Origin of the sequence: Gracilibacillus halotolerans (assembly GCF_014206945.1) — a bacterium.
GTDB classification, from domain to species: Bacteria; Bacillota; Bacilli; order Bacillales; family Amphibacillaceae; genus Gracilibacillus; species Gracilibacillus halotolerans.
The window spans coordinates 1-57,671 of sequence record NZ_JACHON010000007.1 but is presented as its reverse complement, the minus strand read 5'-3'; the positions used below and the strand labels follow the sequence as shown (position 1 = coordinate 57,671).

Annotated in this window: 53 protein-coding genes, 2 pseudogenes, 1 riboswitch and 2 other annotated features (1 of these 58 running past the window's edge); of the genes and pseudogenes, 9 read left to right on the top strand and 46 right to left on the bottom strand. The window is 36.3% G+C overall.

Translation table 11 applies throughout. The features are described 5' to 3' along the window. From GGQ92_RS09120 to GGQ92_RS09110, 3 genes are all read right to left on the bottom strand, one after another. Window positions 1-191 carry the 5' portion of an L-cystine transporter gene (locus GGQ92_RS09120; protein WP_184247480.1) on the bottom strand. Its footprint begins 1,204 nt before the window's first position, so 191 of the gene's 1,395 nt are visible here — the first part of the coding sequence; its start codon is at window positions 189-191; the stop codon falls past the left edge of the window. 211 nt (window positions 192-402) lie between these two features. Beyond that, window positions 403-1,167 (bottom strand): TerC family protein, encoded by a 765-nt coding sequence (locus tag GGQ92_RS09115; protein ID WP_184247478.1) that lies wholly within the window; start codon window positions 1,165-1,167, stop codon window positions 403-405. A gap of 384 nt (window positions 1,168-1,551) precedes the next feature. After that, a complete protein-coding gene (locus GGQ92_RS09110) occupies window positions 1,552-3,264 on the bottom strand; it encodes a phospho-sugar mutase (RefSeq protein WP_184247476.1) in 1,713 nt (570 codons plus the stop codon). A gap of 148 nt (window positions 3,265-3,412) precedes the next feature. Here GGQ92_RS09110 and GGQ92_RS09105 point away from each other — a divergent pair, with 148 nt between their 5' ends. Continuing rightward, on the top strand, window positions 3,413-4,501 hold the full coding sequence (locus tag GGQ92_RS09105) for an AI-2E family transporter (RefSeq protein WP_425486395.1): 1,089 nt from the start codon (window positions 3,413-3,415) through the stop codon (window positions 4,499-4,501). Between the two features lie 47 nt (window positions 4,502-4,548). On the opposite strand, the gene dctP is transcribed toward GGQ92_RS09105, so the two are convergent. The 3 genes from dctP to GGQ92_RS09090 all read right to left on the bottom strand — a co-directional run bounded on the left by dctP (window position 4,549) and on the right by GGQ92_RS09090 (window position 7,547). After that, window positions 4,549-5,592 (bottom strand): TRAP transporter substrate-binding protein DctP, encoded by a 1,044-nt coding sequence (gene dctP / locus GGQ92_RS09100; protein ID WP_221437281.1) that lies wholly within the window; start codon window positions 5,590-5,592, stop codon window positions 4,549-4,551. A gap of 98 nt (window positions 5,593-5,690) precedes the next feature. Continuing rightward, window positions 5,691-6,962 (bottom strand): TRAP transporter large permease, encoded by a 1,272-nt coding sequence (locus GGQ92_RS09095; RefSeq protein ID WP_184247470.1) that lies wholly within the window; start codon window positions 6,960-6,962, stop codon window positions 5,691-5,693. Window positions 6,963-6,986: 24 nt separating this feature from the next. Further along, window positions 6,987-7,547, bottom strand: a complete 561-nt coding sequence (locus tag GGQ92_RS09090; RefSeq protein ID WP_246384319.1) for a TRAP transporter small permease — start codon at window positions 7,545-7,547, stop codon at window positions 6,987-6,989. Window positions 7,548-8,087: 540 nt separating this feature from the next. Here GGQ92_RS09090 and GGQ92_RS09085 point away from each other — a divergent pair. Continuing rightward, the gene (locus GGQ92_RS09085) at window positions 8,088-8,279 is read left to right on the top strand and encodes an SE1832 family protein (protein ID WP_184247467.1); all 192 of its coding nucleotides are present in this window, start codon (window positions 8,088-8,090) and stop codon (window positions 8,277-8,279) included. Between the two features lie 66 nt (window positions 8,280-8,345). Here the strand turns inward: GGQ92_RS09085 and GGQ92_RS09080 are convergent, their stop codons facing one another. The 4 genes from GGQ92_RS09080 to GGQ92_RS09065 all read right to left on the bottom strand — a co-directional run bounded on the left by GGQ92_RS09080 (window position 8,346) and on the right by GGQ92_RS09065 (window position 13,583). Further along, the gene (locus tag GGQ92_RS09080) at window positions 8,346-9,584 is read right to left on the bottom strand and encodes an aminopeptidase (protein WP_184247464.1); all 1,239 of its coding nucleotides are present in this window, start codon (window positions 9,582-9,584) and stop codon (window positions 8,346-8,348) included. Window position 9,585: 1 nt separating this feature from the next. Next, window positions 9,586-11,469 (bottom strand): ABC-F family ATP-binding cassette domain-containing protein, encoded by a 1,884-nt coding sequence (locus GGQ92_RS09075; protein WP_184247611.1) that lies wholly within the window; start codon window positions 11,467-11,469, stop codon window positions 9,586-9,588. 83 nt (window positions 11,470-11,552) lie between these two features. After that, window positions 11,553-12,995 carry a cardiolipin synthase gene (cls, locus tag GGQ92_RS09070; RefSeq protein WP_184247462.1) on the bottom strand — a complete coding sequence of 481 codons (1,443 nt, stop codon included), beginning with the start codon at window positions 12,993-12,995 and terminating at the stop codon, window positions 11,553-11,555. A 117-nt stretch (window positions 12,996-13,112) separates the two neighbouring features. Next, on the bottom strand, window positions 13,113-13,583 hold the full coding sequence (locus GGQ92_RS09065) for an Hsp20/alpha crystallin family protein (protein ID WP_184247459.1): 471 nt from the start codon (window positions 13,581-13,583) through the stop codon (window positions 13,113-13,115). Between the two features lie 159 nt (window positions 13,584-13,742). Then, window positions 13,743-13,857, top strand: a riboswitch (SAM riboswitch). 115 nt (window positions 13,858-13,972) lie between these two features. On the opposite strand from GGQ92_RS09065, the gene GGQ92_RS09060 reads away from it, so the two are divergent. The 3 genes from GGQ92_RS09060 (at window position 13,973) to GGQ92_RS09050 (ending at window position 17,779) form a co-directional block, all read left to right on the top strand. Next, window positions 13,973-15,643 carry an O-acetylhomoserine aminocarboxypropyltransferase/cysteine synthase family protein gene (locus GGQ92_RS09060; protein ID WP_184247456.1) on the top strand — a complete coding sequence of 557 codons (1,671 nt, stop codon included), beginning with the start codon at window positions 13,973-13,975 and terminating at the stop codon, window positions 15,641-15,643. A 634-nt stretch (window positions 15,644-16,277) separates the two neighbouring features. Continuing rightward, the gene (locus tag GGQ92_RS09055) at window positions 16,278-17,168 is read left to right on the top strand and encodes an SGNH/GDSL hydrolase family protein (RefSeq protein WP_184247453.1); all 891 of its coding nucleotides are present in this window, start codon (window positions 16,278-16,280) and stop codon (window positions 17,166-17,168) included. Window positions 17,169-17,179: 11 nt separating this feature from the next. Next, complete coding sequence (locus GGQ92_RS09050; protein WP_184247450.1) at window positions 17,180-17,779, top strand: YpmS family protein; 600 nt, start codon at window positions 17,180-17,182, stop codon at window positions 17,777-17,779. A gap of 42 nt (window positions 17,780-17,821) precedes the next feature. Here GGQ92_RS09050 and GGQ92_RS16415 read toward each other — a convergent pair whose 3' ends face one another. The 10 genes and pseudogenes from GGQ92_RS16415 to GGQ92_RS09005 form a co-directional block, all read right to left on the bottom strand. Further along, on the bottom strand, window positions 17,822-18,403 hold the full coding sequence (locus GGQ92_RS16415) for a pectate lyase (protein WP_425486396.1): 582 nt from the start codon (window positions 18,401-18,403) through the stop codon (window positions 17,822-17,824). Window positions 18,404-18,427: 24 nt separating this feature from the next. Then, window positions 18,428-18,910 (bottom strand): annotated as a pseudogene (locus GGQ92_RS16410) (RICIN domain-containing protein); the annotation flags it as partial. Window positions 18,911-19,191: 281 nt separating this feature from the next. After that, entirely contained in the window at window positions 19,192-19,692 is a 501-nt protein-coding gene (locus GGQ92_RS09040) for a hypothetical protein (protein ID WP_184247444.1), read from the bottom strand. After that, window positions 19,679-20,158 (bottom strand): hypothetical protein, encoded by a 480-nt coding sequence (locus GGQ92_RS09035; protein ID WP_184247441.1) that lies wholly within the window; start codon window positions 20,156-20,158, stop codon window positions 19,679-19,681. The genes GGQ92_RS09040 and GGQ92_RS09035 overlap by 14 nt, the downstream gene beginning before the upstream one ends. Window positions 20,159-20,175: 17 nt before the next feature. Further along, window positions 20,176-20,547, bottom strand: coding sequence for a hypothetical protein (locus tag GGQ92_RS09030; RefSeq protein WP_184247437.1), 372 nt, complete (start codon window positions 20,545-20,547; stop codon window positions 20,176-20,178). A gap of 389 nt (window positions 20,548-20,936) precedes the next feature. Continuing rightward, a complete protein-coding gene (locus tag GGQ92_RS09025) occupies window positions 20,937-21,572 on the bottom strand; it encodes a response regulator (protein ID WP_184247434.1) in 636 nt (211 codons plus the stop codon). After that, complete coding sequence (locus GGQ92_RS09020) at window positions 21,569-22,606, bottom strand: sensor histidine kinase (protein ID WP_184247431.1); 1,038 nt, start codon at window positions 22,604-22,606, stop codon at window positions 21,569-21,571. Before GGQ92_RS09020 ends, GGQ92_RS09025 begins: the two co-directional genes overlap by 4 nt. Then, a complete protein-coding gene (gene liaF, locus GGQ92_RS09015) occupies window positions 22,603-23,319 on the bottom strand; it encodes a cell wall-active antibiotics response protein LiaF (protein WP_184247427.1) in 717 nt (238 codons plus the stop codon). The genes GGQ92_RS09020 and liaF overlap by 4 nt, the downstream gene beginning before the upstream one ends. Before the next feature lie 95 nt (window positions 23,320-23,414). Then, a complete protein-coding gene (locus tag GGQ92_RS09010) occupies window positions 23,415-24,044 on the bottom strand; it encodes a PspA/IM30 family protein (protein WP_184247424.1) in 630 nt (209 codons plus the stop codon). Window positions 24,045-24,074: 30 nt separating this feature from the next. Further along, complete coding sequence (locus GGQ92_RS09005) at window positions 24,075-24,392, bottom strand: lmo0954 family membrane protein (protein WP_184247421.1); 318 nt, start codon at window positions 24,390-24,392, stop codon at window positions 24,075-24,077. Window positions 24,393-24,595: 203 nt separating this feature from the next. On the opposite strand from GGQ92_RS09005, the gene GGQ92_RS09000 reads away from it, so the two are divergent. After that, window positions 24,596-26,278 carry an alpha,alpha-phosphotrehalase gene (locus GGQ92_RS09000; RefSeq protein ID WP_184247418.1) on the top strand — a complete coding sequence of 561 codons (1,683 nt, stop codon included), beginning with the start codon at window positions 24,596-24,598 and terminating at the stop codon, window positions 26,276-26,278. A 56-nt stretch (window positions 26,279-26,334) separates the two neighbouring features. Here the strand turns inward: GGQ92_RS09000 and GGQ92_RS08995 are convergent, their stop codons facing one another. The 6 genes and pseudogenes from GGQ92_RS08995 to bglS form a co-directional block, all read right to left on the bottom strand. Beyond that, the gene (locus GGQ92_RS08995; RefSeq protein WP_184247415.1) at window positions 26,335-27,216 is read right to left on the bottom strand and encodes a carbohydrate ABC transporter permease; all 882 of its coding nucleotides are present in this window, start codon (window positions 27,214-27,216) and stop codon (window positions 26,335-26,337) included. Window positions 27,217-27,311: 95 nt separating this feature from the next. Then, on the bottom strand, window positions 27,312-28,265 hold the full coding sequence (locus GGQ92_RS08990; protein WP_184247413.1) for an ABC transporter permease: 954 nt from the start codon (window positions 28,263-28,265) through the stop codon (window positions 27,312-27,314). Between the two features lie 41 nt (window positions 28,266-28,306). Continuing rightward, window positions 28,307-29,395, bottom strand: coding sequence for a response regulator transcription factor (locus GGQ92_RS08985; protein WP_184247410.1), 1,089 nt, complete (start codon window positions 29,393-29,395; stop codon window positions 28,307-28,309). A gap of 7 nt (window positions 29,396-29,402) precedes the next feature. After that, window positions 29,403-31,082 carry a sensor histidine kinase gene (locus GGQ92_RS08980; protein ID WP_184247406.1) on the bottom strand — a complete coding sequence of 560 codons (1,680 nt, stop codon included), beginning with the start codon at window positions 31,080-31,082 and terminating at the stop codon, window positions 29,403-29,405. A gap of 107 nt (window positions 31,083-31,189) precedes the next feature. Next, window positions 31,190-32,872: an extracellular solute-binding protein gene (locus GGQ92_RS08975; protein WP_184247403.1), complete on the bottom strand. Its 1,683-nt coding sequence runs from the start codon at window positions 32,870-32,872 to the stop codon at window positions 31,190-31,192. Window positions 32,873-33,509: 637 nt separating this feature from the next. Continuing rightward, window positions 33,510-34,253, bottom strand: a pseudogene (gene bglS, locus GGQ92_RS16695) (beta-glucanase); the annotation flags it as partial. Between the two features lie 456 nt (window positions 34,254-34,709). Here bglS and GGQ92_RS08965 point away from each other — a divergent pair. Further along, on the top strand, window positions 34,710-35,840 hold the full coding sequence (locus GGQ92_RS08965) for a Fic family protein (RefSeq protein WP_184247398.1): 1,131 nt from the start codon (window positions 34,710-34,712) through the stop codon (window positions 35,838-35,840). A 227-nt stretch (window positions 35,841-36,067) separates the two neighbouring features. On the opposite strand, the gene GGQ92_RS08960 is transcribed toward GGQ92_RS08965, so the two are convergent. The 11 genes from GGQ92_RS08960 to GGQ92_RS08910 all read right to left on the bottom strand — a co-directional run bounded on the left by GGQ92_RS08960 (window position 36,068) and on the right by GGQ92_RS08910 (window position 45,175). After that, window positions 36,068-36,556 carry a hypothetical protein gene (locus GGQ92_RS08960; RefSeq protein ID WP_184247395.1) on the bottom strand — a complete coding sequence of 163 codons (489 nt, stop codon included), beginning with the start codon at window positions 36,554-36,556 and terminating at the stop codon, window positions 36,068-36,070. A 97-nt stretch (window positions 36,557-36,653) separates the two neighbouring features. Beyond that, complete coding sequence (locus GGQ92_RS08955) at window positions 36,654-37,265, bottom strand: hypothetical protein (protein WP_184247392.1); 612 nt, start codon at window positions 37,263-37,265, stop codon at window positions 36,654-36,656. Then, on the bottom strand, window positions 37,265-37,444 hold the full coding sequence (locus GGQ92_RS08950) for a hypothetical protein (RefSeq protein ID WP_184247389.1): 180 nt from the start codon (window positions 37,442-37,444) through the stop codon (window positions 37,265-37,267). Before GGQ92_RS08950 ends, GGQ92_RS08955 begins: the two co-directional genes overlap by 1 nt. Then, a complete protein-coding gene (locus tag GGQ92_RS08945; protein ID WP_184247386.1) occupies window positions 37,410-38,807 on the bottom strand; it encodes an LXG domain-containing protein in 1,398 nt (465 codons plus the stop codon). Before GGQ92_RS08945 ends, GGQ92_RS08950 begins: the two co-directional genes overlap by 35 nt. Continuing rightward, window positions 38,804-39,160 (bottom strand): DUF3958 family protein, encoded by a 357-nt coding sequence (locus GGQ92_RS08940; protein WP_184247383.1) that lies wholly within the window; start codon window positions 39,158-39,160, stop codon window positions 38,804-38,806. Before GGQ92_RS08940 ends, GGQ92_RS08945 begins: the two co-directional genes overlap by 4 nt. A gap of 4 nt (window positions 39,161-39,164) precedes the next feature. Next, on the bottom strand, window positions 39,165-39,494 hold the full coding sequence (locus GGQ92_RS08935; RefSeq protein WP_246384317.1) for a TIGR04197 family type VII secretion effector: 330 nt from the start codon (window positions 39,492-39,494) through the stop codon (window positions 39,165-39,167). A gap of 200 nt (window positions 39,495-39,694) precedes the next feature. Beyond that, window positions 39,695-41,851, bottom strand: coding sequence for a DNA topoisomerase III (locus GGQ92_RS08930; protein WP_184247381.1), 2,157 nt, complete (start codon window positions 41,849-41,851; stop codon window positions 39,695-39,697). 104 nt (window positions 41,852-41,955) lie between these two features. Then, window positions 41,956-42,555 carry a peroxiredoxin family protein gene (locus GGQ92_RS08925; RefSeq protein WP_184247378.1) on the bottom strand — a complete coding sequence of 200 codons (600 nt, stop codon included), beginning with the start codon at window positions 42,553-42,555 and terminating at the stop codon, window positions 41,956-41,958. Window positions 42,556-42,625: 70 nt separating this feature from the next. Continuing rightward, the gene (locus tag GGQ92_RS08920; RefSeq protein ID WP_184247376.1) at window positions 42,626-42,994 is read right to left on the bottom strand and encodes a nuclear transport factor 2 family protein; all 369 of its coding nucleotides are present in this window, start codon (window positions 42,992-42,994) and stop codon (window positions 42,626-42,628) included. A gap of 470 nt (window positions 42,995-43,464) precedes the next feature. Further along, window positions 43,465-44,241 (bottom strand): helix-turn-helix domain-containing protein, encoded by a 777-nt coding sequence (locus GGQ92_RS08915; RefSeq protein ID WP_184247373.1) that lies wholly within the window; start codon window positions 44,239-44,241, stop codon window positions 43,465-43,467. Between the two features lie 61 nt (window positions 44,242-44,302). Then, window positions 44,303-45,175: an AraC family transcriptional regulator gene (locus GGQ92_RS08910; RefSeq protein WP_246384305.1), complete on the bottom strand. Its 873-nt coding sequence runs from the start codon at window positions 45,173-45,175 to the stop codon at window positions 44,303-44,305. 104 nt (window positions 45,176-45,279) lie between these two features. Here GGQ92_RS08910 and GGQ92_RS08905 point away from each other — a divergent pair, with 104 nt between their 5' ends. Further along, window positions 45,280-46,899 (top strand): ABC-F family ATP-binding cassette domain-containing protein, encoded by a 1,620-nt coding sequence (locus GGQ92_RS08905; protein WP_184247367.1) that lies wholly within the window; start codon window positions 45,280-45,282, stop codon window positions 46,897-46,899. 235 nt (window positions 46,900-47,134) lie between these two features. Then, entirely contained in the window at window positions 47,135-47,431 is a 297-nt protein-coding gene (locus tag GGQ92_RS08900) for a HesB/YadR/YfhF family protein (protein WP_184247364.1), read from the top strand. A gap of 431 nt (window positions 47,432-47,862) precedes the next feature. On the opposite strand, the gene trpA is transcribed toward GGQ92_RS08900, so the two are convergent. The 9 genes from trpA to GGQ92_RS08855 form a co-directional block, all read right to left on the bottom strand. Further along, the gene (trpA, locus tag GGQ92_RS08895; RefSeq protein ID WP_184247361.1) at window positions 47,863-48,654 is read right to left on the bottom strand and encodes a tryptophan synthase subunit alpha; all 792 of its coding nucleotides are present in this window, start codon (window positions 48,652-48,654) and stop codon (window positions 47,863-47,865) included. Next, complete coding sequence (trpB, locus tag GGQ92_RS08890) at window positions 48,647-49,849, bottom strand: tryptophan synthase subunit beta (protein ID WP_184247358.1); 1,203 nt, start codon at window positions 49,847-49,849, stop codon at window positions 48,647-48,649. Before trpB ends, trpA begins: the two co-directional genes overlap by 8 nt. Then, window positions 49,850-50,464, bottom strand: a complete 615-nt coding sequence (locus GGQ92_RS08885) for a phosphoribosylanthranilate isomerase (protein WP_184247355.1) — start codon at window positions 50,462-50,464, stop codon at window positions 49,850-49,852. It abuts the gene before it with no gap. Window positions 50,465-50,466: 2 nt separating this feature from the next. Further along, window positions 50,467-51,249, bottom strand: a complete 783-nt coding sequence (gene trpC, locus GGQ92_RS08880) for an indole-3-glycerol phosphate synthase TrpC (RefSeq protein ID WP_184247352.1) — start codon at window positions 51,247-51,249, stop codon at window positions 50,467-50,469. A 2-nt stretch (window positions 51,250-51,251) separates the two neighbouring features. Then, window positions 51,252-52,283: an anthranilate phosphoribosyltransferase gene (gene trpD, locus GGQ92_RS08875; protein WP_184247349.1), complete on the bottom strand. Its 1,032-nt coding sequence runs from the start codon at window positions 52,281-52,283 to the stop codon at window positions 51,252-51,254. Further along, window positions 52,255-52,866 carry an anthranilate synthase component II gene (locus GGQ92_RS08870; RefSeq protein WP_184247346.1) on the bottom strand — a complete coding sequence of 204 codons (612 nt, stop codon included), beginning with the start codon at window positions 52,864-52,866 and terminating at the stop codon, window positions 52,255-52,257. Before GGQ92_RS08870 ends, trpD begins: the two co-directional genes overlap by 29 nt. Then, window positions 52,847-54,241, bottom strand: coding sequence for an anthranilate synthase component I (gene trpE / locus GGQ92_RS08865; protein ID WP_184247343.1), 1,395 nt, complete (start codon window positions 54,239-54,241; stop codon window positions 52,847-52,849). Before trpE ends, GGQ92_RS08870 begins: the two co-directional genes overlap by 20 nt. A 97-nt stretch (window positions 54,242-54,338) precedes the next feature. Continuing rightward, window positions 54,339-54,567: a binding site (T-box leader), on the bottom strand. A gap of 40 nt (window positions 54,568-54,607) precedes the next feature. Next, window positions 54,608-54,844 (bottom strand) — a binding site (T-box leader). A gap of 86 nt (window positions 54,845-54,930) precedes the next feature. Beyond that, the gene (locus tag GGQ92_RS08860; RefSeq protein ID WP_246384303.1) at window positions 54,931-55,479 is read right to left on the bottom strand and encodes a 3-dehydroquinate synthase II; all 549 of its coding nucleotides are present in this window, start codon (window positions 55,477-55,479) and stop codon (window positions 54,931-54,933) included. Window positions 55,480-55,615: 136 nt separating this feature from the next. Continuing rightward, window positions 55,616-57,313 carry a methyl-accepting chemotaxis protein gene (locus tag GGQ92_RS08855; RefSeq protein WP_246384301.1) on the bottom strand — a complete coding sequence of 566 codons (1,698 nt, stop codon included), beginning with the start codon at window positions 57,311-57,313 and terminating at the stop codon, window positions 55,616-55,618. Window positions 57,314-57,671: the final 358 nt, after the last annotated feature.

The following is a 57,671-nucleotide window of genomic DNA, read 5'->3' as shown; positions in this document are numbered from 1 at the left end:
TCCGTCGTGTTCGTAACTATTTGGGAATCAACAGAATAAATGATTTGGAGCAAGGCACCTAAAAGAATACCTAATCCTAGCCCAACGAATACTCGCTTACTAAATGAGAAATGCTTACGTTGCATATAGAACAAAACACCAATAAAAAGAAATAAAACAATAATATTTATAAGAACAAGAAAATTATCCATTTGTAAACCTCCCTTTAATCCGATAAGAATACTTGAATATAGTACTATCCTTGCGTGGAGAAGTCAATCATTCAGCTTACTCCATTTCTGTTAACTTTACCCTTTTCCTTATTAATATATATTGAAACCAACTATATACTATTCAATAAATACAAAAATCCGAACTAAAGGAAGTAATCATTCCTATAAGTTCGGATTATTAACCTGCTTATTATAGTGTTTCTGCTTTTTTAGCAGTTTTTCCGGATAAGAACCATCCACCAACAGCTAGGACTAACAAGATTGTCCAGAAAATTAGTTTCCATGCTGTACTATGTGGAAATTGTTCATCAATAAGTTGTAGGTTAGGGTGTCCTAGCGTAATAACAGCTAATTTTACTCCTACCCACATAACAATTAAGTATGCCGTCGTTTCAAGTCCTGGTCTTTGAACAAGTAATTTAGTAAACCATGTTGCCGCGAACTTAATTAATATTAATCCAGCAATTCCTCCAAGGACGACAATGACAAACTGACCAACATCCATTCCACCGAAATTTCCAAGGCCTGTTGGTGTCAATGTAACAGCAAGTGTCACTGCAGCTAAGATAGAATCAATCGCAAACGCTAAGTCAGCAATTGCAATTTTACCAACTGTTCCCCAAAAGCTGTCTCCACCTTTTAGATTTGTTCCGTCTTCTTGCTTTTTCTTAATAAATTTGTCATAGAGGTGCTTCAATCCTAAATAAATTAAGTAAGCTGCTCCAATTGCTTGTACTTGCCATACTCCAACGAGGAATGAAATAGCAAATAACGCTAGAAAACGGAATAAGAAAGCAAGCATAATACCATAGCTAATTGCTCGATTCTTTTCCTTATCCGGTAGGTGTTTCGCCATTACTGCTAGTACTAACGCATTATCCGCAGATAAAATACCTTCTAAACCAATTAATATTAATAATGTCCAACTATATTCTAATACAAGACTCCACTCCAAATTCCCTAGCCCCTTTCTCTTTCCTATCATTATCATTATCGTTACTAGTATTCGAAATCTATTTTTCGCTGTTGAATCAATATTCATAGCACAACAAATTCATTGACTAGAAATTTATCCAAATAACAAAAAAACGAATACCAGTCCACCTTGGTATTCGCCCCAAATAAAAAAGAGACCTCTACCAATAGTGGTAAAGGTCTCGCTAACAACGTAGAGTTGCCAATGATGCCGGAGATTTTCTCTCGTAATGACGACACCAATTGTACAGCTACTCCCCTTTATAATACTTATTAAGAATAGCGGAAAAAGCGAATTATGTCAACGAGCTATTTAGATATTTATCCTTTTTCTACATATTTAATAGTTGAAACAGACCGTTCTTTATTTCAGAATGCTAGCAATTCGCTCTTCTACTTCTTCCTGAATTGTTTTAATTAAGGCTTCACTATCATCTTTACTATCTGTCTTTACGCCGAAGTAGCTTTTAATTTTCGGTTCTGTACCCGAAGGTCGGAAGCAAACCCATGCTTCATTCTCAAGCAAGAACTTCATTACATTTTCTTTAGGCAGTGTAATATCTTCGCTTTTTTCTTCAAGAGGTAAATAGCGTTCGCTTGTTTGATAGTCCTCAACAGCTACGATGTTTAGACCAGCTAAATTGGTAAACGGACGTTCTCGAATATCCTCCATAATCGTGGCTATTTGTTCTGCTCCTTCTTTACCTTTAAGCGTAAGTGAATTCATTTTTTCTACATAAAAACCATGCTTTTCATAGAGAGTATCTAATGCTTCGAGTAACGTCTTTCCTTGTTGTTTCCAATAATGTGCTACTTCACATGCTGCAACAGCTGCTTGAACAGCATCCTTGTCACGGACAAAATCCCCAATTAAATAGCCATAGCTCTCCTCATAACCGAATAGAAAATGCTCATGTGTTAATTCAAATTGTTTAATTTTCTCACCGATGAATTTAAACCCTGTTAGCGTATCAATTGTTTCAACTCCATAATGCTTTGCAACGGCTCGGCCCATTTCTGTCGTAACAATTGTTTTGATTACTTTTCCGTTTGTTAGATTTTCTGTTTGGGAAAGTGTGTAATCAAGTAATAACGTACCTAACTGATTCCCTGAGAGCACTTGATAAGCGCCGCTTGCGTCTTTTACCGCTACACCTAATCTATCTGCGTCTGGATCCGTTCCTATTAATATATCTGCATCTACTTTTTCTCCCAACGCAATCGCCATTTCGAATGCTTGATGTTCTTCTGGATTCGGCGAGCTAACGGTAGAGAATTCCGGATCTGGCTTCGCTTGTTCTTCTACTACATGAATGTTTTGAAAACCCATTTGCTGTAAGCCATCCATGACCGGATAATAAGCTGTTCCATGCAATGGTGTAAAAACAATTTCTAATGTTGACTCGTTGACCGCTTGTTTTTGAATCGTTTTTAACTGTTCAAGGTACGCTTTATCAACATCTTCACCAATCCATTCGAGAAGATTGCTTTCAAGTAGCTCTTCTTCATTTTTAACTAAAATGTCTAATTCTCTATCAATTTTGTTAACTTCATTAATAATTGCTTCCGCTTCTTCCAATGGAGCCTGTCCACCATCTTCATTGTACACTTTAAAACCGTTATATTCAGGTGGATTATGACTTGCAGTTATCATAATTCCAGCTGCTGCCTGTAAATGTCTAACAGCAAACGAAAGTACAGGGGTTGGACGTAGAGATTCAAATACATAGGCCTTTACACCTTCAGCACCCAATACCTTTGCTGATTCTACTGCAAACTCCTTCGACATATGTCGTGAATCATATGCGATTGCGACTCCACGTTTTTCTGCATCATTCACGTTTGATTTTATGTATTTTGCTAAGCCTGCTACAGCTTTACGTATCGTATAAACATTCATTCTATTCGTACCTGGTCCTAGTATGCCTCGCATACCTCCAGTACCGAATGATAAATTTTTATAAAAAGCATCCTCTAATTCCTTATCATTACCTTGGAGCTCTTCTAATTGTTTCCTCAAATCTTTGTCTAGAGCTGTGTGTTTTGTCCATTTTTCATATGTTTCTTGCCAAACCATAAAAATGTATCCCCCTTTAACAAGCAATGTTTCCTATATAGTATCATAAAGAGACAACGGTTTCTATTCATGCTTTACCTTAATGTTCCAATTAAAAATTGTTCTATGATAGAATAGTAATATTAGAAATAAGTTGTAGAAAGTTGGGATGGCTTTGTTTGATCGGAAAATTAATCGTATTCTAGTAACGCTTATATTAACCTTTGGCTTAGTCTACTTAATCTATTTAACACGCTTTATTTTTGAGCCAGTTTCTGCTTATTTAGCAGCCATTGCTGTGCCAATTATAGGTGCAGGGATTATCTTCTATGTGACGAATCCACTTGTTGATTGGTTGGAAAAGAAAAAGATCGCTAGAATTTGGGGAACTTTAATCGTCTTCTTCCTAATTCTCTTAGTGCTTGCGTTATTTGTTCTCTTTATTGCTCCAACCGTCCAAGGCCAATTCACGAATTTTACTGATAGTGTTCCAAAGATGGTCGATTCAACAGAAAAAATCATTGATATGTGGCAGGAAAGGCAGTTTATAATTCCTCAACAGGTCGAAGATACAATAAACAATATCCTTGATCAACTTGGAAATTCAGCTGATGTCATTACTGCCGGAATCATTAATACGATTGGACAAGTTTTCAGTTTTGTCTTTTCCTTTTTCTTAATACCATTTTTCTTATTCTTTATGTTAAAGGATGGACACAAATTTGTTCCTTTTATAACGAAGTTTTTAAAGCCAACGCAAGCAACAAGCTTTAAAAAGCTTACATCTGAAGTAAACAATACGCTGTCCTCCTTTATACAAGGTCAATTTATCGTTAGTATTTGTGTAGGGACGATGCTTTATATTGGTTACTTAATAATAGATTTAAATTATTCATTATCTTTAGCTTTATTCGGTTTAGTAATGAATTTCATCCCATTTATTGGACCATTTCTATCTGCTGTACCTGCAGTAATTGTTGGCTTTTTCCAAGATCCAATAATTGCACTATGGGCGATTGCAGTCATGGTTGTCGCACAGCAAATTGAAAGTAACTTTATTTCACCGAACATTATGGGCCGTGCCCTATCACTACACCCACTAACTGTTATTACACTTATTCTTGCAGCGGGAGGAATTGCAGGTTTTCTAGGTGTGCTTTTCATCATTCCAGCTTATGCAGTCGTGAAAACCGTAATTGCTCATTTCTATGATGAGTGGAAAAAAAGACAGCCTGAAGACGACACACCTATTTTATAGCCAATATTAAACCCCTTACTAGCATTAGCTAGTAAGGGGCTTTTCATTTACTCTCCAACTATTTCTTCGATTTCTTGCTCAAGCTTATCTAAGATTGCTCCATCTACTCTTGATACTTCTTCACGATAGAAGTCACGTACACCCATGGACGCTTCTTTAAATTCTGCTAATTCTTCTTCTGATAATTCTACTACTTCTGTTCCACTTTCCTTAATTACTTCTAAGAAATGCTCGTTTTGAGATTTTTGCTCTTCGAATATCCAATCTTGCATATCTTCAACTGTCTCTACCACTAATTGTTGATAATCTTCACTAAGACCTTCAAACCAGTCCATATTTACGGTCGTTGTTGCAACATAGTTATTATGACGAGATAGTGTCATATAGTCTTGCACTTCATTGAAAGATGCATCTGCAATAAAGAAGATTGGGTTATCTTGACCATCTACTGTTCCATTTTCTAGACCAGTGTATAAGTCTCCCCAGCTCATCGTTTGTGGTGTACCACCATAAGCTTTCCACGCTTCCTCTTGTAGCTTCGTTCCTTGAATTCTCATTTTAAAATTCTCAAAGTCAGCAACAGAAGTTACTGGCTTGTTACTAGTCCACATCATGAAACCTTCTGTCCAGAAAGAAAGTGGTTTTAAACCAATTTCCTCATATTGTTTCACTAAATCTACATTAATAGCTTCACTCTCGTTTAAGATTTTGTGTGTTTCTTCTACACTATCAGGGAATAGATAATGCAATCCAAAGATCTGACTTTCTTGAATCGTATTACCAATGAATCCTGGAGAAGTTACCGCTAATTGAACCGTATTTTCTTGTAGTGCTACAACGTTATCTGTCTCAGTACCTAGACCACCAAATTCATAAGTAGTTACTGTTACATCACCATCTGTCTTTTCTTCAATACGTTTTTTAAACTCGTTCGCATATGCCATTTGTACTTGCTCGCCTGTCTCTTCTGTAATGAATAGCCATTCAGCAGATGAACCAGTATCGGCGTTGTCGCTATCTCCGTTGTCTGAATCTCCGTTGTCTGAATCCCCATTTGAAGAATCGCCACCCCCACAAGCTGCAAGAACCAAACCTACTGCTAATAATAATACGAATAAAACAGAATACTTTTTGTTAAAAATAATGATTACCTCCTATAATTTTGTAAAAATTTATATTTAGCTTTCCGCTATAATAAAGCGAGAGAAAGCTGTGGAAACATAATTAACAATACAGAAATTCCAACTAAGATAGCGATATATGGAGGGGTTCCTCGAATAACATCCATATACGGCCGATTAAACACAGCACTGGCGGTAAATATATCGACTCCAAATGGCGGAGTTGCTGATCCTAGTGCCGCTTGGAACGTAATAATAATACCTAAATGTATTGGATCTACACCTACTTGAGCAGCAATCGGCGCAAAGATTGGTGTTAGTACTAGAATAACTACTATCGGGTCCACAAACATACATCCAATAAAGAAAAAGATTGTAACAATTATTAAAACATATGTTGGGCTTGGATCTGCTCCTAACACTGCATCTGACAGCAGTTGAGGAATTCGCTCTAAATTTACAATATAAGTGAAAACTTGACCACCAGCTACCAAGATAAAAACGGCTGAGGTTACAAGTCCTGTAGAGAGTGCAATACTTGGTAGTTGCTTAATATGCACCGAACGGAATATAAACACTTCTAAAATTAGTGCATATAATACCGAAATCCCTGCTGCTTCTGTTGCAGAAAACCAACCCATGTAAATACCGCCAATTATTAAAATCGGAAAGCCTAACGGTAAAGCTGCTTTTCTGAATAGTTGCAATCTTTTTTTCCAAGTAGCTCGATCCGCTAACGGAATGTTCTTGATTTTTGCATAAATCACGCTATAAATCGTAAATGCTAAAAATACGATTAAACCCGGAATAATTCCCGCGATAAATAAATCTCCAATAGACTCCCCTGCAGCTAAACCATACATGATTAGCCCTATACTTGGCGGAATAAGTAAAGCGACATCACTTGCGTTTATAATCAAAGCCATCGCACTTGAGTCTTTGTAGCCTACCTTTAACAAACGCTCACGCATTGGCTTACCAATTGCTACAACCGTAGCCTGTGTGGAGCCAGAAATCGCTCCAAACAACGAACACGCAGCTGCAGTTGTTACCGCATAACCGCCTCGTAAATGTCCTACAAAAGCACCGATGAAATCAAGTAATCGGCGAGAGGTTTTCCCAGCTGTCATAATATCAGCTGCAAAAATAAACAAAGGGACACAGAGTAATTGGTAGGATTCGATACCTGTTACGAGCTGACCAATCATAATGGAGGGACTAATATCAAAAGTTGTGTAGCCTAATAAAACTACTACAAAGGGTGCTATGATTAGTGGGATCATCATCGGGAAATTTAACACAAGCAAAACAATCATTACTATTAATAACGTCGTTATCATTTCATTATCCTCACTTTTCCCCTATTAAATCTGCATTTCATCTTCAATATTTCTATCTTCTGGTTTTATATCATTGTAGTCTAACGCGTCTGTACCAATGTAAACTTCTTTGTTCATGATATTCACTAAGAAGTTTCTTACGTACTGAATACCACCCATAATAAAACCTATCGGTATAAACATATACATCAAATATGTAGGTATTCCTAAATTCGTTGTTGTTGTTCCTCTTCCATATTCACCAGATACATAATCAAATGAGATGTATGCAAGAGTAAATAGTACGACCGACGTAACCAACGGGATTAAAATTGCCATCCCTTTTCTTATTTTTTTTGGTACAAGATCATAGAGGGCTGACATACTAATATGTCGACCTTTCCTTGCAGCATAGCTAATGCCCATAAATGTAGACACAACAACAGCAAACTTCGCTACTTCGGCATGAAATAGAATACTTGGACCAAAGAATTGTCGACTGATTACATTTGCACAAACCATAAGTGCAATGACGATAATAGAGGCACTTAATATAAACTCTTCTATTTTTAATACTGCTTTATCAAGCCAACTGAAGAACTTCAAGCAAATTCCATCTCCTTCCCGACTACTTCACAAAAAGACTCAGCTTGCATTCTGGTGTAAGTAACGTCGATTTCTAAAAGACTATGATACTTACTATCTATGCGAAAAAATTCTGTCTAATTCGCCGAATAAAAAATTTACTAGCACCAATTGTTGCTAAACTCCATACAAGTTACATTCACCACTTCTTGTATCAATATTAGGAGCAATTCCCACATCAGCTTCGTTCTACTATACCGAATCGAACCTGATGAGAAAAAATTCTTCAAAAAAAGTGCTAGTTAAAATGTTACAGAATTGTTGCAAAGCACACAATTTCACTTACCCGTTGAATTCTCCGATTAAACCACAAATTCTAAAATGATGTAAACGAGACTGAATTTAATGGAGAGTTTGAAGCATATCCTCCCACATAATCACGAATGCTCCAAATTTGATGTTATGTAATTTTTTCCATAAGCATATTCCATTGGTAGTGAGGAAGGAATCCATTTCATGATACAATGAAGTTAGCTATTAAAGATGGAGGTTGTTTTATAAATGAATAGAAAAGAAATTGAACGAGAAATAGAGGATTTAAAAGCAGATCATATGCGTTTATCTGCCGATATGGAAAAGTTAGTGTACGTGAAGTCAAATACTCATTTTACAGAGCTAGAATTGGAACGATTGGAAAAGGAAATATCAGACTTAAGAAAAAAACTACAGTCAATGAACGAAGAAGACAAATAGGATAATGGATAGTAAAACTAAAGCCGAACTACTTTGTAAAAAAGCGTTCGGCTTTAGTTGTATACATCAATCAAATGTTATCGCCCATTCACCATTACGAAAAATAGCATCCGTTGTTCCATCTTCGTTTTCTCCATCGATGTTTAAATCCGCGGACCCTATCATGAAGTCAACATGTGTTAAACTGTCATTCACTCCATGTTGGTCTAATTCTTCCTCACTCATAGAAGAACCACCTTCTAAGTTCGTTGGATACGCTTTTCCTAATGCTATATGGCAAGAAGCATTTTCATCGTATAGTGTGTTATAGAATATTAAATTGGATTGGGAGATTGGTGAAGAGTGAGGAACAAGTGCTAACTCACCTAATCTTTTTGCTCCTTCATCCATTTCAAGTAACTGCTTTAACGTGTCATAGCCTTTCTCAGCTTCAAAATCAACAACCTTACCGTCTTTAAACGTTAAACTAAAACCATCAATAAGGTTTCCACCATAAACAAGTGGTTTTGTCGCTGTAACTTTTCCGTCTACCCCATATTTATGTGGAACAGTGAACACTTCTTCTGTAGGCATATTAGGGTTAAATGGCTGACCATCTGGAGTTTTTGCAGCTCCTCCCTTCCAAATATGCCCCTTAGGTAGTTCAAAACGAATATCTGTACCTGCGGATTGGAATCTTAGTGCCTTAAATGCTTTCTTATTCAAATATTCATGTGCTTTTCGCAACGTTTCATTGTGTTTCTCCCAAGCACCAATCGGATCCTCTTTATCTACACGAACAATTTTAAAAATTTGCTCCCATAAGCTTTCGATTGCCTCTTCCTTCGATAAATTAGGAAATATCTTTTGCGCCCACTCTGCAGTTGGTATGGAAATAATCGACCAACGAATACGATCATTCATCGTATATTGGCGAAACTCTTTCATTGCCTCTGCATTTGCTTTATTAAATCTCCCAACTTTTTCTGGATCAATATCTTTTAATAAATCTGGGTTAGTTGAGCGTATTGATAACAGCGCAGCACCATCTTTAGCTAAATCAAGGTTCTTATCAATTTGCCATTGGGGGATATTTGTAAGTTCCTCCGTAGAAACATGTTGAAATTTCAAGAGATTTAGTTCATCGTCTGACCAATTAATATGAACATTTTTTGCTCCTAATTCATATGCCTTTTTCACTACTATTCGCGTGAATTCTGCTCCTTCGATTGTTGAGTTAATCATTAATACTTGATTTTCTTGTAAGTTAACACCCGTTTTTAATGCTAATTCTGCATACTTCTCCATCCATTTTGGATTCGCCATTTTATACGTCCTCCAATTCTTCTACTAAAAGGGAAAGCTCTTCCCATCGTTCCATTTTGAGCTCTAGTTGCTTCTCTAACTCTTTTTGTTTTTCGAAAAGTGGCTGGATGACTTCCATATCACTGCCCGCCTCCACAATTGCCTGCTGTGTAATCTCTAATTCTTCTTCTAATTCTGTTATTTCATCTTCAATCGTTTCCCATTCTTTTTGTTCCATATAAGATAGTTTCTTTTTCTTCGGTTTCGGGCGTTCTATTACTGACTTTGTTTTTGGTGTTTCTTTTTCTTGTACTGTCACTTGTTCACGATACTCACTATAATTCCCATAAAAATGCTCCCATTTCGTAGAAGCAGAAGCTATTAACAATTGGTCTACTGTCTTATCAAGGAAGTATCGATCATGTGAAACCGTAATTACGACACCAGGAAAAGAATCTAAATAATCTTCTAAAATTGTTAACGTTTCTGTATCTAAATCATTTGTTGGCTCATCAAGCATTAATACATTAGGCTCTTCCATTAAAACGGATAATAAATAAAGTCTTCTTTTCTCTCCACCAGATAACTTATGTACATATGTCCATTGCTGAGATCTTGGGAATAAAAAGCGTTCTAACATTTGCTCAGCTGTAATAACGTCGCCACTCGTCGTATGAATTACCTCTGCTACATCCCGAATCACATCAATTACTTTTACCGAATCATCTAGTAACATATGATGCTGTGTATAGTAGCCAATTTTCACTGTTTCCCCAACCTCTATAGTCCCTTTATCTGGTTCTTCCAAGCCTGCTAACAGTTGGAGCAATGTGGTTTTCCCAGTTCCATTTGGTCCGACAATACCGATCCGATCACCTGGCTTTAGTAATAGATTTAAGTCTTCGAATATTAGCTTACCTTCATAGCTCTTTGATAAGTCTTTCACTTCCATTACTTTCTTTCCTAAACGCTTGGATCCTGCATCAAACGAGATACTAGACTTTTGTGTGTCAAATGTTTCTTCTTGCATCGCTTGTACTCGTTCAATTCGAGCTTTCTGTTTGGTCGTTCGTGCCTTAACTCCCGCTTTTAACCAAGCTACCTCTGTTTTTAAGATATTTTTATGCTTTTGTTCAGCTACTAGTTCTTGGTGTTCTCTTAAAGCCTTCTGTTCTAGAAAATGCGTATAATTGCCTTCATATGTATAAAGATTACCTTTATGAAGTTCAAATATACGGTTTGTTACTCGATCAAGAAAATAACGATCATGTGTAACTAATAAGAGGGCGCCGCGATAATGAGAGAGATGCTCCTCTAACCATTCAATCGTATCACTATCTAAATGGTTCGTAGGCTCATCCAGGATTAATAGATCCGTTGGTTGGATAAGTGCTTTAGCTATCGCCACCCTTTTTTGCTGGCCACCAGATAATTCGCCCAAACGTTTCGTGTACGATGGGACACCAAGCTTTGTTAAAATCGTTTTCGCTTGGGTCATCGCATCCCAAGCATCTAATTCATCCATTTTTTCTTGTGCTTTCCATAAATTTTTTTGCAGTATGGAATCGTCAGGAGAGGTTTCCAGCTCGGCTACTGCTTGCTCATAAGCTCGCAAAGCTTGCATGATATCTACCTCACCATAATAAATGTGATCAAGAACAGACTGATCACTGTTTAGTTCTGGACTTTGGTCAAGATACGCCACCTCATAATCATTAGGGTGTATTAATTCGCCACTATCCGCTTCATCGACTTGCGCTAGAACTTTTAACAGAGAAGATTTACCGGTACCGTTTACTCCGATTAAACCAATCCGTTCGCCTTCCATAATAGAAAAGGAAATTTTATTAAATAAAACCTTTTCCCCATATGTTTTTACTAAATTCTCTACTCTTAAACCTCGCATTGTAGTTCGGTCCTTTCTCTGCATATGACTAGTATCGTTAATAGACAAATTAGAAGTGATAGTTTTTCCCATAAAAACTCGCTCTATAAAATGGGAGAAATTAAGCGAGCCATAGCCTCCTTAATTCGGATCCAAATCGAGCGTTCTTGGTATTTTTCATAAGTTAATTCTGTAGAGACCTCTAAATCTTTTTCAAATTCATCTACTAGCATCTCTGCAAGTGTTTCATTATATAAGAAAGCATTCACTTCAAAGTTAAGACGAAAACTTCTCATATCAATATTTGCTGTACCAACAGATGCAATTTGGCTATCTACAACGATCATTTTGGCATGGAGAAATCCATTTTCATAGATAAAGGCTCTAGCTCCTGCACGTAATAAGTCACCAATGTAGGAATATGTAGCCCAATAAACAAAAGGATGGTCCGGTTTGTTTGGTATCATTACCCGTACATCGACACCTGAAAGTGAGGCAATTTTCAATGCATCAAGTAGGCTATCATCGGGAATGAAATAAGGTGTTTGAATGTAAACATATTCTTTCGCTGACATAATCATTTTAATGTAGCCATGTTTAATTTGTTCATAATCAGAATCCGGTCCACTAGATACAATTTGCATTCCAATGTCCCCAGCATTTTTTGCTGCATAATATCTCTCTTCATACTCGATATCATTCCTTGACGCTTGATTCCAATCCAAAATAAAACGTGTCTGAAGTTGCTGGACAGCTGAACCTTCTAACCTTAGATGGGTATCTCGCCAATATCCAAATTTCTCATCAATACCTAAGTATTCATCTCCAATATTAAAACCACCGATATAACCAATTTCCCCATCAATAACTACGATTTTACGATGGTTTCGATAATTGATTTTCAGATTGACTTTTGGAATTAAAGGAGGAAAGAAACCTTCCACCTCGGCTCCAGCTATTTTCATCTTTTTTATTAGTCTCCGACTTAAACGTCTTGACCCCATGTCATCATATAAAAACCTTACTTCTACGCCTTCCATTGCTTTCTTGATTAGTAATTCCGCTAATCTTTTTCCTAAATTATCGGAACGAACGATATAATATTGTAAATGAATATGGTCTGTTGCGCTTTCGATATCTTCCATTAGATTTTCAAATTTACGTTTACCATCTGTGAGAACTTTCACATCGTTATTTTGCGTATAGATTGCATCATTGTTCCGTAAATGCAAATAGATTAAATCAGCATAAGGTACCATTCTCTCATCATTTAAGTAAAAATCCTTATTTTCTAGTTCTCTTAGCTGATGTTGAACAGCTGTTTTTACACCTAACTTCGCTTTCGTATCCCATGTAAAGATACGCTTATTACTCAATTTCCTGCCAAATATAAGATATAAAATAAATCCGAGTACTGGGATAAACGTTAAAACCATAATCCATGCCCATGTAGAAGTGGGACTTTTACGCTCTAGGAAAACAATTGTTAAAGATAAAATTATATTAAACAATAAAATAATGCTTATGATAAATTGAGTTATTACCAACAACAGTCCCCCCTTTCTTCCTATATATCTACTCTTAATATAGCATAATCACTTGTTAAATATCGAATAAGAGAGCGTAGACAGCCTGTTTCTATAGGCTGCCTATTCGTTAACCAATTAATCCTCTATTTCTAGTCGATAATTCGAATTTTTATCTTTCGGTCCTTTTATGATTAATTGTCCATTATTAAATTGCGCGGATGCTGTCTTTCTATTTACAGAAAAAGGGAGTCGGACTGTTCGTTGATTATGATGAACCTTTCTTTCTCGATAATAATATTTTTGCATTTTGTCTTCTGTTTTTGTATCTTCTTGATGTCGCACTTTAATCGTAATTTCATTTCCATGTAATCGTAAATCTAACTGGCTTTTCTTTACTCCGGGCAAATCAGCCGTAACGTACCATTCATCATCTGTTTCATAAATATCTACTGGAATCTTGCTAAAATTGGACTTTGCTTGTTCAAAAAAATCATCTATTTTCCTCATAATATTATTATTGTCTGGTGTTTCGTGTAGCAAGGCATCTACTTTGCGAATAAATTCCTCTCCCCATTCTTGAAATCCATTCTTATCATGTGAAGGCATAAACAATCTCCTTTCTTCAAATAGTATCTAGAATATATATATGCCTTAGCTAAGAATCGGTGCGGTACACACGGCGCAAAGAGTTTTCTAAAATTTCTGATAAATGATTGACGAATAAGAACCGTTCGTTTATAATAAGTGCAATTCAATACGATAATACTCTTATTAAGAGCGGCAGAGGGATTAGGCCCTATGAAGCCCGGCAACCGACAATTTAATTTATATAAATTGTAAAGGTGCTACATCCTACAGGTGATTACCTGAGAGATAAGAGGAGGACTTATGAAGTAAACCCTCTTCTTTATCTAAAGAAGAGTTTTTTATTTCTTAGAGAGTATTTCGTCATCAAGATTTTACCTTAAAACATTAATTATTCAGGAGGTTTTATCATGGGAAATTCTTTCTTTAAAGCAGGAAATGAAACATCATTACTACACGGGGGACAGAATGTAGACCCCACTACTAACTCTCGTGCAGTTCCAATCTATCAAACTACTTCTTACGTATTTAATGATACGGAACACGCACAAAATTTATTTGGACTAGCGGAAACAGGAAATATTTATTCTCGTATCATGAATCCCACAACCGATGTGTTCGAGCAAAGAGTTGCTCAGCTTGAAGGTGGACTAGCAGCAGTTGCTACCGCTTCTGGTATGTCTGCTATCACTATGGCTATCTTTAATCTAGCCAATAGTGGGGATGAGATTATTGCCGACAGCAACTTGTATGGTGGAACATTCAATTTATTTAACAAGACATTACCAAAATACGGAATCGACGTTAAATTTGTCGATGGATCTGACCCTGAAAACATTCGACAAGCAATCACTCCAAAAACAAAGGCTATATTTGGAGAAGTAATTACGAACCCAAGCCTTTACGTGTTTGATATCGAAAAGGTTGCAGAGATTGCACACGACAATGGGATTCCATTAATTATCGATAATACATTTGCTACGCCTTATGTATGCAAACCTCTTACTTGGGGAGCAGATATTGTGGTCCATTCCGCAACGAAATGGATTGGTGGACATGGAACTTCTATCGGCGGTATTGTCGTAGATGCTGGACGTTTTAATTGGAATAGCGAGAAATTCCCTGGCTTTACAGAACCAGACGAAACCTATCATGGTATTCGTTTTGGTATCGATGTGGGACCAGCTGCATTCGCATTAAAATTACGTGTTCAATTGTTACGTGATATCGGTCCATCGATTGCACCACAAAATGCATTTTACTTCATTCAAGGTTTAGAAACTTTACATCTTCGCATGGATCGTCATAATGAAAATGCGAAAAAAGTAGTAGAGTACTTAAAAAATCATCCGCAAGTAGAATGGATTAAGTATCCCGGCTTAGACAATCACCCTTCTCATGAGCTTGCGAAAAAATACTTCCGACCTGGACACTTTGGCTCTGTTATCACGTTCGGTATTAAAGGTGGACGGGACGCAGGTCGTGCATTAATTGATAATATTACATTATGGTCCCATGTTGCCAATGTTGGAGATGCTAAATCACTTATTATCCATCCTGCTTCTACCACTCACCAACAATTAAGTGGTGAAGAATTGAAGTTATCTGGTACGACGGAAGAATTAGTTCGCTTATCTGTTGGGCTAGAAACACCAGAAGATATTATTGCTGATTTAGACCAAGCAATTGCAAAGGCTACGAATAGTGAGCCTACGATACAAGTAACAGAAGAAAGAGCGATTGAATGGGCATTATCCACTCCATATGCATGGGAAGAAGGAGGCGCTCGACCAATACAGTTTGCTGTAGCTGGAGAAATCGAAGCTTCTAAAGCACTTTCAGGATTACAAAAAATCGGATATTTCTTATCCGAGGAAAAGAGCGAACAATCTGCAGACGTTCTTTTTGTTGCAGATACAACTAAAGCTGAAGAGCTCTACAGTGGAGATGAAAAGATTATTTGGTTCCTAGAAGGTTCTGTAAATGATAACGTTCGTAACAAAGCAAAGGAAAATGGTCAAATTATCATTGAAGGACTTTGCCCTCTATCAGAAGAAAAACGCATTCGCCAAGTATGGTAGTTTTAGAGAAATTGAGGACTAAGAAGTTAAATAAGGCTGGGACAAAACCCCAGTAGATAAAAAATAATCGTGTTACCGTCACTAAGCATAGTGGTGGTAACACGATTTTTGTAACGTAATAAAAAGTTTTATTTATCACCGGCTTCTTCCATTGCCCAGTAAAAGCTCATACCTGAAAAATAATAGTCCAAACAATCTCCAAAGTTATAACCGTATAATTTCTCTGCATTGGAAAGCACTCCTTTTAAAAAACTCAATCAGAATTTTAAAAGTTTCACTTCTCTTATGATATTCATTTAACAACCTGCCATTTCTTGCCGTCGTTTAATGACGTATTCCATTTCCACATTTACACTAACCAAAGGATATAAGAATCTAAATCATCAATAACTTCTCTATTGCATATTCTTATATGGAACATACCCATGTTATAAAATAAATTATTTAGGGTATGGGTTAAAATAAATACTCTAAGAACCTACCTCTTTAATCTTAATTATTTATTACACGGAGACGTATATTCTTATTAGAAAATTTGTTATGATGAGGCTATCATCAAATAAAGGTGAACTTTTTTAAATGAAATATATATTTAATTAAATGCGACTTATTATAGCATGCAGGTGTGGTCATAATGAAAAAGAAGAAAATTTTATTATCTATAGCAGCTATTGCTGTATGTGTAACTGTTGCCCTTACATTCATTACTCAGGAGAGTATAAATGAAGAAATTGAATCTAATCTCCTCGAAGAAGATGCCTCGGAAGAAGTAAGTGAGCAACAGCTACAAGATTATACACAAGCTGAGCCCAATGAAACAGAAGAATTCGGTAATAGTGTTCGCGAAGCAGTAAAAGAAGCTTTACGAATTTTCAAAAAAGATACGCACATTGTTGCTATCGGTGATTCATTGACACAAGGTGTTGGGGATGAAACGGGTAACGGTGGATATGTAGGGATTTTAGAACAAAGATTACTTGATCAAAACTTCCAAGTTACCTTTGATAATTTTGGAAAAAGAGGAAATCGTACTGATCAACTATTAAATAGACTTGATGATGAAGAAATTGTAGATTCTATTGAAAAAGCTGACATTGTTCTCATTACAATCGGTGCGAACGATGTAATGAAAATTGTAAGAGATAATTTTATGAATCTTACTGTCGAGCCTTTCAATGCTGAACGGGATCCTTACGGTCATCGACTCTCAGAAATTTTATCACGAATATCGGCAATGAATGAGAACGCAAAAATTTATTTACTAGGCTTTTACAATCCGTTCGAGCGATATTTTAACGATATAGAAGCTTTGGACCAAATTATTATGGGATGGAATAATGAAAGCCTGGAGGCTGTAAATAAATACGAACAGGTTGATTTTATACCAATGCAAGATATTTTCAATCAAGTAAATGAACCAATCTTAGCTGATGATAACTTTCATCCTAATCATGAAGGATATCAAATGATGGCTGATAGGGTGTTAGAATATCTAGAAAATGATTTAGAAGTCGTTACAGAGTAAGGGTGAGTAGCATGAGAGTATGGAACAACTGGAAGAAACTTTTTTTCCTTTTACTATCCATTAATATTGGTATTGTCATTGTAGTCTTCCTATTCATTTTTTGGCCCGTAGAAAGTCCAGACTATCCAACTAAAGAATTTATTGAAGAAGATGCAGGTGCAGAGTTTACCATTCGTTCAGGCAAGGACAACTTAAGTGAACTAGCAAATGCATATCTAGGTAAACTACCGAAGGAAGATAATTTTACGTACATGATAAGTTTGGAAGATGAAGTAAAGTTGCTTGGTACGATTATCGCATTTGGAGCGGAAGTGCCAATCCAAATAACGTTTGACCCTATTGTTCAAGAAAATGGGGACCTGGTTTTACAGTCAAACAATATGTCGTTAGGTTTGCTCCGACTCCCACAGGACAGAATATTAAAATATGTGAATGATCGCATCGATACACCAGAGTGGATTACGATTAATCCAAAGGAAGAACATATTTATATTGCAATCACCCAAATGGATTTAAAGAGTAATTTTAGAGTTAAGGTACAACAATTTGATTTAGAAAATGATCAAATTTCCTTCCGGATCAAAGTTCCAAATAAAACATTAGGTTTATAAAAACAATCCCCCGGAAACATAGCCGGGGGATGTTCCTATCATTTAAAACTCAATGTTCCCGCTTTCTGATACATTTTTAACGTTATACCATTTTTGACCGACTCTTGAGTATCTTGTATTCGTCATTCTTACTTCGCTTGAATTACTATCCGTTCTAAAAATCGCTTCATCCATGTTCGTTATAACACTACCTTCGATAGTAATACTTGTTTTAAAGGTAGATCCTCCATTTTGTCGAATCATTTTCCCAGCGTTATTCGCTGTAAAATTAATAATCTCAAAGGTAGATGGAGCATTTACCTGAAAGACTTTATCACTTCCATGCTGGGCCATTCCACCTTTAACAATGACATGACCTTGGCTTTTAATCGTTAAAGCATCCTCCCCAATATCTTCCCAAACAACATTCTGTACGAGTACGTCTCCATACGTGTGGACTCCATCTGCAGCAGGATGACCGAGAACGACATTTTTTAAAGTAGCTCCATCTTCAAGCCTGAATACCGCTTTTTGATTCTCTGCTTGACTACCATCCCCGACAGTATCTGGATTCGCTACATATCTTTTTCCTTCACCATCAAATACTTGTCCTTCTTCTACTACAATAGTGTCATGTACTGTAATAGTGTCACTTGGAGGGACTTCAATAATCCTCCATTGCTGGCTTGCTCCACCCCAATCTGTCCATTGAACAACATTTCCGCCATTCTCAGTAGACCAATCAAATACCTCTAGTGCCTTTCCGCTATGTCTGTTGATTATTTTAACAAAGCCGTTACCAACTTCTTGGATAGACCATTGTTGACTAGCTGCATTCCAGTCGTGCCATTGACTAACATTTCCGCCATCTTCCGTTGACCAGTCATGCACTTCCAATGCTTTCAAACTATGCAAATTAGTAATTTTAAAGAAACCTTCTCCAACATTTACAATTCTCCATTGTTGATTGAGGCCACCTAAGTCATCATACTGAACAACATTTCCACCATCATTCGTCGACCATTCGAAAACTTCTAGAGCTTTCCCACTGTGTCTGTTTATTAATTTATAGCTTTTACTTGAATCTAAGGAGATCGCAGCTGTCGATTCGGCAAAAACAAGACTTCCTACCAGTAATGTAAACGCTATCATTATTACGTGTTTCAAACGCATGGGTACCATTCCTTCCTATTATTTTAAATAGTATGGTGGATACTCTATGATGGAAACTATTGGCCAATAGCTATATCCAATTATAAGCATTAATAGTAATATATTTCAATATTTTAATATAAAATGGTAAAAATCACCTATAACTTAAAAATGCCTAAAGTTACGTACATCCCTTCATTACTTCTAATCTAGTTAATTCCCGTAATGAAGGATTCTCTATAACATCACACTTGTAACGCCTTATAATAGGTAGTTCTACGTTAAAATTCCGTAACTCCTTTCGCTTCCATTTTTTCTTGGTGAGAGGTAATATGAGGGAAAAAATAGATATCTCCTGTTGCTGTAAATTGTTGTATTTCACAAAGATCAAGGCGGGTTAGTTTTTCTATCACTTTTTCACATTGGCTTTTAGGAAATGGTAGCACATAAATATCTGCTTGTATCAATTTACCACGTTCAGCTGTCGCTCGTTGGAGTATTTCATTTTCAATCAAGATATCCGTTCGCTTTTTAATTTTTCTATGTGTAATAATTATGAAAGTGACTCCTGTTCCTAATGTTACTAACGCAAAACTCCAAAATACTAATGCTACTACTAAATTTAGGGAAATTACCATACTTATACATGCAAACATAAAAGGAATCATACCAATAAAACCGAGTGCTAATGAAACAGCGTAATGTTTTGATTCTTTTTTAGTTAAAACATCTTCGAAGCGAATGTCTGTCAACCAGCGATTCCTATATTTAGCCTTGTTCAAATGACGACACTCCCTTAGCATCCTGCTTTTCTTTAATGGTCAAACTATCATAAAAATGATAAACGAGAGTACCTTTTTCCGAGATCTTAATTGTGGCATAGCCTTTTATTGCCCATTCATCTAGCAAATCCTTTGCTTCTTCTAACGTAAGTGGTGTTTCCATTGCTAACTCTGTTAAAGTAAGCCTGCCGCCCCTATCTTCTGCAAGCTGAAGAACCATTCTTTCCTTTTTATTTAACTTCCTTCGCTCTATTTTGTGGGCTGTAAATGCCCATTTCAACAGAATAAAACCAATAACAGCTGGAGTAATAATTAATATAATAGCACCAATAATAAGACCTGCTATACTTGTTGGTGTTGAAGATTTAGTGATTAAAGCTGTAACAGCTCCTAATAAAAATGTGATACTAAAAAGAATTGCAGCTGCTCCTATCAAACCTGCAATTATTTGAAAAAATAATCTCATATGTTTCAACTCCAATATTATTCTTCTTTAGACGGATTTCTCGTAAAAATATCTTGCATACTTTGTTGGTATTGTTTTTTTAAATGATCTTTTGTCATGCCTTTTTTCTGTAAATATCTTGTGACGTCAATAGCACTTCGAATTGTGTATGGCCAAACACCTACAGCCATATACAGAAATAAAACAAATATAAACAGGGTGATGAATAGATATATAGATACTTCTCGAACACCTGTAACATATAAAGCAATCCAAAAAAGAAAGCTGATTGCAAGACTAATGAAAGTCACCCATTTACATAAATGAAAAAGCCCCTTATGATACGTATCAGCGTTAGGGAGGCTAGCTCCTAATTTCCTTAGCTTTTTTATATCCTCTGGTTTACGCATTCTATTCACCCTAACGAAAGCATTTTTTCTTAATCATATTAAACCAATATTATTACCCTTTGTAAATGATACTGAAAAAAGGCCAAATGGGTTTCAATTCTTTTAATAAAACTTAAAAGCGAAAGCGGTACGTTTATTCTGTTAAGTTTACGTAAGGCTTAACAGCTGTGGGGGGCTGTACAATCTACCATCGTTGGTGTTCTATGAACCGTGATGAGCCTCTATGAACCGTCGTTGGTGTTCTATGGACCGTGGAGAGGCTCTATGAACTGTCGTTGGTGTTCTATGAACTGTGGAGAGGCTCTATGAACCGTCGCTGGTGTTCTATGGACTGCGGACGCTCTAATCAATAAAAAAACCGAGACGTATCTTCCGTCTCGATCCCTCTATTATTTTTCAACTAAGTTGTGTTGATAAGCATAAACCGCTGCTTGCGTTCTATCTTGTACCTCAAGTTTACTTAAAATATTACTTACATGGACTTTTACGGTTTTTAAAGCAATATACAGTTCATCCGCTATCTCTTGATTCGTTTTTCCTTCAGCGATAAGAAGTAAAATCTCTGTTTCTCTATTCGTTAATGTCTCATGCAATAGAATCTCTTTGTTTGCACGCAGATTTTTCATCATCTTCGTTGTTACTTCTTTCTCTAAAACGGATTCTCCTGCATACGTTTTTCGAATAGCATCCGCAATATTTTCTGCCTTGGATGTCTTTAACAAATAACTAGTCGCACCTGCTTCTAAAGCAGGATACACTTTTTCATCGTCTACAAAGCTCGTAACAATCAATATCTTTGCCTCTGGCCATGCTTGGATAATCCGCTTAGTTGCCTCTATCCCATCCATTCCGTCCATCACAAGGTCCATTAAAATTACGTCAGGTCTCAATTCTAAAGCCATATCTAAACCATCTTGACCATTATCCGCTTCGCCAATAATCTCAATATCTTCTTGTGTAGATAAATAGGCACTAATACCAATCCGCACCATTTCGTGATCATCTACGAAAAGGACTCGTATCATATTGATTCGCCCCCTTGCTCAATAATTGGTACTCTTACTTCAATTTTTGTTCCTTTATTCGGTAAGCTAACTAAATGAAGATTCCCGCCTACTTCTTTTGCTCGTTCCTTCATATGCGTGATACCGTAGGAGGCTTGCTGTTTTTCCTCTAAGTTAAATCCTATCCCATTATCTTCAACTTTAAGAATAATTAATTCCTCTCGATCTAACAAGACAACATCGATTTTTTCTGCCTTCGCGTGCCGTAGTGCATTAGATAAAGCTTCTTGTAAAATCCGAAATAAATGATCCTCTACACCTTTATTTACTGTTATTTCTTCCAAACGTGTCGTTATGTTCATCGGAACTTTTTCCTGGAGTTCGGTCAATAACTGTTCAATCCCTGCTTTTAATGTTTTATCCTTTAAAGCAACTGGACGTAAATGTAACAATAAAGCTCGCATCTCCAGCTGTGCCTGGTGAATAATTGATTCTATTTGACCTAGCTGTTTCGTCATCACGGAATTCGGCTCTTTGTTTGTAGCATTTACAGCCGAAACTAACATAGACGCAGCAAATAGTTCTTGGCTTACTGAGTCATGGAGTTCTCTAGCTAAACGATTTCGCTCATCAGAAATAACTTGATTTAGCTTCTCCTCTTGATCTGTTGCTCGCTCTTCGATTAATTTCTGCGTGCGGATTGTTTGTTCCTGGATAAAGTTTTGTACATCAACAAGTCGACCCCTAACATTTTCTAGTTCTTCGTATGTAACATTTGGTGAAAACGTTTGGTTCTTAACAAGTTGTTGAAGACTTTCCTCAAAGAAACGTATCCTTCTAGACCAGTAAGAGGATACGAATGTTCCTACAACAATCCCAAAGAGAACTACTACTAATAGAACAATTAAAATAAACGGAAAACCAAACAAAGAAACATTCCATAAGTCTATCCAGCTTTCTAATGGAAATGCGAGTAGGAAGAAACTAAATAAAACGAGAAATAGAAATGTCGCCCATAAAATACCTAAAAACACAGTCTTAATATAGTGCTTCATCCTCTCACCACCTCCAGCTTACCAGCCAGCATCTGGGAGTATATCTTTATCCTTTGTGGTGATTCGTTTGTTTCATAGTTAAACCTCCGATTAAATACACCTTTTTCAATTTTTTCGAAAATTTGTACATCCCCATATAAAACGGAGTGATCTATTACTATATCTACATCGTAAGGTACGATAATTCGTATCGTACCTACCAAATGACGACAAACAATTACGGCATCCTCACTTGGCAACATTGTATTATTTAAATCAATAACAAGTTCACCAACGATAGCTTGGACGTTCATATCTTCCCAGCTATATGGTTGCTCCCCTTTTTCAACTCTTCCGAACCATTCTTTTTGTACTGATTTGACCCCCTCCGAGAAGCTATCCACCGGTTCTTCCGTTGATGTTGGGATATATTTATGGACTAATTGTTTATTCCCTTGATACCATTTCCAACCAAAGTAAATCGCTATAGAAACGAGGAAAAATCGGATCGCAAACGTATTTATTACTGCTATAAATAAAAAGAAGACTCCACCCCAGAAAAATACTTTTCCCGTAGATGTCTCAAAAGAACGCCATCCAATAAACATTCCTGCCCCAGCTAGCGCTAATAAAAATAAGCTACCTGGTTCAAGGAAAATAAATTCTATTACAAATAGAACGAGACCAATCATCAGGGCCATTTTAAGTATTTCTTGCTCTGTGTACTTTGACATACTAGTGGAGCCCCCTTTCTATATTTATATATAAATTAATATTTGAAGTAGCAAAGAAGTGCAGATAGCACTGCACCTCTTAGCATAGCATGTTTTTAAGCGTTTTTAGAAGCCTTTTTCTCTAAATCATAAAATCTTGCATCTAATGTTTGAGAGCGATAATCTCTCTCTATTTTATTTTCTAGTCTTTCAATATAGCTTTCTAATTCTGCAAACTTAGAAAAACTTTTAGAAACTAGCTCTGTTTCCAGCACTTTGTTCATCCCCTGCTTCGTACGGGCGATATTTGCTCGACTTTCAAATTCTAATCGCTTAATATGCAGATCCTTTAGACGTTGTTTCATTTGGATGTATTTCGTTTCTAACATTTCTAAATCTTTAATCGATTGTTCTCGCATGGCGATTAATTGTTCTACTCTAGCCTCGTATTCATCCAATTCAATTTTTGCTTCGTTTGCTAATTCTGCTTCCTGCATTTCTTCCGCAAGTTGATATTGTTTTTTACGTTTTTCAAGCATCACCTTTGCTTGATCAAGTTCTCGGTTGATTTCAAACTTGATATCATACTGTTTCTCTACAAGACGTTTAATTTTCTTCACCTCTTGCTCACACTCTCTAATGTACTGATTTACGTGTGCAATGGGGTTCTTTTGTTCCTTCTGATCAACCAATTCGTGCAAGTCTGCTGCTATGGAATCCTTAATACGTGTAAATATGTTCGTCATTTTTCATTCCTCCATTTATTTTTTATATAATTAGATTTTGTCCCAATTGATACTGCTGTCTTTATATGGTGACTCCTCTTCCTCTTTCCAATTTTTATAAATATAGTACAGAGCAACTATTGCTCCCACTGCAATTAAAGCAGGGATGTTTGATAGTGACATGGAAAAACCGATTAGAATTACAATAACCCACCAGAATTTCATACCAGTTGTTTCTGCCATAATAAATTTGCGGATGCCATAATAGGCAAGAGCAATACTAATGGCAAAAAATATTAGTGACCCTACATTGGAAAGCAAGACAATACCGGCAATAATAGCACCAATGATAAGTAGTGTTTTTTTCATTAATACGTTCCCTCCTTCCATGTCTTAATTCTATCGCCTATCCTTATCATGGGTAACTGACCCTGGTTGTATTTTCAAATAAGACTTAAGACTTATCTTAGCTAGGTCGTGATGAAAATGAGCGAAGGAATACTACTTTGCTTTTTCTTTTAATAACTAATGATATAATTCCTATTAAAAGATTAGTTATTGGGGGCATCACTGTGAAACAAGCATGGTGGAAAGAAAGTGTCGTATATCAAATTTATCCGAGAAGCTTTAACGACAGTAACGGAGATGGAATCGGTGATATTCTAGGTATCATTGAAAAGCTAGATTATTTAAAAGACCTTGGAATCAATGTGATCTGGTTATCACCTGTCTATGAATCCCCAAACGATGATAATGGTTATGACATAGCTGATTATCAATCTATTATGGATGAATTCGGGACAATGGAAGATTGGGAACATCTATTAAAAGAAATACATAACCGCGGAATGAAATTAATTATGGATCTAGTTGTGAACCATTCATCAGACGAACATCATTGGTTCCAGGAATCCAAAAAATCAAAGGACAACCCTTACCGTGACTATTACATTTGGAGACCAGGTAAAGATGGAAAGGAGCCGAACAATTGGGAATCGACGTTCAGTGGGTCTGCTTGGGAGTATGATGAAACTACCGATGAATATTACTTACATCTCTTTAGTAGAAAGCAACCTGATTTGAACTGGGAAAATCCGCAGCTTCGTCAAGATATCTATAACATGATGAAATGGTGGCTAGATAAAGGTATCGATGGCTTCCGTATGGATGTGATAAATTTCATTTCAAAAGTGCCAGAATTACCTGATGCACCAAATCCTGACGGAAGAAAATATAGTAATGGTGGCCAATATTATATGGATGGTCCACGTATTCACGAATTTTTACAAGAAATGAACAAGGAAGTATTATCTAAATATGACGTGATGACAGTAGGTGAAATGCCAGGAGTTAATATGGAGGAAGCGAAGAAGTATACAGACTTTACTCGAAATGAACTTCAAATGGTCTTTCAGTTTGAGCATATGGATTTGGATGCAGGTCCTGGAGGTAAATGGGACCTTAAACCGTTAAAATTAACGGATTTAAAGGATAGTATTTCAAAATGGCAGACTGGATTACATGGTGTTGGCTGGAATAGCTTATACCTAAACAATCATGACCAACCGCGAATGGTATCTCGATTAGGTAACGATAAAGAATATCGTGTTATTTCAGCAAAAATGCTTGGAACCTTCTTGCATATGCTTCAAGGAACCCCTTATATCTATCAAGGTGAAGAAATCGGAATGACGAATGTACAATTCGATTCTATTGATGACTATAAAGATATCGAGATTCATAATATGTATAAAGAAAAAGTGATAGAGGGTAACGAAAATCATGACAAGATAATGAAAGCTATCCATGTGAAAGGTAGAGATAATGCGAGAACTCCTATACAATGGGATGCTTCGAAAAACGCCGGCTTTACTGATGGAGAACCATGGATTAAAGTGAATCCAAACTATTCGTCTATTAATGCAAAACAAGCGGTCGAAGATCCAGATTCTATCTATCATTACTATCGTCAATTAATTCAATTGCGTAAAACACATCCAATAATCGTGTACGGTGATTACAAATTAATTCTACCGAACCATGAAGAAATTTATGCCTATCTTCGCGAATATAAAGGTGAAAAATTGTTAGTTGTAACGAACTTTAGTAAGAAGGAGATCACGTTTGAACTTCCATCAAGTGTAGAATTAGATAATGCCAAACTATTAATCGCAAACTATGATGTATCAGAAAACGAACCATACCGAAAATTTGTACTTCAACCATATGAAGCCAGAGTATATAAAGCAGAATAGAATAATTTAAGAGAGCGTCTATATTATATTGGCGCTCTCTTTTCTATAGCTATTGCTTATTCTTTTACAGATCCTAATACAATCCCCTTAACAAAATATTTTTGGAGAAACGGATAGACTAACAAGATTGGCAAAGCGCCAATAAATATTTGTGCTGATTTTGATGTTCTTTCTGATAAATTTTTCATCTCAGATGCATCCACATTCATTTGAGATAAATCCTGTTGCACAATTACCGTTTGTAGAAACGTAGATAGAGGATATTTATTTGCGTCACTTAAGTAAATAAGACCGTCAAACCAAGAATTCCATTGACCAACCATAGTGAACAATCCGATTGTTGCAATAGCTGGAAGAGAAATTGGTAAGTAAATACTAAACAATATCCGAAAATGGCCGGCACCGTCAATAAAAGCCGCCTCTTCTAGAGTTTTCGGAACTCCTGTACGGAAGAAATTTAATAATAATATCATATTAAAGACATTAATAGCTGAAGGTAGAACTAATGCCCAAATCGTGTTAATGAGATTTAAATTTTGAATCAATATATACGTTGGGATAAGTCCCCCATTAAACAGCATGATGAAGATAAAGAAATAAACATATACTTTTCTTCCTTTAAATTCATGATCTTCTTTCGATAAGGAATAAGCTGCTAAAATCATACAACTTAAGCTTATAAATGTACCTAACGCTGTTCTAAAAATACCATTCCATAAGGAACGAAGAAACCGTTCATTCCCTAATGTCTTTTCCCATGCATCCAATGTAAACTCTATTGGAAAGAATGTTACCAAATTAGCATTCGCTGGTGCAGAACCACTAAACGAAACAGCTAAAATATGAATAAGTGGTAGAATGCAGATAATTCCCAAAAAACCTAGAAAGATATAATTACATATCGTAAATACGGTATAGGATGTACTCTTATAATGCATCTGTAACACTCCTCGTATGAGGTAGACATTATCTTTCGTCTACTTCTTATTTCAATATCTTTGTTTTTCTACTGATAGAATCACTTTCCTTCAAATTAGAAAATACGGTACCCTGCATACTTATGAGCAAGTTTATAACCGGTTATAATCAAAATCATCCCTATGAAGGATTTAAATAATCCTACAGCAGTCGCAAAACTAAATTGCCCACCTAGTAAACCTTCTCGATATACAAATGTGTCTATAATATCCCCTTTGTCATAAACTAAAGGGTTGTACAAGTTAAAGATTTGATCGAAGCCGGCATTTAAGACATTTCCTAATGCTAGAGTAGCTACGACAATCGTGATTGGTAACAGAGATGGTAACGTAATATGAATCACTTGCTGAAATCTATTTGCACCATCAATGGTTGCTGCTTCGTATAAATCAGGATTAATACCTGCTAAGGCAGCTAAAAATACAATTGCGCTATATCCAAACTCTTTCCAGACATCTGTTCCGACTGCAGTGAACCTAAACCAATCACCATCGCCAAGAAAAAATATCGGATCGATTCCAAACACAGAAGTGAGAAAGTTATTTACGATTCCGCCATCAACGGATAACATATCTAACATAATCCCACCTAAAATAACCCATGAAAGAAAATATGGTAGATACACTAATGTTTGAATTGTCCTTTTAAATAGAAGTTTCCGGACTTCATTTAACAAAATAGCAAATACAATCGGGACAATTAAATTTAATATAATCTTCATCGCCGAGATAATGAGTGTATTCCAGATTACTTGCTTTGCATCCTCAAACTCTATCATTCTTTTAAATTGCTCAAGACCTACCCATGGAGATTCTGAAAATCCAAGATACGGTTTGAAGTCCATAAAGGCCATAATAATACCTGGTAAAGGTGCATAACTGAATACGAAAGCTAAAATAACTGCAGGTAGTAAAAAAAAGTGTAACGGCCAATTCCGTCTCATATTCCACTTGCTTTTAACTTTTCGTTTATGTTTGACTCTTATAGTGGTACTTGACTGTGCATCCATTGCTCTCTCCTTCCTTTCACACACATATTCAAATTTCTTACTTAGATGTATAAACGATATTCTTGTGGAGTCACGCCATGATACTCCTTAAATTTCTTAATAAAGTATGAAGGGTCCTTGTAGCCAATGCCGCTCGCGATCTTATATACTTTTTCATTCGATTTTCTAAGGCGGATTGCAGCTTCCTCCATTTTTCTATTAAATACGAAATCGCTGAACGACTTTCCTGTTTCCGCTTTGTATATTTTCGATAAATATGCCGGATGTAAATAGACATGATCTGCTACTTCTTGAAGAGAGATATCTCTGTAAATGTTTTTATTTATATATTGATTCACTTGTTCCACAATGGGTTGATGGCTGTTGAGTGGATCTTTTTTAAAGTTTGTTTTAATTTTTTCAAAAATGTTTAGCGCTACCTTTTCTAACTGATGGATTGATCCATTATAAGCTGCTTCGTGCATCTGTTGAATTTGATTTCCAATTATATCTGTTAAAAAATATCCATTTTTATGAGAATAATGCGTAAAGGTATTACAAATCATAAAATAGGCCTGTAAAAGGAATTCGTGTGATTGATATCTTTCAACCTCTAGTAATTGAAAAATCTCTTTTAATTTATCTTCTGCTTCCTGCCAATTACCATAGTTTAGCAAGTCAATAAGCTGTGGCTTATCATAAAGAATGTCGAAAGGTATTACTTCCATATTTGCTTCTATCAAAGGCATTTCATCCATAATCTCTACAAAAAAACGCCGGTTATTTCGAATGGATTGACTAGCATCAGAAACTGCATCCATTATTTCGTTATCAGAAACTGGCTTTAATAAATACTTACAAACGGAAAGTTGAATTGCCTGTTTTGCATATTCGAATTCTGCGTAACCGGATAATATAATGAATTTCCTCAATGTTTCATCGTTTACTAGTTCAATTAATTCCAAGCCCGACATATCAGGCATTCGAATATCCGTTATTACGATGTCTATTCGATTTTCCTTTATTACACTAATTGCTTGAATGCCAGAAGTTGCTTTGTAAACTTTATTAATGTCTAAACTCTCCCAATCCAGTAATGCCAAGCCATCTACAATCACTGGTTCATCATCAACAATTAATAAATTGAACAATTTATACTCACCTCCAGCGCATTGTTACCTTTAAGCCACCCATTTTAGATTTTGAAAATTCCAGCCCCGAATCTTTACTAAAGTGAAATATCAATCGTTGATGCACATTCCATGTACCTTGCCCATCCTCTGAATTCACTGTAGTATTTATTTTTTCCTGCAACTCTTTCCTCTCTTTTTCATCTAGACCTCTTCCATTGTCCTCAATTATTAGGTAGTTAAAGCCAAATTTCCTTTCGCCTGTAACTTTAATTTCACCTTCCCTATCTGTCTGTATCCCATGTTCTAAAGCGTTTTCGATTAAAGGCTGAACGATTAACCTTGGAACGTATAAATCTAGCATCTCTTCTGGTACATCAATGATATAAGACAATCTTTGCAATCGAATCACATGTATATCTAAATAATTAGACACAAAATCCAATTCTTCTCGAAGCGGCACATGTTTCGTATCAATCTGAGTCATATATCTATAGTAGTCCCCTAAGTGTAGGGACATAGCTTCAATTCCCTTATATTGTTGAAGCTTCGCCATATTTTTAATGATGAATAAACAATTGTATAGAAAGTGCGGATTAATTTGTAGTTGCAATTGCTTCAAATGAATTTCCTGATATCTAATTTTTTCCTTGTACACCTCTTCAATTAATGTTTCTAATTGATGAGACATTTCATTAAAGCTGGAAACCATGAATTGAAACTCATGTATTTGGTTTGGCTTAATTCTAGTAGAATACTTTCCTTCTTTAATGTGCTGAATAGCGCGTACCATGTTCCGTATTGGATGTTGAATGTTTCTATATATTAAAAATGCTGTAATGATACTTAATAACGACATAACTGCCACAAACGTATAAAATCTATTTCTTGTCTGAGTTAACGGAGCAAATACATTTTCTGCCAATGTATAGTCCACGATTATCCAACCTAGTTTATCTAATGTCATAAAAGATAGAAGGTATTCTTGGTTGTTATATTGAACTCTTACATTTCCTTGACTTGTTTCTTGTATGTCAGGGATCTGAAGAATCATCTCGTGCATCTTAGCTTTATCTTCGGAAGCGGAAACAATCATTTTTTCATCCTTCTGGTACATAAATGGATCACTATATTCATTTAGCTTTAATTGATCTAAATACTTCTCGATATTATGAACCGGGATTTTCACTTCCATTACTAGGTCACTATTTGTAGCATGTAAAGGTTCTAATAAGTGCTTAATAAAATAGTCAGTTTGATGATTTTTTTCCGTTTCTAATTTCCAGTCGTTTGAAAGACGATCCATCTCTATCGTTGCATCACTATCCGCATTTAATGCAATAGAGTGCTTCGGTGCATATACAGCGAAGCTAGCTTTCCATGAACTTATCCCTTGTAATAAAGCTAATTGATCAATGATTTGTCGCTTCACATGAAATTGATAATATTCACTGTGTAAGTCAATGTTTTTTAAATCTTCCATGCTTGGGTGTTCACTTAGAGACAGTAATAAAATAGATAAACTATCAAAGTTACTATCTATCTGATTCTTAACAATGGAAAGACGATTTAAATTCCGTTCTTTTACTTCGTCTTCCATAATTCTTAAACTTTGATAATAGGAGTATGTATAAATAGCTGTAATAGGTATAATGAATAACAATAAAATCATAACTACCTTTACAAAGAGTGTTTTTCGCCATCTCATCGTGAATCACCACTTCATGAAGTTCTGGAAAACAATAAAAGTTTTGAAGCCCCTTCTGTTTCCCCTATTGAGCTTGGGTCCCCTCATTTAGGAGACCCGCAAATACATTATTTTACTGAGTCATACCACTCATTAATTTCTTTTGTTAATTCATCTCCGCCCGAACTTTTCCATCTTTCCACAAGATTATCAAATTCATCTAATGGCAATTCACCGTAGATTATCTTATTGAAGCCTTCATCTAAAATTTTATCGAGTGACTGACCACGTGATTGCTGTGTTTCTGTCGGCGCACCAGTAAACATATTTGGCATAGCAAGATCCTTTTGCTCGATGACAATCTTTGCTGCCTCATAGATTTCTGGGTTCACATCAGCATTCAGTTTTACCTTTCTTTCAAACGGTGTTTCTGCTTCTCCACCATTTGCGAGCTTATTCAATGTCTCTAATTGTAAAGACGGGATTCTTGCAACATCAAAGGTTAGCGAATACTTTTCAGCTGCTATCGTACCACCTGGCACATCTCTAGAAGCCTCTCCATCTTGTAAGACATAATCATATCCTTCTGCAAATCCGTGCTCGAATTCTCCGCCTTCTTCCGGATTCGCATAATGGTCAAATAAATAATTTTGGTAAACAAAGAATGCTTTAATTACTTCAGGGTCAGCATCCTTATTAATTAGAATAGCACCGTTATTGATGGCCGTTCCTCGACGCCCAGCTTCTCCATTTGGACCTGTTGGTATTGGATATGCTCTGTACTCAGCCCCATCGATGTTCGTCTTCGTATCCGGTAGAGGCCAGTCTACTAGCCAGTGAGGCCCAGCGATAATTCCGGCACGTCCTGATGTGAACAATTCTGAAGCTTTTGTTTCATCCCATAACCCTGATTCCTTATTGATATAACCTTTTTCCATCCAGCTTTTTAGAGTAGCTAATCCATCTTTCATCGCTGGATTGACAGAACCATTTTCTAACGTGCCTTCTTCTGTTTCATTCCATTGGTTTGGTATCGTCCCATAGGCACCAAAAATCCAATCTGCACCACTCATCCATGTATTCAACGCATTTTTAAAGCCAATCGTAAGTCCATACGTATCGTCTTTTCCATTTCCATCTGGATCTTGTGTAACAAAAGCATCCATAATTTTTTCCACATCATCTATCGTTTCTGGCGCATCAAGATTTAGATTTTTCATCCAGTCTTCGCGAATAAACAGAACCGTATCTCCGTTATAAGCATAATCCAAAATTGGAATCGCCATTTTTTCTCCGTCGCGCATGTATGGGTACCAAACACTAGGATCTTCCTCCATCGCTGCCTTCCATGTATCGGAAGCATAGGCGTCAAACAATTCGCCGACAGGCATGAACTTTTTAGAATCAATCAGATCCTGATCAACAGCATCTCTTAGAGCAATGATATCTGGCATCTCTTCATTAGATGATAATGCTAGTCTAATTTTCGTTGTAAAAGCATCGTTCGGTCCACTTGTTGTCCATAGATAATCCAAGTTAATATTGAATTTGTCTTTAGCCCACTTTGTATGGACATTATTTTCTATGGTTTCCCCTTCCTTAAATGTCACATCGCCACCAACATGCCTTACAGTAGTTATCGTTACCTCCTCATCAAAGGTTTCAGGTAGTTCTTCACTTACTAATTCTTCAACTAATTCTTCTTCCTCTGATGTTGATTTTTTACTACTATCTTGGCTGCACGCGATAAGTGCGAAACATACTAAAACAAACACGCTAAGGACTTTAACTTTTACTAATATAGTTCTCATGACCTTCCCCCACTCGTTAGTAATCGCTTACATTTTCTATTTTATTAGACTGCGATACTTTATAACATCGTAAGATTTTAATATCTATGGTAGTTTTATAGCCAATAAAATTGATGTTAGCTGTTTAACTGTTTCTGTATTTTGCGGATCGTTTAAATAAATAACCACCGATTAACAGAATTGTGATTCCGACTAATAAATACGTATAAATGGGGGTGGCTGTATCAGGTAATCTGTTTCCTATTGAATCATTATTCATTTTATCACTTTTTTCAACCTCTGTACTATCCTCACTTACACGATTGATATTTGAATCAATATCTGTAGACCCATTCATATTATTGTTGGTTCCTGCGGCTTCCTCTGTAGATTCATTCTCGCCAGATTGATCTTCCGTCGATTGCAACTCATCTGTTTCGTTATTATCTGTTTCATCTGTATTATTATCATCCGATCCAACTGTGGATTCATCATCGCCAGATTCATTTGTATCATTATTATTTGTGTCATCTGTTGAACCATTTTCATCCGCTTCATTCTCATCATTATCGTTAGAACCATCTGTTGATTCTTCATTGCTAGTGTCCTCTTCATTATCAGCTGGTTCATCATTCGCATTGTCTAATTCTGAAAGTGGAGTATACCTAATCCAATTATATTGTGCATAAAGAGGAATATTTTCCTCATTAAATGGACCTGTCCAACTGTCTACACCGATAGATGGCCAGAGGTTCATCATGATTTGTTGAGGTGTTTGAGGTATATTGTCTGTGGCTGTGTATATTAATTCCCCATTTACATACCAGCTTATAGAGTCTGGCCTCCATTCAAAAGCATACGTGTTAAACTCTGAGGAAGCATCGAAGCCAAGATCGTGCGTATATTCATTATTTCCTACACCATCTGTAAAATAATTAAATTGAATTTTTGATGTGTCCTTTCCTAGAAATTCAATATCAATCTCATCCCACGGATCATCATTGGATGGACCCGTATAAGTAAAGAACGACGAGACTGTACCCGAGCCAACAGCCGGTTTCATGTTCACTTCGAATAACCCATATTGATAGAAAGCATTGGAACGATATTCACCTGCTTTATATGGAGGGTTTGCTCCTTCCTCGTCCATCTCAATAGCTAACGACATAATGCTATTTTCGAAAGTTACTTGTGTATCATACCAAGTAGCATTAAACATTTGGCCATTACTCCAATTATGGGCTTTATGCCAATTAGACTCATCAAAAGATTCTAAGTCATCAAAAAAAGAGCCTCCAAGGTTATCTGAATTTGCTTTTAAAATATCGTATCCAGATACAATAGAAAAACTTATTACGAGAAGAGCCATAACCTTTAATATAGCTAAATTCCTTCTCTTCATCTTTACTTTCTCCTTTCATATTAACAATTCGTTTTAGTTGTACTAACATTAAGCATCATTTTCTAACTAAATTGTATTTCTCAACTTATGACATCCATACTGGTGAAGATAGTATTCTCAACCCATCTAATCTCCTCCTTTTAATATGACCTATCTATCATAATAATCGAAAGGTAGTTCACGACAAATAGCAACATTTTAACTTTTATGGTAAATTCATAATCCTTTAGAGACTATACTGCTCTATTTAACATTCATAATCATCTAGTGGAAAAGAAGTAAATTTGTTTCTGTGTTGACTAAATCTCCATGTGTTGATGGATAATAAACAAATAATTAGTCAAATTTTTATTAATTCAAGTATTTTAGTGTTATTAAGTAAAAAAAGTGACTATTTTGATTTAATTTGTATATAATTATATAATTAAATAAATAATTTACGTTGGGGGTGTTAATATGGTTAGAAAAGGTATGTCTAAACTTCCTGTTAGTGTGAAAAAAGAGGAAGCACTAGAGATTTTCGAGATTTTGGCGGAAGTTAATAATAAAATAGGGCGTTTAGAAGAAAAATTCAATCACTTTATTGTTAACCATGCTCTCATCCAAATATTATTATTAAGTGAGTCTGTTGAATCGACTAAGATTGAAGGAACTCAAGTGACTTTTACAGACATGGTGGAAGAACAAAATAATAAGAATCCAAGATGGGAAATAACTGAAGTCAACAATTATCGTGAAGCATTACAAACAGGCACTGAACTCATAAAAAATGGTTATCCTGTAACATCCAGGCTAATAAAAGATTTACACGGGATATTAATGCAGGGTGGAAGAGGTTCCACACAATCTTCTGGTGAATATCGAAAAATACAAAACTTTATTGGCCCAACAAATAAAATAGAAGATGCTACCTATATCCCGATTTCTGCAGAAAAAATTGAGGAATATATGCAGAACCTAGAGTATTTTATCAATAAACATCCATACAATGAAAGTCTTCCTATCGATCACTTATCGACTGAGGACTACATCTTTGATGAGAATACCAATCCGATTATAAAAACAGCCATTATTCATGCACAATTTGAATCTATTCATCCATTTCTAGACGGGAATGGCCGACTAGGACGTATATTAATAGTACTTTCTCTTATGCAATCTAAAATAATTTCACAGCCTATATTTTTTGTAAGTGAAGAATTGGAGGAGGAACGCCCTTTATACTATGATATGCTAAACGGGGTAAGAGGAGAGAACCCTCAATGGGGAGACTGGATATTGTTCTTTTTAAAAGCTTGTGACCGTATGGCTAATCGAATTAATTCGAAACTAGAGAAAGCGGATAAACTAGCGAAAGAGGGATTAACCAAGTGTAAGCTTGAATCCGAAAAGATGGTGTGGCTTTATACATTTTCAAACCCATTTACAACAGCAAAAGAGGCTTCAGAACAACTTGATATATCAATAAATACAGCGAGAAACGCACTAAACACGTTAGCAGATAAAAAGCTATTATTTGCCGATAAAGAAGCGAAAAGAAATAAAAAGTATCGTAATTACGATTTAATGCGTATATTGAGAGAATAATACTATATAGTACCCGTGAGTCCAAGCCATCTCAGGTTTAGTAATGAAAAAAAGCGTCAATCCACGCTAATGGATTGGCGCTATTTCATTTCTCTCAACATCTCTTCTCCTCTATTGTTCATACGTTTTGTTAGGGGTCCTATTATAAGTAAAATATTCAGATTCATGATTGGTTAATTCACCTTTCTCCTTGAAAATTAACTCTTCATACACTAAATAGTTTTTGTTTAATAACTTCTCGTTGTTTGGATTTCTCCGTCTAATGATGACCAGAAACCCCCTTTAATGCCTAACTCATCTAATACATCAGGAAAAGCAATCCCACCTACAACTTTGTCATCTATAACGAAAACGTAGGTATAGACCATTTCTTCAGTTTTTACATCCCCACAACACGTCCATTCGTTCAATGGATGATTTTCAACGGCAAATTTTTCAACTTTCACTGTTTTTCCCATATATGAATCAGGGTTATTTAGATGTCCATCCCAATAAACATCATATGGTTCGTTTTGAATCTTCTCTATTGTTAGCTGATATGCTTCTGTTTGTCCTTCATATGAAAGCAATTTAAACCCTTGCTCTTTGAGATAATCTTCAACAATAGCTAATGATTGAGATGAGTTCTTTTGCTGTATTACAATATACAAGCTACTTATAACCAAAACTATTGTTATTATCATTATCCAGTACTTAGTATTAGCAATTCTCTTCATTCAAAACACCAACTTCATACAACTAAATTATTGTTATTCTCTATGAGCCCTTATCATCCGGGTTTTTGGGGGGGCTGACATATACATTTCCTTGTTTTTAAGATCCACCTAATGAAGCATTTACTAATTGACGCAACTCTTTTGAAAATTCCTCGAAATTCTCAGGTGTAATCTCTTTTTTAGATGTTCCCGCTCCTTTATGCTTTTCAACAGTACCATCTTCAAACTGTAGCCATAGTCTCCAACTATAGCCATCCTCGTAAGTCTCAGGGTCCTCAAAAGTATAATCTCTTTCCCAATTTTGAACATCATATTTCTCTAGTAATTCTTTTACTTTCTGTGCATGATCAAATTGTACTGTATCCTCATAAGAACTGAATCGATGAATACTTATCGTTGGATTGATATAAATTTCATTATTTTCTAAGTCGATTGCTATCGGTTCATAGGCAGTATCCAAAGACGACTCCGTAAAAATAACTTTTGCTACCTCACTAATTGGCTTTTTTGTATCTGATTCAGGTGCTTTGCCAATGTTTTCAAATTGTAATGCATCCTCCTGGCTCATCGTTTCTCCCTCACCTTCTTGTTCTATATCATCATTTTCTTCCTTATTATTATTTGGTTCATTTTCATTTCCTTGTTCACAGCTTAACAGCAAAAAACAACTACTAAATATGAGTAAGTATATTAAAAATGACTTTTTCATTATCTTTCACCTTCCATCGACTCGAACATTGCATCCATATGTTCTGTAGAAGTCGGTAAGTAGTCTTTGTGACTTTGTAATTGATCGTTTCTATGGTCACCCTCTTCAAGCATGATGGTGCCATAGTAACTGGCAAAGCCCTCTTTATTTGGCTCTCTCTCTTTCTCCTGTTTCTTCATTTATCCAGTACGATTCTTCATGATGTGCCCATTTCCCTTTAATCTGGTTGACAGTAACTCCTCCATAAACATCTGAAGCGTTATTATGATGATCAGGACGTAACTCGTCACTTAGCTGTGTTTTCACTTCCATAAAAAGATCTTTTTCATCATCTGATAATACTTGGTTAGTAGGTCCATTATAGATGAAATATTCGGATACATTATTGATTAATTCATCTTTCTCTGCCGAAGTTAGTTCATCATAATCTTCCTGTTTTAATTCCGTTCTTAGTTGTTCCTGAATTTTATTTTCTACATCCACATACATGTGTTCCGATAATGTTTTACCTTCATATTCAAATGATTCAGATATAAACCCATCATAACCATGTTCTGTTCCATGATAATAGTCAATTGCATGACCTAATTCATGAAAGAAGGTAAAGTATTTTCCTCTATCATTTGTTCTGTCGTCCTCGACGTCAAATTTAATTGTATTTTTATCAGATGAAAACACACCTGATTCATCAATTGCGGCAATTTCTACTTGATTTAAATATTGTAATGACAATCTACGATAAGGCTCATCTGCTGAATATATTAAATATTTTATTTCTATCGTATCATGAGTTTCTAGTGGGCCTAAAAATTCATTTGTGTCGTCCACATATTTAGGATTCGATTCATCATACTTTATAATAGTAATTACTTTTTCTATATTTTCTGGGTATTCTTCTAAATAATCACCATATTCCTCTTTTGCTTTTCTTGTATAGTGAGTCTTATCAATATGAGCGATCCAATCGAGGTTCATGCCTTCCGTACTAAATGTGCCGGTTTTGCTATTAAATCCTCTTCCATTTTGGACTGCTTGGAGCCCGTCTATTACTCCTTTTGCTAATTGTAGAGCTGTCTCATAATTATTAGCTGATTTCGTGTTATATGTATATAAACGTTGAAGTTTATCTTGTAGATTCTTTTTCATAAGTTGATAAACTATAATGGTAGAATGGAAGAGCGGCGTAACACTATTAAGTTCTTCATATTTCATTATCATTCGGTCGATTTCTCTAATTTGTTCTAATATTTCTTCTTCCTTTACATCTGTAGTCGCTACTTCACTTTTAAAATCATTAATATACCGATCATTTTGTCGAATTAATTCTTCACATAGATAAATAATCCCTTGAGCGAGGGGAAGATAGGTTTGGGACATGTATAATTTTGCAGTTCGATAGGTTTTTCCTTGAAGTAATATGGCTCCGTTAAAAGCTTTGATAGAAGCTTTCACTTGCTCCATAGACTGAATAATTTCAATACACAAGGAATTCATGTTGTTTTTTTGCGAAGAAGCTGCCCCGAGGTACATATTTATGCTCATTGTTTTTCCTCCTGGTATAAGCGTCTCATTACATATAAATCATGTTCCTTTTGATCCAATTTCTTTATATCTTTTGATAAAATTTCTCTTTCCTTCTCCAATTTGTTCCTAGCATTTTTTATATTACTTTTCACATCCAATTGACTATTTATCATGAAACTTTTCAGTTCATTATCTTGTTTCCAAGTTTCATAAAGTTGGTGAAATAAACGTTCACCTTGGTTAATTGTTTGCACAAAATGTTGCTCTACTTTGTCTATTCTAGCTAACTGTTGTTTATTAGCTAGTTGTTTTTCCTGCAATACGGCTATTTTCTGTTCCACCTCAACGATATCATTTCTTTTTTGAGGCATGTTCTCACCCTTTTTTGGCATTTTGGTATGTCTTCCAATCTCTTACTCCATCCATAATCGGAGAGCCATTTATCTGATTACTTATATCTTCATCGGTTCGCTCGAATTCTTCAGCGACAGATTGTATATTTTGTAAGGTTGTGAGAAAGGATTGATTAAACATTTCCGCTAATTGCTTAGCTTCTTCATTCACTTCTTGTGCTTTATGATTTACTTGAAGAGTTGTTTGATTATCTTTATTAATGATAGTTTGTGTAGCGTCATTAATCGTATTAGAGGCGTTTTTCATTGTAGTGGCGATTTTTTCTGCAGAATCAAAATTAAATAAAATCAAATAATTACCTCCTTTTACTAATGCGTTTGCTATAATTCCCCATAGGTGGTTTAAAGTATAGCGAACAGGGGCTTTACTGTCAATTAAATATATGACAATAAGTCATTATTCCATTGTGAAATTTTATAAGAAGAGTGTCATTCTTATTTCATAAGAAAAGAAAAAAGGATGACCTCCATTCCATGAAGATCATCCCTAGATTATTTTTTCCATTTCATTAAAGCTTCTTGTAATGCGTTATTAGTAAAATCATCATCTTGTTTCTTTAAATATTTATTCACATCGCGCTTGGAAGCACTGTTTTTTTGCTGCTTTGCTCTTCTTTTCTCAAAAGCAGATAATTTTTCTCGGTAACCACAACCACAGGAAAATGTCTTTCCGTCCCCTTCACCACGCATTTCCATCCGTTTATGGCAGTTGGGACATCTAGCATTTGTCTTTTTAGCAATGTTCTTCTTCCCTTTACAAGAGCGATCCTGACAAACTAGCATACGGCCATTTCTTGTTTTTACTTCGAGCATCAGCTTACCGCATTCAGGACATTTTGTTCCTGTCATATTGTCATGCTTGAATTTAACATCTTTGTTCTTAATTTCCCGAACAATCTCTTTCGTATATCCTTTTATTTCTTGGATAAAGACATCCTTCTTCAGTTTACCTTTTGCTATTTGAGCTAGCTTTTCTTCCCATTCCGCCGTTAACATAGGGGAACGTAAATCGCTTGGCACTAAATCTAATAGTTGCTTTCCTTTAGAGGTAATGTGCAAGTACTTACCTCTCTTTTCTATATAATGAGTAGAAAATAACTTTTCAATAATATCCGCTCTCGTAGCAACAGTACCTAGCCCACCTGTCGCTTTCAAGGTTTCGGTAGCTTGTTTTTCTGATTTATCTAAGAATGCACTTGGATTTTCCATTGCGTGTAGAAGCGTACCCTCTGTTAAATGTTCAGGTGGTTTTGTTTCCCCTTCTTCTAGAGAAACTTTTACATTTTCAAGTTGCTGACCTGTTTTTAAGTCGGGCATTTTAGAGTCGTTTTCAGCATCGTCTTCGTAAATTTCTTTAAATCCTAATTGTACCGTGTTTCTCCCTTTAACTGTAAAACGTTCACCTTTCATCTCTGCAATAATTTGGACTTCTTCATAAACAGATGGTGGCATAAGAACAGCTAAGAATCGTCGGACTACTAAATCATAAATTTTACGTTCTTGATCCGTTAACTTCGATAGATTTACCGATACTTCTGTCGGGATAATCGCATGGTGGTCAGACACCTTTTTATCATCTACAAATAGTTTACTTGCTTTTATTGGTTGACGCGTTATTTTATTTGCTACTGCTCTATACGAACCCGCTCCACAAGCTGTTACTCGTTCTTTTAATGTAGGGACGATATCTTGTGATAAATATTTAGAGTCCGTTCTCGGGTACGTTAATACTTTATGCTGCTCATAAAGTTTCTGCATGGCATTTAACGTTTGTTTACCAGAGAAACCAAAAATTCTATTTGCATCCCGTTGAAGGTCTGTTAAATCATATAATGTTTTAGGAAAGCTTTTCTTTTCTTTCCGTTCCACATTATGAACAACTAATGCTTCTTTTTCTAGCTTTTGAAGTAGGGAAGTTGCTTGGTCTCTGTTAAATATACGAGATTCGCCTTTTTCATTTCGCCACGTAAACGTTACACCCTGTTTCGTCGAAGCTTTGACTTGATAAAAGGTTTGAGGCTTAAAATTCTTAATTTCCTCTTCACGGTGAGCAATCATCGCAAGCGTAGGCGTTTGGACACGTCCACTCGATAATTGCGCATTAAACTTTGTTGTTAATGCACGTGTTGCATTTAATCCGACATACCAATCCGCTTCTGAACGTGCGACAGCTGAATAATACAAGTTTTCATATTGCTTACCAGGCTTCAATTTTTGGAAACCTTGTCTAATCGCTTGGTCTGTTACAGACGAAATCCATAAACGCTTGATTGGTTTACGAACAGGTACTTTTGCTAGAATCCATCTTGCAACTAGTTCTCCTTCTCTTCCCGCATCCGTAGCTATCACAATTTCTTTAATGTCTTGTCGTTGTAGTTGTTTCTTTACGGTTTGAAATTGCTTATTCGTTTGTCGTATCACTGTTAACTTTAGAGGTTCTGGAATCATCGGTAAATCCTCTATACGCCACGCTTGATACTTTTTATCATAAAACTCTGGATCTGCTAAGGTCACTAAATGCCCTAGCGCCCATGTTACAATGTATTTCGGACCTTCCATATAGCCATTTCCTTGCTTCGTGCAACCTAACACACGTGCAATATCACGACCTACAGATGGTTTTTCTGCAATTACGATAGTTTTTGTCATGTAGGATAATCCTCTCTCGTTAAAACGTTCCTTCTTGTATTTTAACGTATTAACATGGTATTTGCACATATCCCAAAATGAAACTTCAAAAAAGAGAGAAACTACTATGAGTCCCTCTCGATATGTTGCAGTTCTGTTTTTAATGTTTCTAAGTCTACTTGTCCAGCTATATGATGACGGATAATACCTTTATCATCAATAAAGTAAGTGGTTGGGATTGGGACAATGCGATAAAGTTTTGATACTTGATTAGCATTATCTAAAAGAATAGGAAACGTTATATCATGCTCTTCTTTAAAATCGATAATTTGCTGCATACCCATTTCTCGAGAGGTTAGATTTACTCCTACAACGGTGACATCATTTTCCTGATAAAATTGCTCTAAATCAGGCATTTCCTCGATGCAAGGCGGACACCATGTAGCCCAAAAGTTGAGAATAACAGGTTTTCCTCGGTAATCAGACAGCTTAACCATATCCCCTTCAGGAGTCTGAAGCTCAAAATCTGGCGCTAGCTTGCCGACATCGATTCCAACTTCTATTTGTTTTTCTTGTTTTTCTTGCTGATGATTATCCGGAGATATACTCTTTATTTCAATATTCACAGGTTCCTGATATTCCACTTCGTCTTCGTCATTGATGGTATCATAAATCACCCAACCTATTAATACGATAAGAATACTACTAGCAACAATTCGCTTCATAGAATAACCCCTTCATCACGTTAACTTTATATAAATTTATGTGATGGTAATCGGGTTCATGACTCTATTGTTATTCTTTTAACTCTATTAAAAAAGCTTTAAGTGATTGAATTTGGTCACTCGTTTCATTTTTAAATGTATAAATATCACAAAAAGCAAAACGTTTCTTGCCCCCACTGCCATCTGGCATTAGCATCGTCCCTTGCACAATAGCTTGGTTTCCTTGTGTTATCATTGTTTCAGTTTGATGCTCCTCAGCTTTGACACCCCGCATCGGTTCAAACAACTTCGTCACTTCTTGCTTACTGTTTAAAGTCGTCTCTCCAACTAATTCCCAATGCACATCCTCGGCGACATTATTGATAATAAAATCTGCATCTCCAGTTAAAAACGCTTGATTGAATCGTTGTATTCTTTCTTCCGCTTTACTTGTTTCCAACTTAACTCCTCCATTCAAATAATTTATTTATTAATGGAATCATAGCACGCGGAACATTAGCATATTTCTTAAAAATTGCTATACTTTGCAATTTAATAGCTAGAAGATAAAATGTATTGATTATACATCCAGCCTTATTCAAATCTTTCTATTCGATAAATCCCTATTATTACCATCAATTGTTCGATATAATACTATCATTATGATTATTCTCGATGTTAGAAGGAGACTATTATATGAATAAAAAATTGGTAAGAAACAGTTCCATTACCGCTATTTTTTGCATGATTATAGTAATCACTACGAGAATTTTGTTTGATTTGGGATCAGATAAAAAATTACTATCCATCTATAATATTGATATAATTATCCTCTTCATAATTTTAATTGTTCATTTCATCATCATTCGTTCCATAAAAAAAGAGGATTAACCTTTATAGGTTCCTCCTTAAAGCTCATTTTCAGACGTTTCATTTATGTATTTGTGTTAAAAATTTCTTCATAAGAAGCGGTAATGAAATCAGTATGGGAGGATCCTCGATGTGTGGTTCGCGAAGTGTTAGTTTTTGCTCAGGAACTGGGAAGTTTTCATCTATTAAGATAGGAAGGTTCGCTTTTGCACGTAGCGTCTGATTCGGTAACAGTATTTCCGACACATTCATCTCCCAATTAACTGCAGTAACCATTAAATAATAGACACCTGGGGCGATATTTGAAAAACTGAACCGGCCTGGCGATGAAAGTAAGGTTCCGTACGAAGGAAGTCCTTCTGGTATCGGTTTAGTAAACAATCCAACGAATATGACGCCACTAAAAGGCTCATCTACTTCAATAAAACCATTAACCTGGTTATTCTCGCTTTTCATAGGTCTTCCATTTATCCATCGAGGTGAATCTTTTAATGTTTGCAAGTAAGTACCTGTCTGTGTAAAAGATTTTCTAAATTGAAAGGGAGTGACTCCGACTCGTTCTGTAAAACGTGTCGTAAACGTGCCTAGGCTTTGTTGACCAATTTCCATACCTACATCACGAATGGGCAAACTCGTTTGAAGTAAAAGATGTTTTGCTCTCTGAAGTCTTAATGCTGAGACATATTGGTGTGGTGACAACCCCATTTCCGATTTGAATAACCTCGAAAAGTGATATGGACTGTATGAAGCGACAGCTGCAAGTTGAGACAGGTTTAGTGATTCGTGTAGGTTTTGATGGATGTAAGCTAGAACTTTCTCTAATTCCATTGATTCCATCTTTCTCCTCCCTTCAATGAAAAAAGGTGATCTACCTTTAATGACCACAATCGAGATCACCTTAATTAAAAAACAATCGATTCACTGGCATATGACCTTTTGAATGACGGTATTTTCCCGGAGACGTGTTGAAATACTGTTTAAACACCTTACTAAAGTAATTCCCTGATTGAAAGCCAGTCTCATACGCTATTTCTTCAATCGGTAAATTCGTCGTTTGCAATAACTCAACCGCTTTTTCTAAACGAACTTTCGTTACGTATTGAATTGGTGTTTTGTTCATTGTTTTGCTAAATAAACGGATAAAGTGGTATTTAGAAACCTCGGACACGCTAACGATATCGTCAAGCGATAGATCGTCACTATAGTTTGCTTCTATATAAGATACTGCTTTTGCAATGGCAATTGGTAATTCATTTAGTGACGAACTACCATATTCTAAATACTGCATCAATTCCATCATAAAGGTATACGCATAACCTGATGCTTCATAACTGTGATGTATGCCTGCAGATCGAACCTTATCTATTACTCTTTCGATATGTTTAATCGGGTTTGCATGTCTATCTAGTTCAATAATGTTTCCTTTTTTCTCTACAATACTTCGATAAAAATGTTCCATTTCCTGCCCAAATGTTGTGATATATATAAATTCCCATTCTGATGATTCCTTTGGTAGGTAATAGCAATGGTCACTTGGTACTTTTACAATAAACGCTTTTCCTTTATCCAGTCGATGCTCCTCGTTACCAATCCGGATGGCACCCTGACCAGATAACGTATACTGAAAGACAATAATATCTTTTTCTTCTCTTACTAAGCCATCCCATTGGTAAGATTGATGGATTTGTGTTTCTTTACCAATTGCATAAAGACCTGCTACTCTTTTCTGATGTTCGCCCGTAAATCGAAATCCATATGTATGAGGCTGCATATTTCTCATCCTTCCTCACTTATTTATCCTCCGTTTTACAATTGACTTCAACTCATAAATCCCTTAAGCTTGCTATAGTATACAATGATGGAGGAAAATATAAAATGCTGCAAGCTACAAACGTGAGTCTTCGTTTTGGAGATAAAAAATTATTTGAAGATGTTAATATAAAATTTACACCTGGTAACTGTTACGGATTAATTGGTGCGAATGGTGCTGGGAAATCTACCTTCCTTAAAGTATTATCTGGTGAAGTTGAACCACAGTCTGGACATGTATCCCTTGGGAAGGATGAACGTCTTGCTGTTTTAAAGCAGGATCACTTTGCATATGAAGATTATGAAGTTTTAGAAACTGTCATCATGGGACATACACGACTTTATGAAGTGATGAAAGAAAAAGACGAAGTATATGCGAAACCGGATTTTTCTGAGGAAGATGGAATGCGCGCTGCTGAACTAGAAGGCGAATTTGCTGAATTAAATGGTTGGGAAGCAGAATCCGATGCAGCTGTTCTATTAAAAGGTCTAGGTATTACGGAAGATTTACACACGCAAAAAATGGCAGAATTATCTGGTTCTGATAAAGTAAAGGTTTTACTTGCACAAGCACTTTTTGGTAACCCAGATATCCTACTTTTGGATGAGCCTACAAACCACTTAGATATTCAGGCGATTCAATGGCTAGAAGAGTTTTTAATTAACTTTGAAAACACTGTAATTGTTGTATCACACGATCGTCATTTCTTGAACAAGGTTTGTACACATATTGCAGATGTTGATTTTGGTAAGATTGAACTTTATGTTGGTAACTATGATTTCTGGTACGAATCAAGTCAACTTGCATTACAGATGGCAAAAGACCAAAACAAGAAAAAAGAAGAAAAAATGAAAGAATTACAAAACTTTATAGCTCGCTTTAGCGCGAATGCTTCTAAGTCTCGTCAAGCAACTTCTCGTAAGAAAATGTTGGATAACATTACATTAGATGATATTAAACCATCATCTCGAAAGTATCCATATGTTGCATTCCAGCCTGGACGTGAAATTGGTAATGACCTCTTACGTGTGGATGGCATTTCAAAAACAATCGACGGTAAGAAAGTACTGGATAATGTAAGCTTCACAATTAATCCGAATGACAAAGTAGCTTTCGTTGGACGTAATGAACAAGCAGTTACTGCTTTATTTGATATTTTAGCAGGTGAGTCAGAGCCAGACGAAGGAACATATACATGGGGTGTTACGACATCACAATCTTATTTCCCTAAAGATAACTCAAAATACTTTGAAGGAAATAATATGACGTTGGTAGACTGGCTACGTCAGTATTCCCCAGAAGATGAGACAGAAACATTCTTACGTGGTTTCTTAGGTAGAATGCTATTCTCTGGTGAGGAAGCCTTGAAAAAAGCTAGTGTTCTTTCTGGAGGAGAAAAGGTTCGCTGTATGCTATCTAAAATGATGTTAAGCCACGCGAACGTGCTCATTATGGATGATCCTACGAACCACTTAGATTTAGAGTCGATTACTTCTCTTAACAATGGATTAATTAGCTTTAAAGGTTCGATTCTATTTAGATCCCATGACCATCAGTTTATTAACAGTATTGCAAATCGACTGATTGATATAACACCTACGAAAGTCATCAATAAAGAAATGTCATACGATGAATATATTGCGGATAAAGCTTTACAAAAAGAAATTGAGGAAGCTTACGCATAAAGTAAATCTGTAACCAGTGGAGAGAATCCGCTGGTTTTTTCATTTTAGCGAAGGTCGAATAATATCTCCTTTCTATTTTTTATAGTAAGATAGATATAAGTTGGAAAGTATAAAAGATAGATAAAAGTATTTCTTTTACGTCGCTCAATCCGGCGATTTTTTCTATTACATTTAGATACACAATGTACCTCCGTTTATTTTAGTAGTTACTATCTGACAGAGAGGGGAAAAAGCAATGAAAATTGAAGTTAGCGAGAAAGCTTTACAGTGGTTTAAAGACGAAGTAGGCTTAGAACAAGGAGATAGTGTTCGTTTTTTTACACAGATTTATGGGTCTAGCCCTATTCAAGAAGGTTATGCACTCGCCTTCACAATTGAAAATGATTTGAGTGATGCTTCGGTGCAAGTGGAGTCTGATGGTATTACTTTCTTTGTTAATGAGACTGACCTCTGGTTCTTTAAAGACTACAATCTATATGTTGAGTATGACGAGAAGCTTGATGAAGTTGAATACCAATATAAAAAGGACTAAGGGTAGCTTAAGAGTAATATTCGATTATCACACTTAAAATGGGATTTCACAGAGTCAAAATCAGATTGTCACATTTAAGATGGGATTTAGGCATCTCAATATCAGATTACGAGTTTTAATATTGGATTTCATTACCGCAACATCAGATTCTTGATTATATTAAATAAAATTTATTATTTACCAATTGGAATCGAGTTAGAGGGTTATCAAATGTTGACCTCCGTTATCCGATCTTGAGAAGGAGATATCTGATGTTAATCTCGGTTATCTGATTTTGAGAGGGAATTATCTAATGTTAACCTTCGTTATCCGATTTAGAGCGGGAGATATCTAACGTTAATTAGACTTATCTGATTTTGAAATATACTACTTAACAATAAAAAATTCACAGCCAAGTTTTTAATACTTGAGCTGTGAATTGTTGTTTATCTTTAGCTTTTTACTTTACTTAACTGTGCGGAAGCAATTAACTCTTTAATTGGTTCACGATCTCCTTTGTACAGCAGATCTACAATTCTACTACCTACAATTACACCATCGCAATGTTCGGTTAAGTCCAAAACATGTTCAGGTGTTGAAACTCCAAATCCTGCTAATACAGGTACATCACATTGTTCCTGTAGTTTGGATAAATAAGTCCCAACGTTTTCCTGGAAATCAGTACGTACTCCAGTTGTACCCGTCACCGTAACAGCATACAAGAAGCCTTCCGTACGTTGTGCAATTTCAGCAATCCGTTCTTCTGGACTTGTTAAAGCAGCAAGTCGAATCAGGGCGATATCAAACTTTTTCAGGCTTGGTGTAATGATTTCCTCTTCTTCTAAAGGTAGGTCTGGGATAATCAGTCCATCTACACCCGCTTCGTCGCATACTTTTGCAAATTCTTCTATTCCAATTGCATGGATTGGATTCAAATACGTCATTAATACAATTGGTAATGTGCGCTCTTGTTTCGTTTCTATGAGTTTGTCTAACACACCTCTTAGCGAAACACCGTCTTTCAGTGCACGAATGCCTGCTTCTTGTATTGTCGGCCCATCTGCAACGGGATCTGAGAAAGCAATTCCTAATTCTACAGCTGTTGCTCCTGCATCTTGCAGAAATTCTAGTTGCTCGTGTAACTTATCAAGTCCGCCATCACCAGCCATAATATATGGAACGAATGCTTTATCTCCCCGCTCAAGCACTGCAGAGAATGCTGCATCTAATTTTTGTTTACCCATCTGCGTTACCTCCTAGTGCATCCCTTACCGTTTCTACATCTTTATCTCCTCGACCAGATAGACAGACAACCAATACTTCTTCTTTGTTCATCTGTTTAGCAAGCTTCATTGCATAAGCAATTGCATGTGAGCTTTCAAGCGCAGGTAGAATCCCTTCCGTTCGAGACAACTCCTGCAACGCCTCTAGAGCTTCATCATCTGTGATATAGTCGTAATGAACACGACCAATGTCATTCAAATAACTATGTTCTGGTCCAACGCCTGGATAGTCTAAACCTGCAGAAATGGAATGCGCCTCTTTAATCTGTCCATGCTTATCTTGAAGGAGATTACTCATCATTCCATGTAAGACACCTTTTTTACCATACTGTAACGTAACGGAGTGCTTATCCGTCTCTACTCCTTTACCACCAGCTTCTACCCCATACAATTTCACTGATTCATCGTTAACGAACGGATAGAACATCCCCATTGAGTTACTGCCTCCACCAATACATGCAATAACAGCATCTGGTAAACGTCTTTCCTTATCTTGGATTTGCTTTCTTGTTTCCGTTCCAATCATACTTTGAAAATCACGTACGATTTGCGGAAATGGATGTGGTCCAACAACAGAACCGATGATGTAATGTGTATCCTCTACATTTGTCACCCAGTAACGTAATGCTTCATTTACCGCATCTTTTAATGTTCCACTGCCTTGATCAACACTTTCAACTGTCGCTCCTAATAGCTCCATACGGAAAACGTTCAACTTTTGACGTCTAACGTCCTCTTTCCCCATAAATACGATACATTCTAAACCTAATAAGGCACAAACCGTTGCTGTTGCTACACCGTGCTGACCTGCTCCTGTTTCTGCAACAATTTTCTTTTTACCCATTCTCACTGCTAGTAATGCCTGGCCAAGTGCATTGTTAATTTTATGTGCACCTGTGTGGTTTAAATCTTCTCGCTTTAAATATATTTTAGGTCCACCTAGCTTTTCGGAAAAACGTTCCGCATAGTATAGAGGTGTCTCGCGTCCTACATATTCTTTTAAATAATAATCAAATTCCGCTAAGAAATCATCATCTTGGATTGCCTTCGCATATTCTTTATCTAGTTCTAAAATAGCTGGCATAAGAGTTTCTGGCACGAAACGCCCACCAAAATCACCGTAATGTCCTTTATTATCTGGCGCTTGATATGTCATTTAATTTTCTCCCTTCTTCGCTGCTAAAATAAATTGCTTGATCTTTTCGATATCCTTTTCTCCATCTGTTTCTACACCACTTGATACATCTACCCCTGCTGGCACTACTTCTTGTACAGCTTGAGCTACGTTTTCAGGTGTTAATCCACCTGCTAAAAGTACTTTTTTGTTGAGGAAATTAAAGGTTTTCGCTAAATTCCAATCAAAGGCCTCCCCATTTCCTCCTCTATATTTCCCTGCTGGACTGTCTAATAAATAATAATCGCAGTGATATGATTCTAGCTGTTCCAAATCCTTCTCTGACCGCACTTGGAATGCTTTAATCACCGGGAAAGGTAATTGATTCACAAACTCAGGTGTCTCATCTCCATGAAGCTGGACATAATCCAATCCGACTGTTTGGACAATCTCTTCAATTACAGCTCGTTCCTCATTAACGAAGACACCGACTTTTTTTACGTGGGATGGGACATAGCTTGCTAATTCTTTCGCCTGCTCTACCGTAACTTCTCGCTTACTCTTGGCAAATACAAACCCAATAAAATCCGTTCCTGCATCTGCTGCTGTTTGAATCGCTTCTTTATTCATTAATCCACAAATTTTTACTTGAACCATTTTCATTCTCCTAATGGAATACGTAATGAATCAAAAGTTGCTTTTAAATTGTCAGACCGCATCATAGTTTCGCCTACTAATATGCCTTTGGCGCCAGCTCGCATCACTCGTTCCACATCTGCTTGATCCTTCATCCCACTCTCACTAATAAGAAGAGTGCTAGAAGTATCGATGAGACTTGCAAGCTTTTCTGTTACTGCTAAATCGACATTAAAGGTTTTTAAATCTCGATTATTCACCCCTACGATTTTAGCTCCGATTCGTTTGGCTACTTCTAATTCTTCCTCGGTATGCACTTCAAAGAGAATCTCTAATCCTTTTCCCTCTGCATACGCATATAATTCCTTCAATCTCTCTTCTGGTAATGCTGCTGCAATTAATAGAATGAGATTAGCACCGGCATCATATGCTCGATCTATTTGAATTTCATCAATAATAAAATCTTTATTTAAGACTGGAATGTTAACCTTCTGTCTTACTTGTTGCATATCTTCAATGGTTCCCTGGAAAAAAGGTTCATCTGTTAAAACAGAAATTCCTCCAGCTCCATACTCCTCATAAGTTACACCTTGTTCTTGAGGATTTACTTGATCGTTAATCAAGCCTTTAGATGGAGATGCACGTTTAATTTCTGCAATGATACTCATTCGATCCGATTTCATAAATGTATCATAGAGAGAAACCTCCACGCGTTTTTCTTTTATCGTGCCTGGCACATATGTTTCTTTTAATCTTGCTACCTCTTTTTCTTTCTCTGCTAGTATTTTATCTAAAATCGTTGTCATGTTTATCGTACCACCTTTTGTTTAATACGACTGCTAAAGGCAATCAAATTCTCTAATTTTTCTAGGGCAGCACCAGAGTCAATCGATTCTCTTGCTAGCTCGACACCTTGCTTAACTGTCTCTGCTTTTCCTTCTGCAAAGATACCAAGACCCGCATTCAATAAAACTGTATCACGTTGTGGACCTTTCTTTCCTTCTAATACTCTACGTAAGATGACCGCATTTTCTTGTGCATCGCCACCTCGGATATCATCATTCGAGACAGTAGGTAGGTTTACTTCCTCTGGCGTTAACGTAAATTGAATGATTTCTCCTCTATCTAATAATACCAGATGGTTCTCTCCGGCTAAAGAAGCTTCATCCATATGACCCGCTCCATTCAGTACTAATGCACGTTTACGACCAAGTTTATGAAGAACATTCGCTAAAACGTGCAAGGAATCTCGTCGATAGGTTCCTAGTAGTTGTGTCGAAAGCTCTACTGGGTTTGTCAACGGACCTAACACATTAAATACAGTAGGAATTCCTAATGCCTGGCGAGCTGGCATCACTTTTTTCATCGCTGGGTGTACGTTTGGAGCAAATAGAAAAGCAATTCCATTCTCTTCTAAAATCTCAAAGGTCTGTTCTGGTGTAAACGAAAGCGAGACACCTAAATGATCTAATACATCTGCACTTCCTGTCTTACTTGAAATGCTACGATTCCCGTGTTTCGCAACTGTTAGTCCTGCTCCGGCCATAACGAATGCAGAAGTAGTACTAATATTAAAGCTTTGCGAACCGTCCCCGCCAGTACCGCAATTATCAATAGCTGTAGTAATATGAGTTGGAGTAGTGATAGTAGATTTCTCTCGAATAACGTTTACTAATCCTGTAATCTCATCCGCTGTTTCTCCTTTGGCTTTAAGTGCTGCAATAAACGCTCCAATCGTAATATCATCGGTATTATCTTCAAACATCACACGTGCAGCTTCTTCCATTTCCGTTTGTGATAAATCATTTTTATCAATTACTTTCAAGAGATAATCTTTCATTAGAATTGCTCCTCTCATATGCTTTGAAAAAATTACTTAAAAGGACTTTTCCTTTTTTTGTACCAATTGATTCCGGGTGAAACTGTAATCCGTAAACCGGTAAATACGTATGTTTAATTGCCATAATTTCTCCATCATCCATCGCAGTTGCTGTAACAAGTAGCTCTTTTGCCAGAGTTTCTCTACGAATAACAAGAGAATGGTATCTCATCACTTCTAATGGTTGTTCTAAATAATTAAATATTTCATCATTCTCATGTCTGATTAAGGAGGTTTTCCCATGTTTGATATATTTAGCATGGTCAATCTGTGCTCCATATGCTGCGCCAATTGCTTGATGACCTAAACAAATTCCTAAGATAGGGAATTTAGTAGAGAGCTGCTGGACAATATCTATACAAATCCCCGCGTCTTCAGGAGTTCCGGGTCCTGGTGATAAAATAATAGCTTCTGGATTTTTATTTATAATTTCTTCTAATGTTATTTTGTCATTACGAACAACTTCCACTTCTTTCCCGAGCTCTGCAATGTACTGATACAAGTTATACGTAAATGAATCGTAATTATCGATTAATAGTATCATGTTGACTAACCTCCAAAATAGACTTCGCTTTATTTAACGTTTCTTCATACTCGGATTCTGGATTGGAGTCATAAACAATGCCTGCTCCAGCTTGCATATATGCTGTTTGATTTTTAATAACCATCGTTCGTATCGCAAGTGCTAAATCCAAGTCTCCGTTCATATTGATATAGCCAACTGCTCCAGAATAGACGCCTCGCTTTTTATCCTCTAATTCATTAATAATTTGCATCGCTCGAATTTTGGGTGCTCCGGATACTGTTCCTGCTGGAAGCGCGGAAATTAATGCGTCTAATGCTGATTGATTTTTGTTTAATACACCTTGTACTTCAGACACGATATGCATTACGTGCTGATATCGCTCAATAACCATGTATTTTGGTATCGTAATTGAGCCAATTTCACAAACCTTTCCTAAGTCATTCCGACTTAAATCGACGAGCATTTTGTGTTCGGCTAGTTCCTTCTCATCCGCTAACAATTCTTCTTCCAGACGAAGGTCTTCTTCTGTTGTTTTTCCTCTAGGGCGCGTTCCAGCTATTGGATTCGTTACAACATGGCTTCCCGTCGTTTTAATTAAACTTTCCGGTGAAGCACCTAGCACAATGTATCCATCAAAATCAATGAAATACATATATGGTGATGGATTCGCAACTCGCAGTTTCCGATAAAAAGTAAATGGATCTGCATCAAAGTTTGCTTTCATTCGTTGAGATAATACAACTTGAAAAATATCTCCGTCCTTGATGTGTTGCTTTGCTGTTTCAACCATTTCTAAAAATGTTTTACATTCAATCGCTGGTTTGAATTGTACAGCAAGAGTATTTTCGTTCAGCGCCTCTTCTGTTCCTAGCACTTGATCTTTCAATGTTTGTAAATCTTCTTCTAACTGTTGGTTATTACGACTTCCATCTAAATTGGCGGTAATAATGGTCAATGTTTGTTTCTTATGGTCAAAGACGAGAACATTTTGATAGATCATCATGTGTACATCCGGCATATCAATTTCGTCATCTAGTAACTCGCCAATCTCTTCATATTGGCGGATTGCATCATATCCGATATAACCGATTGCTCCACTGTAGAAGGCGAATGGTAAATCTAATTCTTCATTGGGAATATGCTGCTTGAGTACCTCTAGTGGCTTTTCTCTTACAGATGTTTCTGCGCCTTCTGTATGATGGATAACAGTAGTTTGATCACCGTCACCTATAATTTCTTTGTACGGATTCATTCCTATAAAAGAAAATCGTCCTTTTTGGTCATGATTGATTGAGCTTTCTAGTAAAAATTTTTTAACTCCTTTTACCTTATTAAAAATCGAAATTGGTGTCATCGTATCGCCATTTAAAGTAATGCTTTTATAATCGGTCATTTTGTTCTCTCCTTTTTTTGGATTTGGGTGAGTACTTATATTTATGTGTGTCATAATTTTAAAAACGAAAAAGTCCCTACTCATGCATAACTACATGAATAGGGACGATATCTACCGCGGTGCCACCACTATTTGAAGAATGCAGCCATAAACTCTGCCATTCTTCCTCTTCACACCTTTTAACGCAGATGAGGCGTAGCTTCTTACTCCAATTCAGAAGCTCTCTCCAAGGTCCATTCCGATTCCTATCTATGTCAGGATTTCACCGGTTCCTGACTCTCTGTATTAGAGGGAGGTATCGTACTATTCCTTTTCAACGATTTGATTGATTTAACTCTATATAAAACGAAAGGGTTTCCCCATCCAATAAAGGACGAGGAAACCCGTGGTACCACCTTTGTTAGCTAATAAAAGCTCACTTTACGTCCGATCGATTCGAACGCTTCCCATTTGCAACGAGTGGGTTTCTCGCCAAAGCCTACTAGTAATCGTTCGGTTTGGGGCTCAGAAGTCCATTCACCTAACGTGTATCACTGGTTCGCACCAACCACCAGCTCTCTTTCATACAACATTTAAGCTACTCATCTTCTTCAATGCCATTGATTTTATAATTCATTGTTTTCTTATTTTAGTATGTCATCTTCTATTTGTCAATCCATTTTCGCTAAATTTTCTGATTATTTCGTCAATCACTTTTCAATAATGTATTCTTCTATTTTTTCACCTAGATGTCTTCCAGGTGTATCCGGCAAAACTAAAATCTTATCTCCTATGTTTAATGAAATGCCTTCCAGTTCCTGTTGGTTTTTCCCGAGCAAATGAGTGCTGTCTCCTTCTTGAATGGTCACAGAGATTTCCTTATCTTTTATTTTGGCCGCAATCCGAAGTAAAGGTCGATGTTCAATTTTTACTCTGCCAACTGCAATTTCTCGATAACTGCCATCTTCTTTATATATAGGTAAAGTTTGACCAGCCTTGATTTCTGATAAATACGAGGTTGCACGGTTGCTCGTAACGATATACTGATGAATCGCACCACCATTGACTCGAAACGTTCTTGCCGGGTATGTATCGGTTGTACGATTTTCTGCAAGTATCATCATATAACCATGACCTGTATTTCCAACTAACAATCCTTCCGTGGGCTCCAACTCATCAACAAAATCAATACATACTCTAGATCCCATTCCGATTGATTGAATTTCGATTATATCTGCTTCTATTAACTGAAGTTCCAATGGAAAACCCTCCATTTTTAAAAATACTTATTTGTATTATGACACATACTTTTTTTATAGAACAGAGATAGGATACAATGTTAAATATAAAAGCCCTCTAAGAGTAAAGCTATACACTCTTAGAGGGCGAGATTTCTCATTTTGCTAATTTAAATTGATGTACCAACTCATTTAATTGTTCTGCTAATTGAGATAATTGTTCTGAGTTATTTGCCACCTCTTCAAATGTCGCAGATGTCTGCTGAACAGAAGCAGCTGTTTCCTCCACTCCTGCAGCAGATTCCTCAGAAACAGAAGCGACTTCTTCAATTGATTGATTCATTCCTTGTGTATGGTCGGCCATTTCCTTTAAGTTACTAGTCACTTCTTGAACATTAGAAATCATAGTCGTTATTTCATCACTTATCTCATTAAATGTAGTTCTTGTGGAATCAATTTTTTCCGTTCCTTCTCCCACTGCTTGATAACCATTCTGTAAGGCCTCAGATACCGTGGACGAATCGACTTGAATATTTGTAGCAATACCTGTAATACTGTTGACAGAGGAAGATACTTGTTCGGCTAACTTTCTTACTTCATCTGCCACAACCGCGAAACCTTTTCCTTCTTCTCCTGCACGAGCAGCTTCAATCGCCGCATTTAAAGCTAATAAATTAGTTTGCTCCGCAATAGAATTAACAACCTTCACTAGCTCCGTAATTTCTTGTGACTGCTGATCTAAGTTCTTCATCTTTTCTACAGAATCTTCTACAATCTCGGTTATATGCTTCATTTGATTGCTTGAAGCATTCATCAGATCTTGCCCTTGCGCCGTCATATAAATAATTTTCTCGATACTTGCTTCCATTTGTTGACCGTTTTGATTAGCTTGTTCCATCTGGTTAGCGAAAGTGCTCATGGAATGGGACAGATCACTGGCACTGTTCGCCTGCACTTCTGCTCCATTCGCTAGTTCATCCATCGTTGTGACAATTTGTTCTGAACTTACTTTCACTTCTTGTGCAGAACGATTAAGATTTTCACTATGACCGGAGACCGATCCTGACACTTGTTGCACATTTTGAATAAGAGTTTGCGTTTGCTCACTCATCAAATTTGTAGCTTCTACTAGCTCAGATGTTTCATCACGTTCACTTGTTTGTAAAGGTTCATGACTAAAGTCTCCTTTTGCTAGTAACTTCAACCGATTCATGACTATTTGAATTGGTTTGGTTATGCTGTTACTGATAAAGAATGTAATTAGAACACTAATAACTAAAGTAATAAAAGCTATAATGATCATGGTAATACGAGAAAAATCATTTGTATATGATAACCTATCACCCACAACTGCAGTCTGTTCTCCACGATCCATTGCTATCTGGAATCCTTTTTCTTGAAGTTCTTCGGACACCCTAATAGATTCATCCGTTAATCTTTTAGCCTGCTCCATCTCGCCTTTCTCATATAACTCGATAGCTTGTAATTGCATATCTTGTAATTCATCCTTATGCCTGAATAACTCTTCATAAACTTCATTACTATTTAATGTCAGTAATTGTGTTTCAACTTGCTCCCCGATTTCTAACTCTCCCATATATTCTTCTTTCCATTTGGGATCACCGGATAACATATAGTTGTTGAAATCGCCACCTAATACAATAAGATGCATCACATACTGCATTTCCAAACCCATGAGAGGTATTTCATTTGTAATCAGTTGATCAGAAGATTTATTTATTGCACGTAATGCTGAATAATTTACTACACTACTAATTAATATTAATGCAATAATGATTCCAATTCCCCAACCGATTTTACGACGTATACTTTTGAACTTTATAAGATGTCTCATTCCTGTTGCCTCCGAATCTATGATGATATATGATTTACTACTATCTTATCGGTGGATTTGTTTAAAATTGAAGTGATATAGGGGAATTTCCCTTTGGTAAAATACGGTTCTGAAGAGTTTATATGAATGAAATAGCAAAGAGCTTTTCGATTGAATATACAGTTCCTTAGTTTTAGGATTAAGAAAAACCGCGCAAAAAAACTGCGCGGTCCTTTTCTGTTTGCCGTGACTAGTGCACATCTGATAATTTATATTCGTTGCCTTGTATTCCTTTATAATACTCTGGATACATTTCTCCCCCACATTGCTCGCAACTAAATTGGGGTGGGACAGTAGGATCTCCTCCATCCATCAAATC

Bases quoted from the DNA above. Each gene is read 5' to 3' on its own strand.
- GGQ92_RS09110 (WP_184247476.1), bottom strand. From the start codon at position 3,264: ATGGTTTGGCAAGAAACATATGAAAAATGGACAAAACACACAGCTCTA.
- GGQ92_RS09105 (WP_425486395.1), top strand. From the start codon at position 3,413: ATGGCTTTGTTTGATCGGAAAATTAATCGTATTCTAGTAACGCTTATA.
- GGQ92_RS09095 (WP_184247470.1), bottom strand. From the start codon at position 6,962: ATGATAACGACGTTATTAATAGTAATGATTGTTTTGCTTGTGTTAAAT.
- GGQ92_RS09085 (WP_184247467.1), top strand. From the start codon at position 8,088: ATGAATAGAAAAGAAATTGAACGAGAAATAGAGGATTTAAAAGCAGAT.
- GGQ92_RS09080 (WP_184247464.1), bottom strand. From the start codon at position 9,584: ATGGCGAATCCAAAATGGATGGAGAAGTATGCAGAATTAGCATTAAAA.
- GGQ92_RS09075 (WP_184247611.1), bottom strand. From the start codon at position 11,469: ATGCGAGGTTTAAGAGTAGAGAATTTAGTAAAAACATATGGGGAAAAG.
- GGQ92_RS09065 (WP_184247459.1), bottom strand. From the start codon at position 13,583: ATGCCTTCACATGATAAGAATGGATTTCAAGAATGGGGAGAGGAATTT.
- GGQ92_RS09060 (WP_184247456.1), top strand. From the start codon at position 13,973: ATGGGAAATTCTTTCTTTAAAGCAGGAAATGAAACATCATTACTACAC.
- GGQ92_RS09055 (WP_184247453.1), top strand. From the start codon at position 16,278: ATGAAAAAGAAGAAAATTTTATTATCTATAGCAGCTATTGCTGTATGT.
- GGQ92_RS09050 (WP_184247450.1), top strand. From the start codon at position 17,180: ATGAGAGTATGGAACAACTGGAAGAAACTTTTTTTCCTTTTACTATCC.
- GGQ92_RS09035 (WP_184247441.1), bottom strand. From the start codon at position 20,158: ATGAGATTATTTTTTCAAATAATTGCAGGTTTGATAGGAGCAGCTGCA.
- GGQ92_RS09030 (WP_184247437.1), bottom strand. From the start codon at position 20,547: ATGCGTAAACCAGAGGATATAAAAAAGCTAAGGAAATTAGGAGCTAGC.
- GGQ92_RS09025 (WP_184247434.1), bottom strand. From the start codon at position 21,572: ATGATACGAGTCCTTTTCGTAGATGATCACGAAATGGTGCGGATTGGT.
- GGQ92_RS09020 (WP_184247431.1), bottom strand. From the start codon at position 22,606: ATGAAGCACTATATTAAGACTGTGTTTTTAGGTATTTTATGGGCGACA.
- liaF (WP_184247427.1), bottom strand. From the start codon at position 23,319: ATGTCAAAGTACACAGAGCAAGAAATACTTAAAATGGCCCTGATGATT.
- GGQ92_RS09010 (WP_184247424.1), bottom strand. From the start codon at position 24,044: ATGACGAACATATTTACACGTATTAAGGATTCCATAGCAGCAGACTTG.
- GGQ92_RS09005 (WP_184247421.1), bottom strand. From the start codon at position 24,392: ATGAAAAAAACACTACTTATCATTGGTGCTATTATTGCCGGTATTGTC.
- GGQ92_RS08995 (WP_184247415.1), bottom strand. From the start codon at position 27,216: ATGCATTATAAGAGTACATCCTATACCGTATTTACGATATGTAATTAT.
- GGQ92_RS08990 (WP_184247413.1), bottom strand. From the start codon at position 28,265: ATGGATGCACAGTCAAGTACCACTATAAGAGTCAAACATAAACGAAAA.
- GGQ92_RS08980 (WP_184247406.1), bottom strand. From the start codon at position 31,082: ATGAGATGGCGAAAAACACTCTTTGTAAAGGTAGTTATGATTTTATTG.
- GGQ92_RS08975 (WP_184247403.1), bottom strand. From the start codon at position 32,872: ATGAGAACTATATTAGTAAAAGTTAAAGTCCTTAGCGTGTTTGTTTTA.
- GGQ92_RS08965 (WP_184247398.1), top strand. From the start codon at position 34,710: ATGGTTAGAAAAGGTATGTCTAAACTTCCTGTTAGTGTGAAAAAAGAG.
- GGQ92_RS08960 (WP_184247395.1), bottom strand. From the start codon at position 36,556: ATGAAGAGAATTGCTAATACTAAGTACTGGATAATGATAATAACAATA.
- GGQ92_RS08955 (WP_184247392.1), bottom strand. From the start codon at position 37,265: ATGAAAAAGTCATTTTTAATATACTTACTCATATTTAGTAGTTGTTTT.
- GGQ92_RS08950 (WP_184247389.1), bottom strand. From the start codon at position 37,444: ATGAAGAAACAGGAGAAAGAGAGAGAGCCAAATAAAGAGGGCTTTGCC.
- GGQ92_RS08945 (WP_184247386.1), bottom strand. From the start codon at position 38,807: ATGAGCATAAATATGTACCTCGGGGCAGCTTCTTCGCAAAAAAACAAC.
- GGQ92_RS08940 (WP_184247383.1), bottom strand. From the start codon at position 39,160: ATGCCTCAAAAAAGAAATGATATCGTTGAGGTGGAACAGAAAATAGCC.
- GGQ92_RS08930 (WP_184247381.1), bottom strand. From the start codon at position 41,851: ATGACAAAAACTATCGTAATTGCAGAAAAACCATCTGTAGGTCGTGAT.
- GGQ92_RS08925 (WP_184247378.1), bottom strand. From the start codon at position 42,555: ATGAAGCGAATTGTTGCTAGTAGTATTCTTATCGTATTAATAGGTTGG.
- GGQ92_RS08915 (WP_184247373.1), bottom strand. From the start codon at position 44,241: ATGGAATCAATGGAATTAGAGAAAGTTCTAGCTTACATCCATCAAAAC.
- GGQ92_RS08910 (WP_246384305.1), bottom strand. From the start codon at position 45,175: ATGCAGCCTCATACATATGGATTTCGATTTACGGGCGAACATCAGAAA.
- GGQ92_RS08905 (WP_184247367.1), top strand. From the start codon at position 45,280: ATGCTGCAAGCTACAAACGTGAGTCTTCGTTTTGGAGATAAAAAATTA.
- GGQ92_RS08900 (WP_184247364.1), top strand. From the start codon at position 47,135: ATGAAAATTGAAGTTAGCGAGAAAGCTTTACAGTGGTTTAAAGACGAA.
- trpA (WP_184247361.1), bottom strand. From the start codon at position 48,654: ATGGGTAAACAAAAATTAGATGCAGCATTCTCTGCAGTGCTTGAGCGG.
- trpB (WP_184247358.1), bottom strand. From the start codon at position 49,849: ATGACATATCAAGCGCCAGATAATAAAGGACATTACGGTGATTTTGGT.
- GGQ92_RS08885 (WP_184247355.1), bottom strand. From the start codon at position 50,464: ATGGTTCAAGTAAAAATTTGTGGATTAATGAATAAAGAAGCGATTCAA.
- trpC (WP_184247352.1), bottom strand. From the start codon at position 51,249: ATGACAACGATTTTAGATAAAATACTAGCAGAGAAAGAAAAAGAGGTA.
- trpD (WP_184247349.1), bottom strand. From the start codon at position 52,283: ATGAAAGATTATCTCTTGAAAGTAATTGATAAAAATGATTTATCACAA.
- GGQ92_RS08870 (WP_184247346.1), bottom strand. From the start codon at position 52,866: ATGATACTATTAATCGATAATTACGATTCATTTACGTATAACTTGTAT.
- trpE (WP_184247343.1), bottom strand. From the start codon at position 54,241: ATGACCGATTATAAAAGCATTACTTTAAATGGCGATACGATGACACCA.
- GGQ92_RS08855 (WP_246384301.1), bottom strand. From the start codon at position 57,313: ATGAGACATCTTATAAAGTTCAAAAGTATACGTCGTAAAATCGGTTGG.